The 57671-nt window shown below is 27.8% G+C and carries 49 protein-coding genes and 1 riboswitch (1 of these 50 running past the window's edge); of the genes, 43 read left to right on the plus strand and 6 right to left on the minus strand.

Features of this window, described 5'->3' with window-relative positions:
* From Q0W06_RS06040 to deoD, 28 genes are all read left to right on the plus strand, one after another.
* The coding region (locus tag Q0W06_RS06040) for an SH3 domain-containing protein (RefSeq protein ID WP_297632762.1) at positions 1-617 on the plus strand (617 nt) is incomplete at its 5' end.
* Between the two features lie 227 nt (positions 618-844).
* Positions 845-5092 carry an SH3 domain-containing protein gene (locus Q0W06_RS06045; protein ID WP_297632765.1) on the plus strand — a complete coding sequence of 1416 codons (4248 nt, stop codon included), beginning with the start codon at positions 845-847 and terminating at the stop codon, positions 5090-5092.
* Between the two features lie 499 nt (positions 5093-5591).
* Complete coding sequence (locus tag Q0W06_RS06050; RefSeq protein WP_297632768.1) at positions 5592-9329, plus strand: phosphoribosylformylglycinamidine synthase; 3738 nt, start codon at positions 5592-5594, stop codon at positions 9327-9329.
* A gap of 25 nt (positions 9330-9354) precedes the next feature.
* On the plus strand, positions 9355-9834 hold the full coding sequence (gene purE / locus Q0W06_RS06055; protein ID WP_297632770.1) for a 5-(carboxyamino)imidazole ribonucleotide mutase: 480 nt from the start codon (positions 9355-9357) through the stop codon (positions 9832-9834).
* Positions 9834-10544 carry a phosphoribosylaminoimidazolesuccinocarboxamide synthase gene (purC, locus tag Q0W06_RS06060; RefSeq protein ID WP_297632773.1) on the plus strand — a complete coding sequence of 237 codons (711 nt, stop codon included), beginning with the start codon at positions 9834-9836 and terminating at the stop codon, positions 10542-10544. The genes purE and purC overlap by 1 nt, the downstream gene beginning before the upstream one ends.
* Before the next feature lie 12 nt (positions 10545-10556).
* Positions 10557-12008 (plus strand): amidophosphoribosyltransferase, encoded by a 1452-nt coding sequence (gene purF, locus Q0W06_RS06065; RefSeq protein WP_297632777.1) that lies wholly within the window; start codon positions 10557-10559, stop codon positions 12006-12008.
* Positions 12002-13003 (plus strand): phosphoribosylformylglycinamidine cyclo-ligase, encoded by a 1002-nt coding sequence (gene purM, locus Q0W06_RS06070; protein ID WP_297632780.1) that lies wholly within the window; start codon positions 12002-12004, stop codon positions 13001-13003. Before purF ends, purM begins: the two co-directional genes overlap by 7 nt.
* The gene (purN, locus tag Q0W06_RS06075; protein ID WP_297632783.1) at positions 12991-13611 is read left to right on the plus strand and encodes a phosphoribosylglycinamide formyltransferase; all 621 of its coding nucleotides are present in this window, start codon (positions 12991-12993) and stop codon (positions 13609-13611) included. The genes purM and purN overlap by 13 nt, the downstream gene beginning before the upstream one ends.
* Positions 13608-15113: a bifunctional phosphoribosylaminoimidazolecarboxamide formyltransferase/IMP cyclohydrolase gene (gene purH / locus Q0W06_RS06080; RefSeq protein ID WP_297632786.1), complete on the plus strand. Its 1506-nt coding sequence runs from the start codon at positions 13608-13610 to the stop codon at positions 15111-15113. Before purN ends, purH begins: the two co-directional genes overlap by 4 nt.
* A 146-nt stretch (positions 15114-15259) precedes the next feature.
* Positions 15260-16507 (plus strand): phosphoribosylamine--glycine ligase, encoded by a 1248-nt coding sequence (purD, locus tag Q0W06_RS06085; RefSeq protein ID WP_297632789.1) that lies wholly within the window; start codon positions 15260-15262, stop codon positions 16505-16507.
* Between the two features lie 186 nt (positions 16508-16693).
* A complete protein-coding gene (locus tag Q0W06_RS06090; RefSeq protein WP_297632792.1) occupies positions 16694-16837 on the plus strand; it encodes a hypothetical protein in 144 nt (47 codons plus the stop codon).
* 109 nt (positions 16838-16946) lie between these two features.
* The gene (locus tag Q0W06_RS06095) at positions 16947-17816 is read left to right on the plus strand and encodes a methionyl aminopeptidase (RefSeq protein ID WP_297632795.1); all 870 of its coding nucleotides are present in this window, start codon (positions 16947-16949) and stop codon (positions 17814-17816) included.
* 205 nt (positions 17817-18021) lie between these two features.
* Positions 18022-19692: a type II/IV secretion system protein gene (locus Q0W06_RS06100; protein WP_297632797.1), complete on the plus strand. Its 1671-nt coding sequence runs from the start codon at positions 18022-18024 to the stop codon at positions 19690-19692.
* A 9-nt stretch (positions 19693-19701) separates the two neighbouring features.
* Positions 19702-20916: a type II secretion system F family protein gene (locus tag Q0W06_RS06105; RefSeq protein ID WP_297632800.1), complete on the plus strand. Its 1215-nt coding sequence runs from the start codon at positions 19702-19704 to the stop codon at positions 20914-20916.
* Positions 20917-20918: 2 nt separating this feature from the next.
* Positions 20919-21335 (plus strand): type II secretion system protein, encoded by a 417-nt coding sequence (locus Q0W06_RS06110; RefSeq protein ID WP_297632803.1) that lies wholly within the window; start codon positions 20919-20921, stop codon positions 21333-21335.
* 61 nt (positions 21336-21396) lie between these two features.
* Positions 21397-21795 (plus strand): prepilin-type N-terminal cleavage/methylation domain-containing protein, encoded by a 399-nt coding sequence (locus tag Q0W06_RS06115; RefSeq protein ID WP_297632806.1) that lies wholly within the window; start codon positions 21397-21399, stop codon positions 21793-21795.
* A gap of 67 nt (positions 21796-21862) precedes the next feature.
* Complete coding sequence (locus Q0W06_RS06120; protein ID WP_297632808.1) at positions 21863-22630, plus strand: A24 family peptidase; 768 nt, start codon at positions 21863-21865, stop codon at positions 22628-22630.
* A gap of 10 nt (positions 22631-22640) precedes the next feature.
* Complete coding sequence (pilM, locus tag Q0W06_RS06125; protein WP_297632811.1) at positions 22641-23681, plus strand: pilus assembly protein PilM; 1041 nt, start codon at positions 22641-22643, stop codon at positions 23679-23681.
* A gap of 4 nt (positions 23682-23685) precedes the next feature.
* A complete protein-coding gene (locus Q0W06_RS06130) occupies positions 23686-24327 on the plus strand; it encodes a PilN domain-containing protein (protein WP_297632814.1) in 642 nt (213 codons plus the stop codon).
* Positions 24305-24943, plus strand: a complete 639-nt coding sequence (gene pilO, locus Q0W06_RS06135) for a type 4a pilus biogenesis protein PilO (RefSeq protein WP_297632816.1) — start codon at positions 24305-24307, stop codon at positions 24941-24943. Before Q0W06_RS06130 ends, pilO begins: the two co-directional genes overlap by 23 nt.
* Positions 24936-26045: a prepilin-type N-terminal cleavage/methylation domain-containing protein gene (locus Q0W06_RS06140; RefSeq protein WP_297632819.1), complete on the plus strand. Its 1110-nt coding sequence runs from the start codon at positions 24936-24938 to the stop codon at positions 26043-26045. Before pilO ends, Q0W06_RS06140 begins: the two co-directional genes overlap by 8 nt.
* A gap of 42 nt (positions 26046-26087) precedes the next feature.
* On the plus strand, positions 26088-26591 hold the full coding sequence (locus tag Q0W06_RS06145) for a prepilin-type N-terminal cleavage/methylation domain-containing protein (RefSeq protein ID WP_297632822.1): 504 nt from the start codon (positions 26088-26090) through the stop codon (positions 26589-26591).
* Positions 26592-26627: 36 nt separating this feature from the next.
* Positions 26628-27812, plus strand: a complete 1185-nt coding sequence (locus Q0W06_RS06150) for a hypothetical protein (RefSeq protein ID WP_297632825.1) — start codon at positions 26628-26630, stop codon at positions 27810-27812.
* Positions 27813-27981: 169 nt separating this feature from the next.
* Entirely contained in the window at positions 27982-28830 is an 849-nt protein-coding gene (locus tag Q0W06_RS06155) for a DegV family protein (RefSeq protein ID WP_297632827.1), read from the plus strand.
* 120 nt (positions 28831-28950) lie between these two features.
* Positions 28951-29751 carry a putative ABC transporter permease gene (locus Q0W06_RS06160; protein ID WP_297632829.1) on the plus strand — a complete coding sequence of 267 codons (801 nt, stop codon included), beginning with the start codon at positions 28951-28953 and terminating at the stop codon, positions 29749-29751.
* Between the two features lie 68 nt (positions 29752-29819).
* Complete coding sequence (gene trmB, locus Q0W06_RS06165) at positions 29820-30482, plus strand: tRNA (guanosine(46)-N7)-methyltransferase TrmB (RefSeq protein ID WP_297632831.1); 663 nt, start codon at positions 29820-29822, stop codon at positions 30480-30482.
* 253 nt (positions 30483-30735) lie between these two features.
* Positions 30736-30910, plus strand: a riboswitch (Lysine riboswitch).
* An 84-nt stretch (positions 30911-30994) separates the two neighbouring features.
* Positions 30995-32440 carry an amino acid permease gene (locus tag Q0W06_RS06170; protein ID WP_297632933.1) on the plus strand — a complete coding sequence of 482 codons (1446 nt, stop codon included), beginning with the start codon at positions 30995-30997 and terminating at the stop codon, positions 32438-32440.
* Between the two features lie 283 nt (positions 32441-32723).
* On the plus strand, positions 32724-33455 hold the full coding sequence (deoD, locus tag Q0W06_RS06175; protein WP_297632833.1) for a purine-nucleoside phosphorylase: 732 nt from the start codon (positions 32724-32726) through the stop codon (positions 33453-33455).
* 59 nt (positions 33456-33514) lie between these two features.
* Here deoD and yjeM read toward each other — a convergent pair whose 3' ends face one another.
* A complete protein-coding gene (gene yjeM, locus Q0W06_RS06180) occupies positions 33515-35017 on the minus strand; it encodes a glutamate/gamma-aminobutyrate family transporter YjeM (protein WP_297632836.1) in 1503 nt (500 codons plus the stop codon).
* A 369-nt stretch (positions 35018-35386) separates the two neighbouring features.
* On the opposite strand from yjeM, the gene Q0W06_RS06185 reads away from it, so the two are divergent.
* The 4 genes from Q0W06_RS06185 (at position 35387) to Q0W06_RS06200 (ending at position 40952) form a co-directional block, all read left to right on the plus strand.
* On the plus strand, positions 35387-38617 hold the full coding sequence (locus tag Q0W06_RS06185) for a sensor histidine kinase (RefSeq protein WP_297632839.1): 3231 nt from the start codon (positions 35387-35389) through the stop codon (positions 38615-38617).
* A gap of 132 nt (positions 38618-38749) precedes the next feature.
* A complete protein-coding gene (gene tpx, locus Q0W06_RS06190; RefSeq protein WP_297632842.1) occupies positions 38750-39235 on the plus strand; it encodes a thiol peroxidase in 486 nt (161 codons plus the stop codon).
* Positions 39236-39384: 149 nt separating this feature from the next.
* Complete coding sequence (locus Q0W06_RS06195; protein ID WP_297632936.1) at positions 39385-39906, plus strand: RNA-binding protein; 522 nt, start codon at positions 39385-39387, stop codon at positions 39904-39906.
* A gap of 128 nt (positions 39907-40034) precedes the next feature.
* Positions 40035-40952, plus strand: a complete 918-nt coding sequence (locus Q0W06_RS06200; protein ID WP_297632845.1) for a tetratricopeptide repeat protein — start codon at positions 40035-40037, stop codon at positions 40950-40952.
* A 25-nt stretch (positions 40953-40977) separates the two neighbouring features.
* Here the strand turns inward: Q0W06_RS06200 and Q0W06_RS06205 are convergent, their stop codons facing one another.
* Positions 40978-42705 (minus strand): FUSC family protein, encoded by a 1728-nt coding sequence (locus Q0W06_RS06205; protein WP_297632847.1) that lies wholly within the window; start codon positions 42703-42705, stop codon positions 40978-40980.
* Between the two features lie 146 nt (positions 42706-42851).
* On the opposite strand from Q0W06_RS06205, the gene Q0W06_RS06210 reads away from it, so the two are divergent.
* Together Q0W06_RS06210 and Q0W06_RS06215 are read left to right on the plus strand one after the other, a co-directional pair.
* Positions 42852-43085, plus strand: a complete 234-nt coding sequence (locus tag Q0W06_RS06210; RefSeq protein ID WP_297632851.1) for a TIGR04540 family protein — start codon at positions 42852-42854, stop codon at positions 43083-43085.
* A gap of 89 nt (positions 43086-43174) precedes the next feature.
* Complete coding sequence (locus Q0W06_RS06215) at positions 43175-43492, plus strand: hypothetical protein (protein ID WP_297632853.1); 318 nt, start codon at positions 43175-43177, stop codon at positions 43490-43492.
* 30 nt (positions 43493-43522) lie between these two features.
* On the opposite strand, the gene Q0W06_RS06220 is transcribed toward Q0W06_RS06215, so the two are convergent.
* Positions 43523-43864 (minus strand): hypothetical protein, encoded by a 342-nt coding sequence (locus Q0W06_RS06220; RefSeq protein ID WP_297632855.1) that lies wholly within the window; start codon positions 43862-43864, stop codon positions 43523-43525.
* Positions 43865-43883: 19 nt separating this feature from the next.
* On the opposite strand from Q0W06_RS06220, the gene Q0W06_RS06225 reads away from it, so the two are divergent.
* Positions 43884-44078: a hypothetical protein gene (locus tag Q0W06_RS06225; RefSeq protein ID WP_297632860.1), complete on the plus strand. Its 195-nt coding sequence runs from the start codon at positions 43884-43886 to the stop codon at positions 44076-44078.
* 269 nt (positions 44079-44347) lie between these two features.
* On the opposite strand, the gene pnuC (Q0W06_RS06230) is transcribed toward Q0W06_RS06225, so the two are convergent.
* Together pnuC (Q0W06_RS06230) and pnuC (Q0W06_RS06235) are read right to left on the minus strand one after the other, a co-directional pair.
* Positions 44348-45160, minus strand: coding sequence for a nicotinamide riboside transporter PnuC (pnuC, locus tag Q0W06_RS06230; RefSeq protein WP_297632863.1), 813 nt, complete (start codon positions 45158-45160; stop codon positions 44348-44350).
* A gap of 293 nt (positions 45161-45453) precedes the next feature.
* Positions 45454-46260 (minus strand): nicotinamide riboside transporter PnuC, encoded by an 807-nt coding sequence (gene pnuC, locus Q0W06_RS06235; RefSeq protein WP_297632865.1) that lies wholly within the window; start codon positions 46258-46260, stop codon positions 45454-45456.
* Between the two features lie 547 nt (positions 46261-46807).
* Between pnuC (Q0W06_RS06235) and Q0W06_RS06240 the strand changes: the two genes are divergently transcribed.
* The 4 genes from Q0W06_RS06240 (at position 46808) to Q0W06_RS06255 (ending at position 50585) form a co-directional block, all read left to right on the plus strand.
* Complete coding sequence (locus tag Q0W06_RS06240) at positions 46808-47515, plus strand: radical SAM protein (RefSeq protein ID WP_297632867.1); 708 nt, start codon at positions 46808-46810, stop codon at positions 47513-47515.
* Positions 47502-47978, plus strand: a complete 477-nt coding sequence (locus tag Q0W06_RS06245) for a QueT transporter family protein (RefSeq protein WP_297632870.1) — start codon at positions 47502-47504, stop codon at positions 47976-47978. The genes Q0W06_RS06240 and Q0W06_RS06245 overlap by 14 nt, the downstream gene beginning before the upstream one ends.
* 287 nt (positions 47979-48265) lie before the next feature.
* Positions 48266-50236, plus strand: coding sequence for an oligopeptide transporter, OPT family (locus Q0W06_RS06250; RefSeq protein ID WP_297632873.1), 1971 nt, complete (start codon positions 48266-48268; stop codon positions 50234-50236).
* Complete coding sequence (locus tag Q0W06_RS06255) at positions 50226-50585, plus strand: PqqD family peptide modification chaperone (RefSeq protein ID WP_297632877.1); 360 nt, start codon at positions 50226-50228, stop codon at positions 50583-50585. Before Q0W06_RS06250 ends, Q0W06_RS06255 begins: the two co-directional genes overlap by 11 nt.
* Before the next feature lie 63 nt (positions 50586-50648).
* Here Q0W06_RS06255 and Q0W06_RS06260 read toward each other — a convergent pair whose 3' ends face one another.
* Positions 50649-51434: a mechanosensitive ion channel domain-containing protein gene (locus Q0W06_RS06260; protein WP_297632880.1), complete on the minus strand. Its 786-nt coding sequence runs from the start codon at positions 51432-51434 to the stop codon at positions 50649-50651.
* Positions 51435-51618: 184 nt separating this feature from the next.
* On the opposite strand from Q0W06_RS06260, the gene Q0W06_RS06265 reads away from it, so the two are divergent.
* The 4 genes from Q0W06_RS06265 to Q0W06_RS06280 all read left to right on the plus strand — a co-directional run.
* Entirely contained in the window at positions 51619-52896 is a 1278-nt protein-coding gene (locus Q0W06_RS06265) for a 2-hydroxyacyl-CoA dehydratase family protein (RefSeq protein WP_297632883.1), read from the plus strand.
* Complete coding sequence (locus Q0W06_RS06270) at positions 52896-54560, plus strand: acyl-CoA dehydratase activase (RefSeq protein WP_297632888.1); 1665 nt, start codon at positions 52896-52898, stop codon at positions 54558-54560. Before Q0W06_RS06265 ends, Q0W06_RS06270 begins: the two co-directional genes overlap by 1 nt.
* Positions 54561-55018: 458 nt before the next feature.
* Positions 55019-56296, plus strand: coding sequence for a tyrosine-type recombinase/integrase (locus Q0W06_RS06275; protein ID WP_297632891.1), 1278 nt, complete (start codon positions 55019-55021; stop codon positions 56294-56296).
* Positions 56297-56304: 8 nt separating this feature from the next.
* Positions 56305-57671: the beginning of a site-specific integrase gene (locus Q0W06_RS06280; protein WP_297632894.1), read on the plus strand. It continues 2266 nt past the right edge of the window; the window shows 1367 of its 3633 coding nt (coding positions 1-1367); its start codon is at positions 56305-56307; its stop codon lies beyond the right edge, outside the window.

Raw genomic sequence — 57671 nt, forward strand, 5'->3', positions numbered from 1 at the left:
TAATAGGAACAGGAACAGTTGCATTTAGTGATTTAAGTTATACAGATATAATGAGTAAAGGAACATGGTATTCTGATGTTTTAGGAACATTAAATAATGGAACAAAAGTAAATATAATTGGACAAAATGACAATTGGTTTGAAATAGAAAATGGAAAAGGAACAGCATGGATACCAAAAAATAGATTAAGCACATCACTAGGACATACTGTAATAGGAACAGGAACAGTTGCATTTAGTGATTTAAGTTATACAGATATAATGAGCAAAGGAACATGGTATTCAAGCTTAGCAGGAACATTAAATAATGGAACAAAAGTAAACATAATTGGACAAAACGACAATTGGTTTGAAATAGAAAATGGAAAAGGAACAGCATGGATACCGAAAAATAGGTTAAGCACATCACTAGGACATACTGTAATAGGAACAGGAACAGTTGCATTTAATGATTTAAGTTATACAGATATAATGAACGAAGGAACATGGTATTCAAGTTTAGCGGGAACATTAAATAATGGAACAAAGATAAATATAATTGGACAAAATGAAAATTGGTATGAAATAGAAAATGGAAATGGAACAGCATGGATACCAAAAAATAGAGTAAGTAGATAAAAAAAGTGATCTTTAAGATCACTTTTTTTATATGTAGAAATATAAAAGTGCGATTTAAAAAGATTAATTTTAAAAAGAGGAATAAGAAGGTTTAGGTGGGAAAAAATAAGAGTAAAAAAGAGAAATATTTCATATAAAATTTTAAAAATTTTCCGTTGTAGTTAATAAAAAATTAGTATGATGAAAGATATGTTAGATTTTATAATACGTTGGGAGAATTAATAATAATGAAGAATAAAAAAGTTTCTATGTTAATTGCAGCTAGTGCAGCTGCCGCAACTATGCTAGTAGCAACACCTTCCACTAGTAGTTTTGCTACTACTATAAAACATGAAAAAAATACAAAGTCAGAGAATACAAATACTGAAAATCAAAATAGTACATTGAAAAATGGACAAGTTAATAATATAAATAAATTAGTGAAAAATGAACAAGTTAAGAATGTAAATCAATCAGCTAGTAAAAAAACAGCAGTAACTAAATCAACAAAAAGTTTGAAAAAGGTAGAATTAGCACAAGTAAATTTATTTACTGGGAAAGTTGTTAAATTACCAAAAGAAACAGAAAGAGCACAAGCAACGGGTTTTTCTGTTAATTTTAATGGGTCAAATCATATAACGTACTACAATAATCAAAATGTTAATCCAGATATGGTACAAACTGAGTTTCATTCTAAGACACAAGAACAATTATATAACTATTTGATGAACCCTAATAATAGATGGGTAGCAGAAAATGAGGCAATTGGGTTACATGGAGGAGATACAGCAAATGATTGTGTATTTTTTGTATCGTCAGCACTTAGAGCTATAGGAATTAATATTCCGGATAATATAGGATATACAACAAATTTGATGAATGAACTTCAAAATTTAGGCTGGGAAAGAGAAACAAATTTAAGTACTCTTGAACCAGGAGATATATGTTTTGCATCAACAGCACATACTTATGTATTTATGGGATGGGCAAACAAGGCAGAGGGAGTTGCATGGGTTGCAGATAATCAATTTAGTTGGTTTGGAACAAATTTTCATCCAAGATCGCAAGCAAGTGTACCAAACGTAGATGTTAGTCCAACAACATGTTACTATAGACTTCCAGGAAATTATTCAGTAGTAGGAAATACATCACAAGTAAATATGCCTGTAAATTATGATTACAGTGTAGGAACAGTTAATGCGCAAGGATTAAATGTTAGACAAGAGCCAGCATTAGATTCTAGTGTTTTAACATGTTTAAATTATGGACAAAGAGTACAAATTTTAAGTCAAGATGGAAATTGGCTTAAAATAAATTATAATGGGCAACCTGCATATGTATGGGCGAGTTATGTAACAGGAACTACTCCAACAGTGAAGAAACCTTACGAAGGAAATTATAATGTTATAAGTACAGGTACTGTTAATTTTGATGGTGGAGCTTATACAGATGTAATGAGTGGTGGAACATGGTATTCAAATGTTAGAGGAACATTAAATAATGGTACAAAAGTATCAATAATAAATCAAAATGCTAATTGGTATCAAATAGAATATAAAGATGGTACAGCATGGATTCCAAAGGATAGATTACAAACAAACTTATCATATAAAGTTATAGGAACAGGAAAAGTTGATTTTAATAGTTTAAGTTATACAGATGTAATGAGCGAAGGAACATGGTATTCAAATATCGTAGGTACATTAAATAATGGGACAAGTATAAACATAATTGGTCAAAATGCAGATTGGTATAAGATAGAATATAATAATGGAGTGGCATGGATACCAAAAAATAGAGTTGAATCAGGTTTAAATGATAAAGTTATAGGGACAGGGAAAATTGATTTTAATGATTTAAGTTATACAGATGTAATGAGTGAGGGAACATGGTATTCAACTATTGTAGGAGCATTAAATAATGGAAGTAATGTAAAAATTATTTCGCAAAATGCAGATTGGTATCAGATTGAATATAACAATGGAACTGCGTGGGTATTAAAAAGTAGAGTTAACACGAGCTTAAATGATAATTATAAAGTAATAAGTACTGGACAAGTGAATTTTTTAAGTGGAAATTATACAGATATAATGAGTGAGGGAACGTGGTATTCAACTGTTTTAGGAACAATAAATAATGGAACTAATATAAAAATAATTGGTGAAAATACAGATTGGTATAAAATAGAATATAATAATGGAACTGCATGGATACCAAAAAATAGAGTAAATACTAATGTAAATAGAAAAATTATAGAGAAGGCACAAATAAACTTCCTAAGTGGAAACTATACGGATATAATGAGTGCTGGAACATGGTATTCAGACGTTGCGGGAACATTAAATAATGGAACTAATATAAACATAGTTGGAGAAAATGGAAATTGGTTTGAAATTGAATATAATAATGGTTTAGCATGGGTTCCAAAGGCAAGAGTAAATACTAATGTAAATAGAAAAGTTATTCAAACAGGATATGTTAACTTTTTAAGTGGTGGCTATACAGATATAATGAGTGAAGGAACATGGTACTCAAATGTAGCAGGAACGCTAAATAATGGAACTAAAATAAATGTAGTTGGAGAAAATACAAATTGGTTTGAAATAGAATATGGAAATGGATTAGTATGGATACCAAAAAATAGAGTTCATATAAATAGAAAGATTATAGAAAAAGGGCAAGTGAACTTTTTAAGCGGAAATTACACAGATATAATGAGTGAAGGAACATGGTACTCAAATGTAGCGGGAACATTAAATAATGGAACTAATGTAAATATAGTTGCAGAAAATGGTAGTTGGCTTGAAATAGAGTATCAAAATGGATTAGTATGGATTCCAAAAGCGAGAGTAAATACTAATATAGATAGAACTGTAATTCAAACGGGATATGTTAATTTCTTAGGTGGAAGTTATACAGATATAATGAGTGCTGGAACATGGTATTCAGATGTTGCGGGAACATTAAATAATGAAACAAAAGTTAATATAGTTTCGCAAAAAAATAATTGGTATGAAATAGAATACGGAAATGGAACTGTATGGATACCTACAAATAGAGTAAATACTTTACATGATACTGTTTTAGGAACAGGAACTGTAGATTTTAGTGGTGGAAGCTATACAGATGTAATGAGTGCTGGAACATGGTACTCAACAGTAGTGGGAACATTAAATAATGGAACTAATATAAATATAGTTGGTGAAAGTGGAAATTGGTATAAAATAGAGACTGGAAATACAAATGTATGGATACCTAAAGATAGAGTAAATACTGATTATGGAAAACCATCAATAAAAACAGCATATATTAATTTTAATGGTGGAAATTTCACCGATATAATGAATGGACCAACTTGGGATACAAGTTTGGCAGGAACATTAAATAATGGTACTCAAGTTTCTGTAATTGGTGAAAATGGAGCTTGGTATCAGATTAAATATGGAAATGGAAGCGCATGGGTTCTAAAGGATAGAGTTGGAACGAGTCAATATAATTATGGAAATGCTGTTTATAGTGAAACTATGAATCAATATATTGCAGATGAATTACAAGAATATATTGATTGTGTTGGGGGCGGATTAAGTAATTCTCAATTAGACAGTATAACAAATCAACTAGCAGGTGCAATAAATCCTCAAAATGCAGCTACAGATTTAGAATTCTTAAGAATAGATCAATTTAGAAATGTAAACTTTAATGCTGTACAAAATCTTTTAAATGGAAAAGGTGTATTCTCAGGACAAGCAGCGGCATTTATAGGAGCTGCAAAACAATATAATTTAGATCCAGTTTACTTGATGTCTCAATCAGCACTAGAAACAGGATGGGGAACTAGTAATTTTGCACAAGGAATAACAATAACACAAATAGCGAATGAAAATGAACCAATATATGAAAATGGTGTGTTAGTTGGATATCAAATGATTAATTTACCAGCACCAGTTACTGTATATGATTTATTTGGAATAGGTGCATATAATGCAAGTGCATATTTCCCAAATAAAACAACAATATTAGCGACAACTTATGCATATAATCATGGATGGACAAATGTATCAAATGCTATATATGGAGCAGCAGCATTCCTTTCAAATAACTATGTGCATAACCCAGATATTGCTCAGAATACGCCATATGAAATTAGATATATTGATGCACCAGCAGATGATATTTGGCATCAATATGCAACAGATATAACGTATGCAGAGCAAATTGCAGGACTTATGTCTCAAAATAAAGACTTATATTCAGAAGGTGATGTATTTAATTTTGCGGTACCACAATTCCAAGGACAACAAGGAGTAGCAAGCTTTGCAGTGGAACCAAATGCAGAAATAAAAAGTGAACCAAAAGAAGGTAAGGAAAATGTAGTTAAAAATCTGAAAAAGGGAAGTAAAGTTGTAGTAACTGGAGAAAAAGGAAATTGGTACAAAGTCAATTATGGAGAAGGTACAGGTTGGGTTAAAAAGGATAAAATAAAAAAAGAAAAATAGGTATAGAAAATTAAAAATATATAAAAACTATAGATAGCCCTCTAGGCAAAGGGCTAGGGTTTAGCTTTTGGAGGTAGCAAATATGCTATCTCCTTTTTATAATAATTATATTGAAAGTTTAAAAAGAGAATAGAGAAATTTTAAAATCAAAACAGACATATAATTGGATTGCAATATTTATATAAATTAGGTTTACCTTATTAAGGTAAGCCTTTTTATTTTGGAAATTAGAAGGGAATAGATAAATATATATTATAAAACAACTAAATAAATGGAAAAATAAATTAAAAGGTTTAGAATGGAAAAATCTAATCTAAAAGAAATTACATATATTATATGATTTAAATAATAATATAATTCGTACATATACGAATTATAAAATAAATTAAAGGTATAATGTTGACTAAAATTGAAAGGAGTGTTATTCTGAAATTACCAAGGGATAATATGGAAAATTAAAAGATTGAGATAAAACTTTAATATTACTGGAGGGAACAAAATGGCTTTAATTAAAACTATATTCGTTGAAAAAAAAGAAGGATTTAATGTTGAGAGTAATTTATTACTTGAAGATTTTAAAGAGAACTTAGGAATTGAAAATTTAGAAGAAGTAAGAGTAATAAATAAATATATTATAGGAGAGATAAAAGAAGAAGATTATAAAAAGAGTTTAAAAACAATATTTTCAGAATTACCTGTAGATAATATTTATGAAAAAAATCTTGAAATAGGAAAAGATGAAAAGGCTTTTGCAGTTGAATTTTTGCCAGGGCAATATGACCAAAGAGCAGATTCAGCATCTGAATGCTTAATGCTTTTAACAAGTGGAGAAAAAATAGAAGTTAAATCTAGTAAAATTATAATTTTAAATGGAAATATAACTGATGATGAACTTATAAAAATAAAAAAGTATTATATTAATCCAGTAGACTCAAGAGAAGTAGATATTAATAATAAAGATTTAATAAATGAATATAGAGAGCCGAAAAATGTAGAAGTACTTAATGGATTTAGAAATAAAAACTTAAAAGAATTAGAATACTTTCATAAAGAATTAGGACTTGCTATGACAGTAGAAGATTTAAATATGATTAGAGAGTATTTTATTTTAGAAGAGAGAGAACCAAGCATTACTGAAATAAAAGTAATAGATACTTATTGGTCGGATCATTGTAGACATACGACTTTTTTAACTACTGTAAAAGAAGTCCAAATAGAGGAAGGAAAATATAATGTTCCTGTAAAAAAAGCTTATGAAGCTTATATAAAATCAAGGGATTTTGTTTATGGAGAAAATACTGATAGAAAAATAAATCTTATGGATATGGCTGTAATTTGTATGAAAGAATTAAGAAAAAGAGGTTATGCAGAAGATTTAGATATATCAGATGAAATAAATGCATGTTCAATAAATGTAAATGTTGAGACAGAAGATGGTGTGGAAGAATATTTATTAATGTTTAAAAATGAAACACATAATCATCCAACAGAAATTGAACCTTTTGGTGGAGCTGCTACATGTTTAGGTGGAGCTATTAGAGATCCATTATCAGGAAGAACTTATGTATATGGAGCTATGAGAGTCACAGGTTCGGGAGATCCTACAGTTTCAGTAGAAGAAACACTAGGAGGAAAACTTCCACAAAGAAAGATAACTTTAGGAGCAGCACATGGATATAGTTCTTATGGAAATCAAATAGGACTTGCAACAGGACAAGTTGATGAAATATATCATGAAAATTATAGAGCAAAAAGAATGGAAGTTGGAGCAGTTATAGCAGCTGCACCAAAAGAAAATGTGCTTAGAGAAGAGCCAAGTTTAGGCGATAAGATTATTTTATTAGGTGGGAAAACAGGAAGGGATGGAATTGGTGGTGCAACTGGTTCATCTAAAGAACATACAGAGGATTCAATAAATGAATGTGGGGCTGAAGTTCAAAAAGGAAATCCACCTACTGAAAGAAAAATACAACGATTATTTAGAAATAAAGAAGTTACTAAAATGATAAAAAGGTGTAATGATTTTGGAGCAGGTGGAGTTTCAGTAGCAATTGGAGAACTTTGTAGAGGATTAGATATAGATTTAGATAAAGTTCCTAAAAAATATGAAGGATTAGATGGAACTGAAATTGCTATTTCTGAATCTCAAGAAAGAATGGCAGTAGTTATTGAAAAGGAAAATGTAGAAAAGTTTATAGAACTTTCTAAAAAAGAAAATTTAGAAGCAGTAGTTGTAGCTACAGTAACTGATACAGATAGATTAAGAATGTTCTGGAGAAAAGATAAAATAGTTGATATAAGCAGAAATTTCCTAGATACAAATGGAGTAACTGGAGAAATTGATGTTAAAGTTATAAATCCTTTAAAATATCCTTTTATAAAAGGGAATGAAAATATAAAAGAAGAGTGGATAAAAATTTTAAATAATTTAAATGTTTGTGATAAAAAAGGATTAATTGAAAGATTTGATTCAACTATAGGAAGTAGAACAGTTTTAATGCCTCTTGGAGGAAAGTATTCAAAAACTCCAGCAGAAGGTATGGCATTTAAAATACCAGTGAAAAAAGGTGAGTCAAAAGATGCATCAATAATGACGTATGGATTTAATCCAGAGCTTGGAATGTGGAGTCCATTTCATATGGCTTATTATGCAGTAATTGAATCAATAACTAAGTTTGCTTGCTTAGGTGGAGATTATAAAACTGCAAGGTTAACTTTTCAAGAATATTTTGAAAGACTTGGAGATAAAAAAGAGAAATGGGGAAAACCTTTTGCAGCACTTTTAGGAGCTTATAAAGCTCAAATGGATTTGAAAATTCCTGCAATTGGAGGAAAAGATTCTATGTCGGGAAGCTTTAAAGATTTAGATGTTCCTCCAACACTTGTTTCTTTTGCAGTAGGAATGGTAAAAGCTAAGGATGTAGTTTCACCAGAATTTAAGAAAAGTGGGTCTAAGGTAGTCTTAGTAGAAACAGAAGAGTTAGAAGATAAAACTATTAATATGGAGTTATTTAAAAGTAATTTAGAAGCTTTAAATAAATCAATAAAAGATGGAAAAGTTTTAAGTGCATGTTCAATTAAATTTGGTGGAATAGCAGAAGCTTTAAGTAAGATGTGCATTGGAAATAATATTGGAATAGAGATAAAAGAATTGAATAATGAAGAATTGTTTGGATTTAAATATGGAAGCTTTATTTTAGAAGTTGAGGAAGATGCAGAATTAAATGGACTTAACTTTAGAGAAATAGGAAGAACTACAGATGAGACTTTTATAAGTTCAAAAGAAATGAATTTAAATCTTTCTTTAGAAGAAATAAATAAAGAATATGAAAAAAGACTTGAGAAAGTATTTAAATCAAAAACAGAAAAAGCTTCGAAAACAATAGAAACGAAATTTTATGAGGGTATAGGCAAAACTTCTCCAATGATTAAGGTAGTAAAACCTAAAATTGTAATACCAGTATTCCCAGGAACAAACTGTGAGTATGATTGCAAAGCAGCGTTTGAAAAAGTTGGTGGGGAAGTTAAAGAAGTGATTTTAAGAAACTATAATAAAGAAGCATTATTAGATTCAATAGAGGTTCTTAAAAAAGAAATTCAAAAATCGCAAATAATAATGTTACCAGGAGGATTCTCAGCAGGAGATGAACCAGATGGATCAGCAAAATTTATAGTAAATGTTCTTAGAAATGAAGAAATAAAAGATGCAGTAACGGAACTTTTAAATAATAGAGATGGATTAATGCTCGGAATTTGTAATGGCTTCCAAGCGTTAATGAAATTAGGACTTTTACCTTATGGAGAAATCTGTGATATAGAAGAAGATATGGGTACACTTACTTACAATAATATAAATAGACATATGTCAGCTATGGTAAGAACTAAAGTTGTATCTAAAAAATCAGCATGGCTTAATGAAGTGACTCTAGGGGATATACATTCAGTTCCAATTTCACATGGAGAAGGAAAGTTTGTAGCACCAGAAGCACTATTAAAGAAACTTTCAGAAAATGGACAAGTTGCCACTCAATATGTAGATTTTGATGGAAATATTTCAATGGATATGCCATTTAATCCTAATGGTTCAACTTTAGGAATTGAAGGAATTACAAGTCCTGATGGAAGAATATTTGGTAAGATGGCTCATTCAGAAAGAATTGGAGAAAATTTATATAAAAATATGGATGGAAACTTTGATCAAGGCTTATTTAAATCGGGAGTTAATTATTTTAAATAAATCATTTTAAGAGGAGAGTGTAAATATGAAAGTAGCAATATTTTTTGGTAGTAAATCAGATGTTGAGGTGATGAAGGGAGCGGCAAATGCTTTAAAAGAATTTGGTGTAGAGTATAAAGCTTTTATTCTTTCAGCACATAGAGTTCCAGAAAAACTAGAGGAAACAGTAAAAAAGATTGAAAAAGAAGGCTATGAAGTAATTATAGCAGGAGCAGGACTTGCAGCACATCTTCCAGGTGTTATAGCATCACAAACAGTTTTACCAGTAATTGGAGTTCCAGTGAAAGCTGCAATAGGAGGAATAGATTCATTATTATCTATAGTACAAATGCCAAAATCAATCCCAGTTGCAACAGTTGGAATAAATAATAGTTATAATGCTGGTATGCTTGCATTACAAATGCTTTCATTAAAATATCCAGAGATAAAAGATAAACTTGTAGATTTTAGAAAAAATATGAAGAGAAAGTTTATTGAAGAGAACGGAGAAGGAGTGGAATTATAATGGTAAACATGTATGAAAAACTTTATGAAGGAAAAGCAAAACAAATTTTTAGAACTGATGATGAGGATAAAGTAATTGTTCATTATAAAGATGATGCAACAGCATTTAATGGAGAAAAAAAAGCTCAAATTAGAGATAAAGGTATATTAAATAATGAAATTACTTCTATGATTTTTGAAATGCTAAATGAAAATGGAATAAAAACTCACTTTATCCAAAAGCTAAATGAAAGAGATCAACTATGTAAGAGAGTAGAAATAGTTCCTTTAGAAGTAATAGTTAGAAATGTAGCAGCAGGAAGTATGTCAAAAAGATTAGGACTTGAAGAAGGATTTAAATTAAAAACTACAGTTTTTGAATTATCATATAAAGATGACTCATTAGGAGATCCACTTATAAATGATTATCATGCAGTAGGAATTGGAGCAACAACTTTTGATGAGCTTAAAGAAATATATGAGATGACAGCAAAAATAAATGATTTATTAAAAGAATTCTTTAAAAAGCAAAATATAGATTTAATAGATTTTAAAATAGAATTTGGAAGACTTCCAAATGGGGAAGTTATTTTAGCTGATGAAATTTCACCAGATACATGTAGATTTTGGGATTCAACAACGGGTGAAAAATTAGATAAAGATAGATTTAGAAGAGATATGGGAAATGTTCAAGATGCATATAAGGAAATATTAAAAAGAATTAAAGGATAAAAGGAGAAGGCTATGGTAAATTCATCAATTCAATTTATGGACCCTGCAAATGATAAGTTTAAAGATGAATGTGGAGTATTTGGAATCTACGTAAATGAACCAGTAGATGTAGCATCCATTAGTTACTATGGCCTTTATGCACTTCAGCATAGAGGTCAAGAAAGTACTGGGATTGCAGTTTCAAATGGAAAAGAAATTAAGATTCATAAGGGACTTGGAATAATAACAGAAGCATTTAAAAATGAAGATTTAGAAAGATTAAGAGAAGGGAATGGGCATATAGGAATAGGACATGTAAGATATTCTACAGCAGGTGCTAAAACTATAGAAAATTCACAACCTCTTTTAACTAATACAAAACTTGGGCCAATATCTGTAGCGCATAATGGAAATCTTGTAAATGCAGATGTTATAAGAGAACTTTTAGAAGATGGGGGACATGTATTTCATACTTCAGTAGATTCAGAGGTTTTAATTTCATTAATTGCAAGAGGAGCAAAACGTGGAATAGAGAGAGCAGTAGTGAATGCAATTTCAGCTGTTAGAGGTTCTTTTGCAATGGTAATGATGACCAGTAATAAATTAATGGGAATAAGAGATCCCCATGGAATTCGACCTCTTTGTCTTGGGAAAATTAATGAGGGATATATTTTAGCTTCTGAAAGCTGTGCAATAGATGCAGTTGGAGGAGAATTTATTCGTGATATAGAACCAGGAGAAATTGTAGTTATAGATGAAAATGGAATTAAATCTATAAGATATTCAGAAAATACAACATGTCAAACGTGTTCATTTGAATATATTTATTTTGCAAGACCGGATTCAGTTATAGATGGATTAGATGTTCATGAGACTAGAGTTAATCAAGGAAAACAATTATATGAAGAAAATAAGATTGAAGCAGATTTAGTTGTAGCAGTTCCGGATTCAGGAATACCAGCAGCAATGGGATATGCAAAAGCTTCAGGAATTCCATATGAAACAGGATTTATAAAAAATAGATATGTAGCGAGAACATTTATATCACCTTCACAAGAATTGAGAGAAAGAGCTGTAGCTGTAAAACTTAATCCTTTAAAGGTAAATGTAAATGGAAAGAGAGTTATATTAATTGATGACTCCATAGTTAGAGGAACTACATCAAAGCATTTAGTTGAATCTTTAAGACGTGCAGGAGCTAAAGAAGTACATTTCTTAGTAGCCTCACCAATTGTTAAATTCCCATGTTACTTTGGAATTGATACACCATATAGAAGTGAACTTATAGGGGCAAACAGAACAGTTGAAAATATAAGGGAAACAATAGGAAGTGATACTTTAGGGTATTTAAGTATGGAAGGTATGTATAAAAGTTTTGAAGGAAGAAGAAATTTCTGTGTAGGATGTTTTAATGGAGTATATCCAGTTTCAGCACCAATGGAAAAACTAAATGATAATCTTGAGGAGGAAAATATATTATGTTAACTTACAAGGAATCAGGAGTAAATATAGAAGAAGGATATAAATCAGTTAAACTTATTCAAGATTATGCTAAAAAAACATTAAGTGAATATGTTTTAAATGGATTAGGATCATTTGGTGGAATGGTTGAACTTCCAGAAGGATATAAAAAACCTGTTTTAGTTTCAGGGACAGATGGAGTTGGGACAAAGCTCCAAATAGCTTGTAAAAAAGGAAAGTATGATACGGTAGGAATTGATTGTGTTGCTATGTGTGTAAATGATATTTTATGTCATGGAGCAAAACCATTATTTTTCTTAGATTATATAGCATGTGGAAAGCTTCAAGCAGAAGTTTCAGCAGATTTAGTTAAAGGAGTTTCTGATGGATGTATGCAATCAGACTGTTCTTTAATTGGAGGAGAAACAGCTGAAATGCCTGGTTTTTATAAAGAAGGAGATTATGATATTGCAGGGTTTGCAGTAGGAATTGTTGATAAAGATAAAATTATTACAGGGAAAAATATAGAAGAAGGAAATATTTTAATTGGAATAGCTTCCTCAGGAATTCATTCTAATGGATATTCTTTAGTAAGAAAATTATTTGAAGATTTAGATAGAGATTTTAATGGAAAAGAAATTTATAAAACTCTTTTAGAGCCAACTAAGATTTATGTAAAACCAGTATTAGAGCTTTTAGAAAAGTTTGATATAAAAGGAATGGCACATATAACAGGTGGAGGATTTATAGAAAATGTTCCAAGAATGTTTAACGGACAAGAACTTACAGCTGTAATAAATAAAGAAAGCTATCCTATGCCAGAAATCTTTTTAGAAATAGAAAAGTTAGGTGTAAATAGAGAGCATATGTATAATACATTTAATATGGGAATTGGATTTGTATTATGTATAGATAAAAATGATAAAGAAGCAGCTTTAAGAGAACTTATAGCTATGGGCGAAAAGGCATATGAAATTGGATATATAACTTCTGGAGGTGAAGGCATTTGTTTAAAATAGCAGTGCTTGCATCAGGAAGTGGTTCAAATCTTCAATCTATTATAGATGAAATAAATACTGGAAATTTGAAAGTAGAGATTGAATATGTAATTGGAAGTAAAGAAGGAATATATGCGTTAGAAAGAGCTAAAAAAGAAGGCATAAAAACTTTAGTAATAAGTAAAAAAGAATATAAAGATACTTCAGAAAAAATATATAAAGTACTGAAAGGGAAGGTTGATTTAATAGTTTTAGCAGGATATCTTTCAATCCTTGATGGAGAAATATTGAAAGAATTTAAAGATAAAATTATTAATATACATCCATCTTTAATACCAGCCTTTTGTGGGCCTAAAATGTATGGGGTAAATGTTCATAAAAGTGTAATTGAAAAAGGTGTTAAATATTCAGGGTGTACAGTGCATTTTGTAAATGAAGAAGTTGATGGTGGGGCTATAATACTTCAGGATATAGTAAATGTAGATTATAAAGATACGTATGAAACTTTACAAAAAAAAGTTTTAGAAAAAGAACATAGAAATCTTCCTTTAGCAATTAAGCTTATAAGTGAAGAAAAGATAGAGGTTAAGGAAAATAAGGTGAAAATTAAAGAAGAGGTGTGTTTATGAAAAAGAGAGCTTTAATTAGTGTATTTAAAAAAGATGGAGTTTTAGAACTTGCTAAATTTTTAGAAGATAGAGATATAGAGATAATATCTACTGGAGGAACATTTAAATATTTAAAAGAAAATGGAATAAACGTTATTGAAGTTGAAAAAATAACTAATTTTCCTGAAATGTTAGATGGAAGAGTAAAAACTCTTCATCCACTTATACATGCTGGGGTTCTTGCAATAAGAGATAATAAAGAGCATATGGATACATTAAAAGAAAGAGATATAAACACAATAGATTATGTAATAGTTAATCTTTATCCATTTTTTGAGAAGGTTCGTGAAGACTTAGAATTTGATGAAAAAGTAGAATTTATAGATATTGGTGGACCAACGATGCTTAGAGCAGCTGCTAAAAACTTTAAAGATGTAGTAGTTATTTCAGATGCTAATGATTATGGAAGAGTAATAGAAGAAATAAAAGAAAATGGAGAAGTTTCTTTAAGATTCAAAAAAGTCTTAGCAGGGAAAGTTTTTAATCTTATGGGAGCTTATGATAGTGCAATTTCAAATTTTCTATTAGAAGGTGAAGAAGAATATCCAGAATATCTTTCAGTTTCATATAAGAAGAAACAAAACTTAAGATATGGAGAAAATCCACACCAAAGTGCAGCTTATTATGGGGATTTAGAATTAGATGGGGCTATGAATAGTTTTGAAATTCTAAATGGTAAAGAACTATCATATAACAATTTAAAAGATGTTGATATTGCATGGAAAGTATGTAATGAGTTTGAAGAAGTTGCTTGTTGCGCATTAAAACATAATACACCTTGTGGAGTAGCAATTGGTGATTCAAGTTTTGAAGTTTATAAAAAAGCTCATGATGCAGATCCAATATCAATTTTTGGAGGAATTGTAGCTGTAAATAGAGAAATAGATGTAGAAACAGCAGAAGAGATGAGTAAAATTTTCTTGGAAGCTGTAATAGCACCAAGCTATACGAAAGAAGCTTTAGAAATTTTTAGAAAGAAAAAGAATTTAAGAGTTTTAGAATGTAAAGTAAAACCAAATGCTAAAAAGTATATGGTTACTATTGATGGTGGAATACTTGTTCAAGAAGAAGATTTGAAGTTAAAAGATAAATTAGAAGTGGTAACAGAAAAGACACCTACTGAAAAAGAGCTTAGAGATATGGAATTTGGAATGAAGGTAGTTAAATATGTTAAATCAAATGCTATAGTTGCAATTAAAGATGGTGTAGCTACTGGAATTGGTGGTGGACAAGTTAATAGAATTTGGGCTACTACAGAAGCATTAGAAAGATCAAAAAATGCAGATGTTATTGCATCAGATGCATTCTTCCCTTTTAGAGATTGTGTTGATGAAATTGCTAAATATGGAATTAAAGCTATAGTTCAGCCAGGTGGTTCTATAAGAGATGAAGAATCTATAAAAGCATGTAATGAACATGGAATTTCTATGGTATTTACGGGGATAAGACATTTTAAACATTAATTAGTTAGCTTCTTAAAATATATAAATAAATTTAGAATTCAGATGGGATCAATCTCACCTGAATTTTAATTATTTAGAAAAATTAAGGATATAAAATAAGAAGTATAGTTAATAACTATAAAATTTATTGTGTAAGGAGAATAGGGATGAAAATTTTATTAATAGGTTCGGGTGGGCGTGAAAGTGCAATAGCTTCTAAACTTTTAGAAAATAAAAGAGTAGAAAAGATATTTGTAGCACCAGGAAATGGTGGAACAGAAAGTTATGATAGATGTGAAAATGTAAATTTAAATATAAATGAAGAATTAAGAGAGTTTGCAATAAAAGAGAATATAGATTTAACGATAGTAGGTCCAGAGGAACCTTTAACTAAAGGAATAGTGGATTATTTTAAAGAAGAGGGATTAAAAATATTTGGACCCGATAAAAGAGGAGCAATGCTTGAGGGAAGTAAAAGTTTCTCTAAAGATTTTATGAAAAAATATGGAGTAAGCACTGCTGAGTATGGAGTTTTTTATGATGAAGAAGATGCTAAAAAATACTTAGATGATTGTGGGTATCCTATAGTCATAAAAGCGGATGGGTTAGCAGCAGGAAAAGGAGTTGTGATTTGTGAAAATAAACAAATGGCAATGGAGACAATAGAACTTTTTATGGTAGATGATATTTTTAAAGGGGCAGGTAAGAAGGTTGTTATTGAGGAATTCCTAGAAGGGATAGAAGCATCCATATTATCTATAACAGATGGAAAAACAATAATACCATTTTTATCAGCAAAGGATCATAAGCAAATTTTTGATAATAATAAAGGTCCAAATACAGGAGGAATGGGAGTAGTAGCACCTAATCCATATGTAACAGAAGAAGTTTTAAATGAATTCTATAAAGAGATTATGGATAAGACATTAATAGGAATTCAACAAGAAAAAATGGATTTTAAAGGTATTATCTTCTTTGGAATAATGATGACTAAAAAAGGTGTTAAACTTTTAGAATATAATGTTAGAATGGGAGATCCTGAAACTCAATCGGTATTAACATTAATGGAATCAGATTTTTTAGAAGTAATAGAAGCAGCGTTAAAAGAAAATTTAGATAAAAATTCTGTTAAATGGAGAAAAGGATATTGCGTAAACATAGTATTTGCATCAGAAGGATATCCTAAAAAAGCTAAGATAGGTTATAAAATTAAAATAAGTGAAGAAGTAAAAGATAAGGTGTTTATAGCAGGAGCAAAAAGAGAAGCAGATGACTTAGTTACAACAGGGGGAAGAGTATTATCGGTAGTAGAGACTGGAGAGACTTTAGAAGAAGCTAGAGATAATGCATACAACGCAGCAGAGCAAGTACAATTTAAAGGAGCATATTATAGAAAAGATATAGGAAAACTTTAAAGGAAGAGCTGAAAGAACTATTTAAAAAATAGTTCTTTTATTTATATTACTTAAAAAAGAAGTAAAAAAGTAATATTTTCAAAGAGTGAAGTATATAATAAAATATAACATTAAATGTTTACATTAGAATAGAAAAATGTATATAGGGGAAGATAATTTTAAATTTATTAAGTAGGAGGGTTTAGAATGGATTATAATAACATACCAGGGTTAGATAGTTATGTGGCAAAATATATGGATGAACATGGTTGTAGTTTTGAGCAAGCATGTGAGGAATTAGATATTGATAAAAATAATGTATTTAATTACAATAATAATATTTTAGAGTAATGAAATTTAAAAGGAAGATTAAATCTTCCTTTTTTTTTAGCCCTTTGAAAATATAGAAATAAAGCATATAATATATAGAAGATTTAATTTAAAGAAAAGAGGGAATTTTATGAAAATAAATAGAAATGATGAATGCTGGTGTCAAAGCGGCAAAAAATATAAAAAATGCCATATGGAATTTGATGAAAAGTATGATTTTATGAAAAGAAATGGATGTATGATGCCAGATCGTAATTTAATCAAAAATGAAGAGCAGATAGAAAAAATAAAAGAGAGCGCAAAAATAAATACTGGAGTTTTAGATTTAGTAGCAGAAAAAATTTGTGCTGGAATGTCTACAGAGGATATTAATAAAATAGTCCATGAATATACAGTAGCAAATGGAGCTATACCTGCACCACTTAATTATGGAGGATTTCCTAAAAGTGTTTGTGTATCTATAAATGATGAAGTATGTCATGGTATTCCAGAGGAAAATATAGTACTTCAAGAAGGCGATATAGTAAATGTAGATGTATCAACTATTAAAGATGGATATTTTTCAGATGCATCAAGAATGTTTATTATAGGTGAAACTTCAGAAGAGGCAAAAAAATTAGTGGAAGTAGCTAGAGAATGTTTAAGAAAAGGTGTTGAGGCAGTAAGACCTTGGGGCTTTTTAGGGGATATTGGAGAAGCGGTAGCTAAACATGCACATGAGAATGGATATACTGTTGTAAGAGATTTTGGAGGACATGGTGTAGGTCTTAAATTTCATGAAGATCCTTTTGTAGCTCATATAGGGAAAAAAGGTGAAGGAATGGTTCTAGCACCAGGAATGATATTTACAATAGAACCTATGATTAATGAAGGTGGATTTGAGGTTTTTGTAGATGCTGATAATGATTGGACAGCATTAACAGAAGATGGATCACTTTCAGCACAATGGGAACATACTATATTAGTTACAGATACAGGTGTAGAAATATTAACTTGGTAATAAAAAGATTTAATCATCGAAGAATATTAAAAGCTTCGATGATTTTTTTTTTGTAAATTTGAGAGAAAAGGAGAAAATTTTAGTAAATTAATATATTGTAAACAAATTGGTAAATTAAATTTAAAATAGCCAAAAAAGGAAATATATAGCGTATAATGTGGGTAGATTAAAGAGGAATTTTAAATAATGGGAAGGTGCTTTATAAATGAGACTAAAGAAAAGGTTGGGAGATCTTCTGGTAGAGCTAGGATATATAACTGAAGAGAATGTTATAGAAGCTATAAAGATTCAAAAATCAACAGATAAAAGATTAGGTGAAATATTTCTAGAAATGGGAGTTATTGATGAAGATACATTATTAGAAATATTGGGAACACAGCTTAATATAAAGAGGATTCATTTAAATGACACTGAATTTGATATGAAAGCTGTAACTAGTATAAGTGAAAGTTTAGCTAAAAAATATGAGCTTATCCCTGTTGGATTTAATAAAGGAAAATTAATAGTTGCCATGTCTGACCCATTAAATATATTTGCAGAAGAGGATGTATCAATATCTACGGGGTATCAATTAGATATAAAACTTGCTTCAAGAAAAAGTATAAATAATTCAATTTCAAAATATTATTCAAAAAATTATATGAATGAAACGGCAGAAAAAATGAAATTGGATAACATTGAGAGAAATACAGAGGTTTTAGTAGCAGAGGATGAAGATTCACCGGTAATAAAACTTATAAATACTATTATTGAAAATGCAGTGAGAAATAGAGCGAGTGATATACATTTAGAACCACAAAAAAATAAAGTAATTATAAGATATAGAATTGATGGAAAATTGAAAAAGCAATTTGAATCACCAAAAGAACCTTATAATGGAATGATAACAAGAATTAAATTGTTAGCAAATTTAGATATAACTGAAAAGAGAGTTCCTCAGGATGGGAAAATAATTAGAAAAGTTTCAGATAGAGACATTGATTTGAGAGTATCAATTATTCCATCTATTAATGGCGAAAATATAGTTATACGTATTTTAGATAAAGAAGCTTTTAAATTAGATAAAGAAAATTTAGGACTTAATTTAGATGATATAGAAAAATTAAATTCTATTTTAAATAAGCCTTATGGAATAACATTAATAACAGGACCTACAGGAAGTGGGAAAACCTCTACATTATACTCTATATTAAATGATATTAATAAAGAAGAAAATAATATTATAACTGTTGAGGATCCGGTTGAATATAGTTTAGACGAGGTTGTACAAGTTAACGTTAACAAAAAGGCAAACTTAACATTTGCTAAGGGATTAAGAGCAATATTAAGACAAGACCCAGATTTAATAATGGTGGGAGAAATTAGAGATGAAGAAACTGCTATCATGGCTATTAGAGCAGCAATAACAGGGCATAAAGTTTTAAGTACAGTTCATACAAATGATGCAGTAAGAACTATTGCAAGATTAGAAGATATGGGGATTAAACCATATCTTCTAGCATCATCTTTAGTTGGAATTGTATCACAAAGGCTTATAAGAAAGATTTGCCCGTATTGTAAAGAAGAATATTTAGCAAATATAAATGAAAAAGAAGTTTTAGGTGTTAATTTAGAAGATGAACTAAAATTATTTAAATCTTGCGGATGTGCTTATTGTTCAAATATTGGATATAAAGGAAGAATTGGAATATTTGAAATTATGGAAATAAATGCTGAAATAAGAGAAATCATAAGTTCTAGAGGTGGAATAAAAGCTCTAGAAGAAGCTGCTAAAAGAAATGGAATGAAAGATATTTTAGAATCAGCAAAAGAAAAAGTTTTAAATGGAACTACAAGTTTAAGTGAGTTATTAAATATAGCATTAATAAAAGGATAGTTATTTAGGATGAATATGTTTAAGTATGAAGCTAAAAGTTTAGAAGGAAAAATAATAAAGGGCTCAATGGAAGGAATAGATGAAAAAGCTATACGAAAGAGTCTTAAAAATAGTGGATATTATGTTGTTAAAATTATAAAAGTTAATTCAGGATTAAATAGAGAAATAACTTTTTCAAAAAAACAAATTACGGATGCTGACTATGCAATGATATGTAGAGAAATATATTTTTCTCTTTCATCAGGAATGCCTCTTCTAGACAGTTTAGAAATTGTAACAGAAGGTATAGAAAATAAAGAATTAAAGAGAATTCTAGTTAATATAAAAAAAGATGTGGAAAGTGGTAATTCATTTTCTTCGGCGTTAAGAAAGTATAAAAAAATACCAACTATATTGTGGAGTATGGTACAAGTTGGAGAAGAAGTAGGACAATTAGATGAAATAATGAATGAACTTTCAGAGTTTTATTATAAGCAAAATGAGCAAAAGAAAAAAATAAAGAATTCACTTTTATATCCTAAATTCTTATTTGTTTTTGCAATGATTGTTATAACATTTCTTGTAGTTTATATAGTACCTATTTTTATTCAAAATTTACAGATTGCTAAAGGTCAAATTCCAATACCTACGAAAATAGTCATGGGTATAAGTGATGTAATCGGGAAGTATTGGGTTTTTATAGGGGTTGCTATATGTATTTTATTTATCATAAAAAGAGCATTTCTTAATAAAAATAAAAGATATATTTATTTTAGAGATAAATATTTAATGAATTCTAGAGTTTTAGGAAAAATAACACAATTAATTATAACAGCAAGATTTGCAAGCACATTCTCTATATTATTTAGTGGAGGTATAAGTGTTGTAAGATGTTTTGAAATAATTGCTAATGTTATTGATAATGAATATGTAAGAGAAAAACTAGAGCTTGGGAAGCAGATGATAAGTAGAGGTTCTACTATAGGTGAAGCACTTGAAGAGTATAGGGTTTTACCTAAAATGATAATAAGAACGATTAAAATTGGTGAACGCTCAGGTTCATTAGATAAAATTTTAAAAAAATCAGCTACTTATTATGAAGCAGAAGCAAACTTTAAGTTAGAAGCAATATCAAAGCTTATTGAACCAATAATGATAGTAATATTAGCATTTATAGTTGGATTCATAGTTATATCAATGATAATGCCTATATTTGCTATGTATAATGCTGTAATGAGGTATTAAAGATGAAAAAGAAAATAAAAGGATTTACATTAGTTGAATTAATAGCAGTAATAGCAGTATTAGGGATTATAGCAGTTATAATTATTCCTAATGTATTAGGATATATAAAATCAACAGAACAAGCTAAAATAAAAAATGAAGCTACAATAATGGTTCAGATTGCATATAGACAGCAAGCGGTGGGGGGAATAGACCTTTCAAATAAAAGTAGTCCAGTAAGATTATATGATTTACTTCAATTATATGATAATGAAAAATATATTGGATATTCGGTGTCTAGTCCTGAAGCTGCATGGAATGACTTGGGAGTTATGACAACGTTACAACAGTTAATTGAAATATCAAATATGCCAGTTAAGGACATTCCAATTAAAAATGGAAAACTTCCACAAGTAAACGGACAGGCTGTTTTAAATTGATTTTAGAGATAGAAATATCTTTAATATATATTTTGTTTTTATACAAAGGAGGAATTTATAAATGAAAAAAATTACTAAAGGAAAAAAGAAAGGGTTCACGCTTATTGAACTTATTGCTGTTGTAGCAATATTAGCAATATTAGCCGCAATTATAATACCAAATGTAATAAACTATATTGATAATGCTAAAATAGCAGCAAATAAAACAGAGGCCTCAACTATATATAATGCAGCTTTAGCCGCAAATACAGAAGCAAATCAACAAGATCCATCAACAGGATTAACTACAGAGGCTTTAAATAATCTTCAAATTTCACAATTAAAAACTACATTTAAAAGTGATTCACTGTTTGTAAATGAAATTAAATATAATACTGTTATAACTTCAAGTACAACAGTAGGACAATTAGTAGGAATAATGGAAAATGGTAAAGTTACAACTACTGATAGTTCAAATTAACACAATATAATTAGAAATAAAGCTGTCTTAAAGTAGGGCAGCTTTTTAAATATAATAAGGAGGAATTATGCTAGTTGAAGTAAAAATTATTAGTTGTCTTTTTATTGGAATTATAGGACTTGTTTTAGGGAGTTTTTTTAATGTGTGTATATTAAGAATACCTAAAGGTGAAAGTATAGTTTATCCTCCATCACATTGTAGCTGTGGACATATCTTGAAATGGTACGAACTTATTCCAGTTTTAAGTTGGATAGGATTAAAAGGAAGATGTAGAAAGTGCAAAGAAAAAATAAGTTTCCAATATCCTTTAATAGAAATAATAACAGCAGTTATTTTTATAGTAATATTTTTATTTTTTGGATTTTCAATAAATACTATAAAGTTTTTAGTGTTATTTTCTATTTTACTTATAGATTCAGCTATAGATATAAAAACGCAAGATGTATATTTTTCCATATCTATTGTGGCTTTTATTTTTGGCGTAATATTTAATATTATAGGGATTTTACAAGGGGGAAGTTTAAGTCAATCAATAATATCAGTTGCTATAGCCATAGTTTTAATGGGAGTTATTTATTTAAGCAGTAAAAAGGTTGAGGGATTTGGATTAGGAGATGTAGAAATAATAGTATTCATATCTTTATATGTAGCTCCATCAAATTTAGTAGTTATAATATTTTTAGCTATTGTTTTAGGAGGCGTTTATAGTATAGGTTTACTTTTAAAAGGGGAAAGAGGAAGAAGAATAGCATTTGTCCCATTTATTGCTGTTGGAGCTTTAATTGGAGTTACATTTGGAACACAACTTTTAAATATGTATATGAAGCTTTTATAGGAGGACTAAGATGAAATTTAGTAATAATAAAAAACAGATAGTATTAAAAATTGAAGATGATTTTATAGATATTATATGTGGGAGTAAGTTGAAAATAGATTTTGAAGGAACAATGATATTAAAAGAAGGATTATGTGAAGATGGATACTTAAAAAATGTTTTAGAATTATCTAATATTTTAAATCTTTATTTTCTAAAACATAAAATTAAAGCTAAAGAGATATCTTTTGTGATACCTAGTGGAGATAGTGTAGTTAGAAATATTAAAACACCTTATATAAGAGGAAAAGAGTTTGAAAAAAATATTTACTTAGAAGTAGAAGAACTTATAGCTAATTGGGATGAATATTATATTGATTATGAAGTTATAAAAGATATAAAAGATGATAATGGAAAAATACAAAATCAAGAAGTTTTAATTGTAGGATGTCAAAAAGAAAAAATAGATTTATTAGTAGAATTAAGCGATGCATTAGGAAAAAAATTAAATAAGATAGATACATTAACAAATACTTTAAATAAGGTTATGATAAATGGAAATATTGATTATACAGGTAAAAGCGCCTGTTTAGTTTATCTAGGACATAATTTTAGTAATATATCTATTTCTGAGAATTTAGTATTTAAAATGGATAGAACAATCTTATTTGGTGTTAAAAATATAATTAGAGAGTATGAAAATAATAATATTTTAGCTAATGATGAAAATAATTATAAGAAGGAAAAAGATAAATTTGAAAGAGATATTTTAAATATAGATAAGTTTTTTAGAGATAATCAAAAAATTAAAGAAATACTAGATAATTTTTTAGAGCTCATAGAGAAAACTATGAAATTTTATAATTCTAATAGTGAGCATAAGGGAATAGTAGAAATAGTATTATTATCACAAATACATATTAGTGAAGGTTTACTAAAATATTTAGAAAATTATTTAAGTTTAAATATTAGATATATAAAGGGACAAAGAGGACTAGGAATAGAGTTTAGAAGTAAGAATATAAGTGAATTTAAATATTTATCTTTATATGGAGTATTTTTAAGGAGATAAGATTATGTCAAAAGAAATTAATTTAAATCCGAAAGTTTTACAAAAGAGAAATTCAAAAGGTCATGAAAATGAAGTAATTATAATTGTATTTTTTATATTTTTAATAGGATTATTTTTCTTTGGAACATACCAATATATTAATTATAGAAATTTAATAAAGCAGATGAACTCTCTTCAAGTAGAGACACAAGGATTGAATTTTCAAAATAATAATATGGAACTATCTAAAAAGATAGATGAGAAAAATAAAGAAATTAAAAGTTTAAATGGATTAAAGTCAAAGAATAATTATTATAATGAAATTCATAATATTGAGAAATATGAGCCAAAAGGCATAATAATAACTGGAATAAATGCTGATAAAAATGGAATAAACATAACTGGAATAGCAATTAATGATAGTTTAGTTCCGATATTTTTAAAAAATTTAAAAGAGAGTAAAGAATATAGTGATGTATTTTTAAATAACATGCAAAATATAAAAGAGATACAAAAAAATAAAATTGAAAATACAAAAAATAAAAATATTGGAGAAAATTCAGCTAATATAGCTAGCAATACACAAGATCAAAATAAAAGTATAGAACAAACTTTTTTTACTATTCAAATAGGAGGTAATAATAATGGGGCGAATGAACAAAGCTAAAAAGAAAAAAGAAAATAAGTTAAAACTTTCTTTAAAGAGTTTGAGTTTAAGAGAAAAGATATTACTTCTTATAAGTGCCATTATTTTTATTTTTTTAATTGGTAACTTTGTATTCATAAGACCTATTATATTAAAAGGAGTAGATGTACAAAATGAAATAGTTGCTTTGAACTTAGAAAAGACTCAAGGAATAACAAGTAATGAAACTAATAATAGACTTATAAACGAATATAGTTTAGACGAAGAAAAATATAATTCATTGATGAAGGAATTTGAAAATAATATAAATCAAGAAGAACTTGTTAAAGAGCTCATTCAATTAGGAAAAGATAATGGTATTCAAATAAAGGATATTACATTTGAAAAAGGACAAGAAGAGGCAACAGTTAAAAAAATAATTAACAATAGCGGAACTATAAATATACAAGGAGAGTATTCAAATATATTGAATTTTATAAAAGGAGTACAAAATAGCAGCAATGAAGTTCTTATAAATGGAGTAAATATTGCACAAAAAAATAATGATATTAATCAAATTAATACTAGTAAAGAATATACTGCAACTATAAATATAAATTATTTTAATATAGTTAAAGGATCTAGTGGAAATGAATAAGAAAAAAGGTGCTTCACTAATAGAAGTTATGGCAGCTATAGCTATTATGGGAATGTTATCCATAGTAGTAGTTGGAATGTGTATACAGAGTAATAAAACAGTAATTAAAAATTCTACATTGATAAGTGAAACATCAGTTTTAGAAACAATAGCAGATTATATGTATTCTGCACCAACAGAATATTATACAGAAAATTTAGGACTTACAAATGGAAATGAAAAAGCAACTGGTACTCAAAATTGTAAATTTGTAATTGAATCAGTAGATTTAAAAGGGTTAATAAATAATTTGAATAATATACAAATGGGACAAAATAACAACTCTAATATAAATGAAGTAGGAAGTTTAGATGGAAAGATTAAATTTATAGGAATTATAAAGGTTCGATATATAAAAGATGAAATATATGGATGTAAAATATCTTTATATACAACAAAGGATGGAGCATTACTTAATATATTAAATGATGCAGACTTAGAAACAGGTGGGTTCTATAATGAAAATTTAAATGAATCTTATAAGAAAAATTTCAATATGATAAAAAGAAATATTGTTATTAATACTGTAGGAGAAAAAGCTATAAGCGGAAATGATGGAAGCTCAAGTAGTTGGAATCCATCAAAAAATAGTTCAGGTGAAGGATGGATACCAAGTGGTTGGAATCCAAATTCAGTTATTCCTAAAAATATAGTAAGTCCTTTATATTGGTCTTGGGGAACTTGGGGGAAAATGGAATGGTGGAATGGTGAATGGAATCCTGGAACTTGGTTTTATGAAAATTGGATAAATCTTGGAAGTGGTCTATATCAAATGAAAAATGAGGATTATGAATATAATAATTCTACAGGAATAGTATATCAAGAAAATAATTTAGGACAATATATTGAGATAGGAAGAACTATTCCAGGAATATTTAATGATTGGCAAAGGTATAATTGGACAAACTTTGGATTTGGTATATATAGAAGCACTATAAATTCAGATATGTGGTATGACAATAATAACGGAGGAATTTATTACAGTGTATGGGATTTAGCTAAAGATGTAATATTAAATCAAAAACCAGTACGTATTACAATTCCACATATATTTAGTGAATAGGAATTAAAGTAATAAAATTAGATAACCTTTTGAGGTGGGAAAATGAAAAAAAAGGGATTTACATTAGTTGAAGTTATAGCCGTTATGGCGATAACTTCAATTATAATAATAACTATTGGAAGCTTCTTTTTGAATTATAGCAAAGTTGATATTCAAATGAAAAATAGTACTATAAATGAAAATTATTATAATATAGCTAAATCAAAAATTATAAATTTAGCATACAACAAAAATATAATAAATCCTAAAGAAAATACGATAATGGATTCTTCAGGTAATATAATGAATGTAGAATTTATTATAAAAGAAGATAATAAAGAAAATTTATTATGTGAAATTAATAATGAATATTATATATATATGGGAGTAACTATAAAAAATGGTGTGTTGGAAAGTTATTTAGAAAAGAATAAGTTAGAAAACGTAGGAGATATAAAAATGGATTGGAATTCTAAAAGTATAAACACTAATTTATTACAGGTAGATTTAACTATAAACATAAATAAAACTACAAAGACTTACGAATTTTCTTTAATAAAATCTTAGTATTTGTAGATAGATTCTCAAAATTGAGGTGAAGCTATGAAAAAAAAGCAGGGAGCAGCATTAATATGGGTATTGATGATTTTTACAGTGCTTATAATAACAGGAACTGCAATTATGGTTTTAATAACCAGTGCAAATAGAATTGATAATTCTAGTAGTATACAATCAAATTTAAGAATAGAAACATATACAGGGATAAATTTAGGTGAATACTATCTAGTAAATGAAGAGAAATATAAAGAGATAACTGCAAATAATAAAGAAGTTATATTAAATAAAGAAGAAGTTATAAACATAGCAAATAATTTAGGTGAACAGAATTTGATAGAGGGGATAAATAAATATGATTTGAATATTCAGTATAAATGGATATCTAATAATGAATATGAAATTACTAGTGTCGCTAAATTAAATGGACAAAGTTATAAGCAAAGTAAAAATATAGAGGTAATTGAAAGTGAAGAGACTAAGATAAAAAAAGAAATAGATAGTTTTATGAATAATATATCAGGAATTTCAATATTAGGAGAAGGAACGGGGATTAAAGATTTTAATATTGAAAGAGAAAGTAATCTTGAAAATGATTCAACTTGGAATTTAGTTTTAAATAATTTAGGAATAAATATAAAAAGAATTAAAAATATAGTAGATGTTACAAATGAAATAAATAATTCAAAAGTAAATTTAACTATTATGAATTGTAAAAATGAGAATTCAGAAAATGGAACGGATTCAAAAGGGCTAACTTTAAAATTTAAAAGTAATCCTTTAAAAGTGGATGTAAATTATTTGAATAAACTTAATTTAATTTCTGCTAATCCAGGAGATGTGATACTAATAAACGGTGCTTTAAATAGTAATAATATAAAGTTAGAAAATGAAAAAAATTTAACTGAAGAACAAATTGAAGAAAGTGATGGAATATTAGTATATTTGGGGGGATATGTACCAAGTCAGAAGTGGGCATTGATTAATAATGGAAATATTATAATAAATTCAAAATTAGATAAAAATGCAAGTTTTAATAATATGCTTATTTACTCAACTAAACAAATAGTGTTACAGGGAAGCTTAGAAAACCAAGTTTATTATATTCAATGGTCAGATTTAATTGCTAATTATGGAATATGTTTCCAAAACACTAATATTGAAATGGCTAATGAATTTAATTTAACAGAAAAGCAAGCTTTTAGAAATATTTTAGAAAAGATAGTTAGATAATAAATTAATTTAAATAGGTTTTATTTGAAAGTTTCAAATAAAACCTATAATTTTTTTCTTAAATTTAAATATAATTAAAAAATAAATAAAAATAAAAGTTGAAAAATGTTGATAAATTATGAACAATATGTTATTATTTATTTAACAAAAGAAGCGGGGGGTATAAATTTTGAGAAAGATAGCAGTGTTAACGGATAGTAGTTGTGATTTATCATTAGAAACAATAAAAGAAAATAATATAGAGATGTTACCAATTAGAATAATATATAAAAATGAAGAGTTTGAAGATAAAATAACTATAACATCAAAAGCAATGTATGAAAGACTAGCAGATGAAATTCCAACAACTTCATTACCTAATTTAGATACTACGGAAAAAGTTTTAGATAGGCTTAAGAAAGAGGGATTTACAGATGTAATGGTAGTTTGTGTATCAAGTAAATTATCAGGAACATTAAATAGTATAAGACTGGTTTGTGAAGAGCAAGAAGAGTTGAAGTTTCATTATTTAGATACTAAGACATTAGGATATCCACAAGGAGCTATTGTTTTAGAGGTGGTTAAAATGGTTAACGATGGAAAGATGCCAGAGGATATAATTGCAGAATTTCAAAACATTAAAGAAAGAGTGCACGGATTTGTTACATTTGATACTTTAGAGTTTTTAAAAAGAGGTGGACGTATAGGGAAAGTTGCAGGTACGATTGGAGAAATATTAAACTTAAAGCCAGTTATTGCATCAAATGAAGAGGGTGAACTGTATACATATGCTAAAACTAGAGGAAGAAAAAAAGCAATAACTAAAATAAGAGATATTTTAATGGAGTATTTAGAAAAAAATAAATGTAAAGTTTGGGTTTTAAGTGGTGCAGCAGATGAAGAAGCAAAAATGTTTTTTGAAAAAATAAAAGATCATGAAAATATTACTCAGATTTCATTGGAGCAAATTGGAGCAGCTATGGGAATTCATACAGGTCCAGGTGCTTTAGGAATATGTATTTTAGAGGAAAAGGTATAGAAAAAAGCGGACAAGTTATAAAGCTTGTTCGTTTTTGTGGTTTTTAAAAATAACAAGCCTCTACAATTGTAAAAAAAAGGTAGTATGATATAATGTAAAATGTAACAGGAGGGGCGTAAGATGACTTTATTTATTATATATTTTATAATATATAGTTTTTTAGGATGGATAGTAGAAAGTGTGTATTGTGCAGTGATTGATAAAGTATGGGTTAATAGAGGGTTTTTAAATGGACCTGTATGTCCTGTATATGGAGTAGGCTCAATTGCAGTAATAATGCTTTTAAGTCCATTTAAAAATGATATTGTAGTATTATTTTTAATTTCAGTAATAATTACAACAGTAGTTGAGTATGTAACAGCAGTGATATTAGAAAAATTATTTAATTTGAAATGGTGGGATTACTCTACGTATAAATTTAATTACAAAGGAAGAGTATGTCTTTTAAATTCAACTTTATTTGGAATAGGCTCAGTAATTTTAGTGAAATTAGTACAACCTATTTTAGGTGAGTTTATTATAAAGATACCTGAAAATTATCAGATTGTTTTAGCAAGTATATTCAGTTTGATTTTAATAGTAGACCTTATAATAACTATGTTATCACTTATAAATATGAAACAAGTAATTGATAGAATTTGTACAATTAAAGATGAATTTAAAGTTTTAGAAATTACTGCTGATAAGTTTACTGAAACAGAATTCAAAAAAAGTTTTGATAAATTAAAGGAAAAGGTAGAACTTTTAGAGAGTAAAAATAAATTAGATGAATTTTATTCTAAAATAAAAGAATTAAAAGAACATTCAATGGTTCAAAAAAGAATTTTAAGAGCATTCCCAAATGTGAAATCTTTGAAATATGGAAAATCTTTTAAAGATATAAAAATAAATCTTTTTGAATACTGGAATAGAAAAAAATAGTTTACTTGTTAAAGAGATAGGAAAAATGTATAATAGTTTAAGAAATTAAGAAATATGGAGTGAAACTTATGAGACTAAGAAAAAAGCCATGGGCAAGACCAGAACTTGAAGCATGTCATTTTTTTGTTGCAGAACCAAATGATAAAAAAAATAAATGGAAAAATGATTTTAAAAATAATGAGAATCAGATGTATTTAGAGTTAGGATGTGGAAAAGGGAGCTTTATTGCACAGCATGCATCAGCTAACACAAATATAAATTATATAGCTATTGATATAAAAGATGAAGTATTAGTTTTAGCTAAAAGAAATATCGAAGAAGCTTTTAAAGAAAAAGAAATCGAAAATATAGATAATATAAGATTAATGGCAAAAGAAATTGCATTAATTGATGAAATGCTTGGTGAAAAAGATATCGTTGATAGAATCTATATAAATTTTTGTAATCCTTGGCCAAAAGAAAAACATAAGAAGAGAAGACTTACACATCCTAGACAATTAAATAACTATAAAGGATTTTTAAATCCAAATGGAGAGATTTGGTTTAAAAGTGATGATGAAGAGTTATTTAATGAATCATTAGAATATTTCAATGAAGCAGGATTCGAGATTAAATATATGACAAGAGATTTACATAACAGTGGCTTTGAGTATAATGTAGTTACAGAGCATGAAGCTATGTTTACAAAAGAAGGAATAAAAACTAAGTTTTTAATTGCAAAAATAAAATAAGGTAAATTTCTTAGAAGTTGTAGGTAAAAAATAAAAACTCCGTTTAAGCGGAGTTTTTTTTGCTAATTATGAAAAAAGTTTCAAAATTTTAATAAACTAAAATAAAATATAAGGTTTATAGGTGTAATTAGTAGAATAAATGTTAAAAAGTAGTAGACGAAAAATAAAAAGTATGAATAAATAGTAAAAAAGAAAGAAATGGTATTGTAATTGAGTTAATAATATAGATAATAAAATATAGAGTGAAAATGGAGTGTGAGATAGAGGAGCGAGTACTAAGAGTAAATAAAATTTCTAAAAGCATGAAGAGTTTTATCTAAAGGAGGACTTGCCGAAATATCATGGTAATTGCTTTAAACTATGATGTTGGGGATATGTATAATATACATATAACTGCCACAAAATATTTGTGGAGAACTATCATTCAAAGGCAGATTAGTTAAGAAGGTGTTATCAAGCTCAGAGTGAAGTATTTCCTCAGGGTTTTTTTGCTTTAATTTAACTAAGGAGGAATCGGTTTGGCAGAGAATACAGAATTAAAAAGAGGACTTAAAGAAAGACATATTAGCATGATTGCTTTAGGTGGAGCCATAGGAACGGGAATTTTCCTAGCTATGGGAGATAGTATACATACTGCAGGAGCTGGTGGGGCTTTAGTTGCATATGCAGCCATTGGAATAATGGTTTATTTTTTGATAACAAGCCTGGGAGAAATGGCAACATTTATGCCAGTCTCAGGTTCATTTGGAGTTTATGCAACTGAGTTTGTTGATCCAGCATTTGGATTTGCAATGGGATGGAACTACTGGTATAACTGGGCAATAACAATAGCAACTGAATTAGTTGCTGGAGCATTAATAATGAGGTTTTGGTTTCCAAATGTACCGGCTATAGTTTGGAGTGCAATATTCTTAGTAATTATAGTAGCATTAAATGTATTATCGGCAAAAGCATATGGAGAAGCAGAATTTTGGTTTGCTGGAATAAAAGTTGTAACTGTACTTGTATTTTTAGTAGTTGGTATATTAATGATTTTTGGAATTATTGGAGGACCAGCTATAGGATTTAAAAATGTATTTGCAGATGGAGGACCTTTTATAGGTGGTGGAAAAGCTATAATAAGTATTTTCTTTATTGCAGGTTTTTCATTCCAAGGGACAGAACTTATTGGAATAGCAGCAGGAGAATCAGAGGAGCCAGAAAAAAATATTCCAAAAGCAGTACATACGATATTTTGGAGAATACTGATTTTTTACATGGGAACTATAATAGTTTTAGGATGCATATTATCAGCAGCTAAAGCAGGAGTAGAAACAAGTCCATTTACAATGGTATTTGAAAAAGTAGGGATAGCAGGAGCTGCATCACTTATGAATGCAGTAATATTAACATCTGTTTTATCTGCAGGAAACTCAGGAATGTATGCATCAAGTAGAATGCTTCATTCTATGGCTTTAGATGGAATGGCACCAAAGATGTTTGCTAAAACAAATAAAAGAGGTGTTCCAGTAAATGCAATAGTACTTACTACAGTAGTTGCATGTGCATGTCTTTTAACTGGTTTCTATTCAGAAAATTTAGTTTATCTTTGGTTAGTGGCAGCATCAGGACTTGCAGGATTTATAGCATGGCTTGGAATAGCAGTTTGTCACTATAGGTTTAGAAAAGCATATGTTGCGCAGGGCAGAGATTTGAAAGATTTGCCTTATAGAGCAAAGTGGTATCCATTAGGACCTGTAATTGCTTTTGCACTTTGTGCAGTTGTGATTTTAGGGCAAGGTATAACATATATTGATGCTGGAAAAATACAGTGGATGGGATTCATTTCTTCATATATAGGTATACCACTATTCTTAATTTTCTTAATAGGATATAAATTAGTTAAGAAAACTAAAGTTGTACCATTATTAGAAGTAGACTTAAATAAGAATAGATTAGAAAAATATAATAAAAAATAATAAAAAGAGAATTTATCTAGATTATAGATGAATTCTCTTTTTATTTATGGGAAATATGAATATATAACGAGACAAATGTCTTATCATAAAAAAATAGATAATAAACATAATAGATAATAAGAAAAAAATTAACAAATAGTTATTTTAAAATATTAAAATTAATTAAAGTAATAACTGAGGAAAGGACTTAAGGAAAACGTTAACAAAAATTAAAGAAAAGGCTTACATAGTTAGGACATTTGTGCTATAATGAACTCATAATTACAAAGGAGGATGATTTTTTATGGAAAAAAAATTAGTACCAACACCACATATAGGGGCACAAGTAGGAGACATTGCTGAAACAATATTATTACCAGGAGATCCACTAAGAGCTAAATTTATAGCTGAAACATTCTTAGAAAATCCTGTACAATATAATACTGTTAGAGGAATGCTTGGATATACAGGAACATATAAAGGAAAGAAAATATCAGTTCAAGGAACTGGAATGGGAATTCCTTCAATTGGAATATACTCTTATGAATTAATTCATTTTTATGGGGTTAAAAATCTTATAAGAATAGGTTCAGCAGGAGCTATAGATGAAAGTTTAAAATTACATGATATAGTAATTGGAGTTGGAGCTTGTACAGATTCAAATTTTGCAGCTCAATATAACTTACCAGGAACTTTTGCTCCAACAGCTAGTTATAAATTAGTTGAAGGTGCAGTAAGTGCAGCAAGAGAATTAAATATTGAAGCTAAAGTAGGAAATATCCTTTCAAGTGATGTATTCTATGGAGAAAGTGGACTAGACGCATTAAGATCATGGCAAAAAATGGGCGTTCTAGCTGTAGAAATGGAATCGGCAGGACTTTATATGAATGCTGCAAGAGCAGGAGTTAATGCATTATGTATGTTAACAATCTCTGATTGTCCATTCACAGGAGAATTAACTACAGCTGAAGAAAGACAAACAGCATTTACTAACATGATGAAAGTTGCATTAGAAATGGCAAATAAATTAGATTAATATATAAAAACACACAGTTTCGACTGTGTGTTTTTTTTTTTTTTATGATTATAGAAAAGTTAGTTAATAGTTTTATTAACTAGCTTTTTTTTATATTTAGAAAATAATATAAATGCAATAATAGCAAAAAGAAAAGGTCCAATACCTATCCAAATAGTACTTTGAATATCTCCATTTAGTGCAGGTTCGATTATTGAATATATATTAGTGAAAGTTACAACTATAAAGCAAATGGTACCGAAAAGAATACCTATTTTCTTAGAGAAAAACACATAATCTTTTTGAAGTGTATCATTCTTTTTGAATTTAATATATGCAAAAATGATGAAAGAAATAGGAACTGTTCCAGAGACAAAAGTCATAAGAGTCATTTTATTAAAAATTTCTGAAACAGAGCCACTACCAAAACCAAGAAGAATAATAAATAAAATAACAATTAATGTTTGCATAATAATAGCGTTTTGAGGAACACCGTGTTTATTAAGCTTAGTTAATTTCTTTGGAAGCATTCCTTCTGGCAAACCTTCAAACATATGTTTAATTGGAGAATAAATTCTTATAGGAACAGAAGTTAGTCCAATTAGGCTTAAAAATGTTATAAGTCTATTTACCCAAAGTCCCATACTAATAGAGACGTCAGGAGAAAGCCCGATTAATGTTCCAAGTCTATAGAATTCTTCTTGAATTATGTATATAGAAAAATTAGCTAGGTTTGCATTTGAGTTTCCAAAGGTTTTTTCAAAATTACAAGTCAAACCTAAAATAAGTACAGTTAATATGTATAATGCAGTTATGATTATAGTTGAAAGAATGATAGCTTTTGGAACATTCTTTTTTGAATTTTTAACTTTATCAACTAATCCACCGCTATTTTCCATTCCGGCAAAAGAAAAAATAGTAAATACTAAAAAACCTATAGCTGGAAGAATGGAGTTATAGTTAGGATTTGGACCATAAAAATATGAACTGACACTGTGAAAATCAAATCCTTGTGCTGGTTTAAAACCTGATAAAATAAAGACGATTAAACCACCAAATAGTATTAAAATATTAGTTAAAATAACAGTAATCATAGATATATTTGATAAGAATGTCATTTTTTTTAGACCTCGTGTGGAAGTTAATGCAACTATTAGCATATATAAGATACCTATAATGGCTAAAGTTTTAGGGGAGGATAGCCCAAAAAGTGACCAAGTACTAGTTAAATCTCTTCCTGTTAAAACTACTGAAATAGAAATACATATAGTAGAAGCAGAAAACCACATAACTACAAATGAACCATACCAAATAAATGTACCTATAAAGGCAAATTTAGTATTTACAGAGTTAGACATCCAAGAAAAAATTCCACCATGTTCATTTTTAAAAGCAGAACTCATTTCTGCAATTATAAATGAGTAAGGAACAAAGAAAAAAATAGCGGCAATTATTAAATAGGTTATTGCTGCGTAACCCATTTGATAATATATTTGTTCGCTATTAGCCAACGCGTAAACAGTTAAAAAAATTATTGAGACAAAACTAAAAAATGAAATACTATAATTTTTTTTATCTTCCATAATAATAATAGCCTAATGAAATAGGCTCCCCCTTTATTTAAAAATATGTGAATAATTATACAATTTAAAAATGAATATTTATAAAATAAAAAACGAATAAAACGTTAAGTATGAATAAAATTTTAACTTTAAAAATACGAAAAAAACCAAATAGAAATTATAAGGCTTGAATTTATAGGAAAATAGTCGAAAAATGCAGATAATATAAATAAAAAAGTAAATTAACAGAAAAAAATTTAAGAAAGGGATAACAGTAAATTTAATTCAATTAAAATTAAATAAAAATTAATTAAATTAACCTTTTGACAATATTTAGCCTATATGCGAAAATAGTAATAAAGTGTAGAAAATTTAAAAAAGAGGTAATTTATGCAAAAAATTATATTGAAAAAAATAATTGGTATATTTATAACTATAGTTGTTATATTTAATTGCTCAACGATTGTTGCTGAAGGGGTTGAAAGTAACGACGATATACGATTTAAGAATATAACTGTAAATGATGGTTTATCTCAAGGATCAGTATATTCTATACTTCAAGATAGCAATGGATATATGTGGTTTGGGACTAATGATGGATTAAATAGATATGATGGATATTCATTTGAAGTATTAAAAGGGAGTGATAAAGAAGCGGACAAGCTATATTCAGGAATTGTAGGTTCAGTAATTGAAGATAGTGAAAAAAATATATGGGTAGGTGCAAGTGGGGGATTAGCAAAAGTAGATTCTAAGACTTTGGTAGTAGAGAGAATAGAAGTAGATAGTGATGATAAGAATAAAATATCTAACAATCATATATTGGATATTTACATGGATAGTTATAATGATATATGGATTGGAACAGAAAATGGATTGAATTTATATGATAAAAAAATGAGAGAATTTACGAAGTTTTTTAATATAGATGAAGAAGAAAATAGTTTAAGTAATAATTTTGTTAATTCAATAACTGAGGGATTACAAGATGAAATATGGATTGGAACTAAAAATGGATTAAATATATTAGATAAAAAAACAGGAATTATAAAAAGAATTAATAAAGAAAATACAAAAGCATTTAAAAGCAATAATATAGTTAAAGTATATAAAGATATAGGAAATAATATTTGGATATCTACTCAAGAAGAAGGGTTGGTAAAATATAATAGAGTAACGAATAGCTTTGAAGATGTAAAAGAGATAAATGAAAAGTTTGGTACAGAAAAATATGCTGTAAATAGTATTTATGAAGATGCAGTTGATAATATTTGGTTTGGAAGTAAAGGTGGACTTATACAATATTCTAAGATTGATAAGTCGGTAAAGAAATATAAAAAGAAATATTATGATACAGAAAGTCTTATAAATAATTCGATTCAAAGTGTTTATAGGGATAAAGGTGGAATAATGTGGATTGGAACATATGATGGAATAAGTATATTCAATCCAAAAGAAACTTTTGAAGGTTTTAAAAATGATCCGTTGAAAAAGAACTCATTAAGCTCGAATTCAATTTCAGGAATGTATGAAGATTATGAAGGCGATATATGGATGGGGACAACTAATGATGGTATAAATTTAGTTCATAGGGAAAGTGGAGAAATTGAACATTTTAAAGTAGATAGTTTAAATGAAAACTCTATTTCTAGTAATACTATTTATGAGATAACGGGAAATAAAGAAGATATATGGATAGGAAGTAAAAATGGATTAAATAGAATAAATAAAAAGAGTAGAACTATAAAAAAATATTTTAAAGAAAATAAAGAAAATACATTAATAAGTAATGATATAAAATCATTATATCTTTTTGAAGAAAGATATTTATGGATAGGAACTAGAGATGGTCTTGATATTTATGATATTCATGAAGATAAATATATAAATTTAAATTATATATTTGAAAATGGAAATGTTGGAGAAACTTTTGTAAGGAGAATATTTAAAGATTCAAAGAATAACTTTTGGATAGGAATGGGATGGAATGGTGGTTTAATAAAAATAGATACCCAAAATAAAAAGGTGAAATATTATAAAAGTGAAAATAAAGACTCTATTAAAAATAATGCAATTAAAGGAATTGCAGAAGATTTAGAGGGTGATATTTGGATAACAACATCAGAAGGAATCGAAGAGATATCAGAAAGTGGAATTAGAGCACTAACAGAAAAAGATGGTCTTATAAATAACTATGCATACGGGATATTAGTAGATGAAGAAAATAATATTTGGATAAGTACAAATGGTGGGATTTCAAAATTTGACCAGAAAAAAAATAGCTTTTCAAATTATACAATTGTAGATGGGATTAGCAGTAATGAGTTTAATGGAACATCAGAATTAAAAACAAGGGATGGAAAAATGTTTTTTGGAAGCATTAATGGTGTTACGGCTTTTTATCCGAGAAAGATAAAGGAAATAGATAAGGAAAAATTGAAAGTCGCTATAGGCGATATAGAAGTATTTAATAAAAATAATTATATTTATCAAGGTGGGAATTTAGAACTAAAACATAATGAAAATAATTTTTCAATTGAATTTTTTATGCCAAGTTACTCAAAATTAGGAAACTGGAATTATGAGTATATTTTAGAAGGATTTGATGAAGAATGGATAAGCTCTAAAAATAGAAATTATGTAAGATATACAAATTTATCACCAGGAAAATATGAGTTTAAGGTTAGGGCAAGATATGGTATAGAAAGTGTAAGTGAAGAAACAAAGGTCCAAATAGTAGTAGCAAAAGCATGGTATGAATCAAATATAGCATATGTTATTTATTTGCTTACAGTAATATTAATAATATATTTAATATTAAATAGAGTGAAAATATTGGAGAATTTAGTTAATGATAGAACAAATAAACTAAACAAAGAGTTAAGAGAAAAAGAAAAAATTTATAAAGAGTTGCTTAAAATAGAAAAATTTAGAAATACGTATTTAGTGAATTTATCACATGAATTAAGAACTCCATTAAATGTTATTTTATCAAGTGAACAACTTATAAATAGTTTAAATGAAGAAGAAAAAATAGATAAAAGAAATTTGAAAAAATATATGGAAATAATAGGGAAAAATTCACGTGGATTATTAAAGGTTATAAATGATTTAATTGATTCATCGAAAATTCAATCAGGGGCATATAAATTAGAATATAGTGAAGTTGATATTGTATATTTAGTTGAAGAAACAGCATTATCTATGAGGTCCTATATAGAACAAAATGGACTAGAACTTATTATAGATCCAGAAATAGAAGAGAAGATGGTTGAATGTTCCAAAGATGACATAGAAAGATGCGTAATAAATTTAATTTCAAATGCGATAAAATTTACTGAAAAGGGCAAAATATATATATCCATTAAAGAGACAGAAGATGATTATATTAAAATAATTATAGAAGATAGTGGAATAGGAATATCAAAAGAGCAACAAAGTATAATTTTTGATCGCTTTGCAACTTTAGAAACGGGAATATCTAGTAAACATTGTAGTAGTGGAATTGGACTTACATTAGTTAAAAATATAGTAGAGTTACACAAAGGTACTATTAGATTAAAAAGTGAAGTTGGTGTAGGCAGTAGATTCACTATAATATTACCGATAAAAAAGAAATAGTGTTTACAGAATATTAACTAATCCCGAGTTGATTAGTAAGGATTGACGAGGTATAATAAATTCAAATAGAGAAAGTCCTTATTAAAGAATAACAATTACAAATAAAGGATGAAATTAGAGGAGTGAATTAATATGAACGTAGTTTTTGACGGATTAACATTAAAATTATCAGATAAAGAAGTAAAAGTAGGAGATAAAGCACCAGACTTTTCAGTATGTAAAAGTGATTTACAAGAAGTAACTTTAAAAGATACAAAAGGGAAAAGAGTATTTTTAGCAATACCTTCAGTAGATACACCTGTATGTGACTTAGAAATCAAAAGATTTAATAAAGAAGCAGCAGCATTAGGAGATGTTACTATATATACATTCTCATTAGACCTTCCATTTGCACAAGAAAGATGGTGTGGAGCTAATGGTGTAGATAAAGTAGTTACATTATCAGACTATAAAACAAGAAGTTTTGGTAAAAACTATGGAGTATATATAGAAGATGTTGCACTTTTAACAAGAGCAGTATTTGTATTAGATGAAAATGATAATGTAATCTATGTAGAATATTGTAAAGATGCATCAGATCACCCAGACTATGATGCAGTTTTAGAAATCTTAAAATAAATTTAAGAATAATAAAGGACTATCTTTAAGATGGTCCTTTTTTAGTTTGTAAGAAAAGATAAATAGTTACCTCGTTTTAGTAACAAAAATATAAAAAAACTATAAAATATATTAGATAGTAATATGATGAGGTAAATATTGTGAATGGAATGAATCCATTATTTTCAGTACTTTTAAGTAGACTTGGCGGTAATCAAATGAATAATAATCAACTTATGAATATGCTTTTTAATAATATGGGTGGTAATCCTATGGGAAATAATAACCCTATGGGAAATATGCAAGGACAAATGAATAATGGAAATATGGGGCAAATGAATGGAAATCCATTATTAAACATGCTTTTAAATAATATGGGTGGCGGAAATATGAATGGAAATGCCATGAATGGGAATAACATGAATGGAAGTAATATGAATAACACCAATAATATGAATAATGCCAACAATATGAATAATAATTTTAACATGGAGAATTTAAAAAGTACTCTTAATAATTTAGGCATTGATAGTAATAACTTAAATAATATTAGTAATGAAGATATATCAAGAGTTTTAAATAGTTTGAATAACGGAAATTCTAATAATGGAAACTTCAATAATGGAAATTTTAATAATGGAATGAATTATAATGATGGAAGCAGAAGACAGAGAAAAAGACATAGAAGATAGTTGGTTAAAAAGAAACTTTAGAAAAACTCGTTTAGGCGAGTTTTTTGCAGTCTAAGAAGAAAGATTGACATTTTTTTTTAGAAGAAAGATAATAAAAAGATAAAAGTTCTTAGAAATGAGGAAAAGAAATGGAAGATAAATATATTTATAGAAATTATATAAATATAGGAAAAGAATTTAAAATTAAAGGAAATAAACTTAAAGCTATAAGTTTTTATAAAAAAGCCTTTAATACAGAGGATGGGAAAAAAGATATTGAGTTAGCTATAGATATGGCGCTACTTTTTCATGAACTTGAACAGCTAGATATGGCGAAAAGAATGTATATTCAAGCAATTAAAATAAATGATAAAGATGAAAGAGGATATTATGGACTTGGAACTATTTATGATGAAGAAAAGGATTATGAGAAAGCAAAAAGTTTTTATAAGAAAGCTATAAGTATAAATAAAAATTATGATAATGCATATTTCTTCTTAGCTAATATATATGATGACGAAGGCGAAAAAGAAGAAGCAATAGAAACTTATAAAAAAGTTATAGAAATAAATAATCAATATCTTTTTGCATTTGTTAATATAGCTTGTATTTATGAAGAAATGAGCGATTATATAAATGCAGAATATTATATAGATAAGGCATTAGAGATTTCTGATTCTCAGTTTAGAGTTTTATTTAATGCAGGAGTAATAAAAAAAAGATTAGGAAAAATAGAAGAAAGTGAAAAATATTATAGAAAATCAATAAAAGAAAAAGAGGATTTTCCATATAGTTACTTGAATTTAGGAGTCATTTATAGAGAAAAAGAAAGATTTATGGAAGCTATTGATATAATTTCGTGGGGAATAGAAAATAATGAAGAGGAAGGATTTCTTTATTATAATAGAGCTTGTTTTTATGCTTTATTAGAAAAGAGAAAAGAAGCTTTAAAAGATGTTATAAAAAGTACTGAATTAAATGAATTCTTCGTAGAATATATGAAGAAAGATAGTGAACTAGACTGTATAAGAGATTTAGAAGAATATAAAAATCTTTTTGAAAAATAAAGAGGGCTTATTCCCTCTTTATTTTTTATTCTAATTTTTTAATTAAAGTATCGAAAGCTAAATTTATAGTTAAATGATTATTTAGTTCAACAACTTTATTTACTTCTTTAGAATTTAAAAAGCCATTTCTAAGTAAAAGTTTTTCAGAATTTAGAGTAGTTAATACAACAATATCTCTGAATCTATTTGAATCAAAATTTTCAAGAGTATTAGATAGTTTTAAATATTCTTGTAAAAGAATAGTATTATATTTTAAAAGTTTGCTAGTTAATGTTTTTATACCAGTTTCAGCATTATATGGGAATATAAATTTATTGAAAAATAATACTGTGAAAACACCTACTAATATAAATGAAATTCTAGATAAGGTGATTTCTGTTAATCCCATTGTTAAAGAAGCCATAGATATAGAAGCAATAGAGGTAAACATAGATAATTTGTAATATTCTTTAAAACCATAAGTAAAATATAGGGATATTAATAATGCAACTATAGCAATATTAGGATCATGAGTTACATGGAGAAGTGTAATAATTATAGTTACACCTAAAAGATTACCTAAGAGTCTTTGTTTACCCTTAGAGATAGTTTCTTCATAGTAAGGTTGCATAACAGACATAATAGTTATAGCTACCCAAATAAATTTATATAAAGAAATTACATGACCTAAGAAGATGGTTATAGTAAGTGCAATAGCAATTCTTAAAGAGAATCGAATCTTAATTGAAGCGAAGGTTAAAAATTCTTTTTTAAATTTAAAATTGCTTTCTAAATCAGAACGACTCCATGAAGAATATGGTTTATTAATATCTTTTAAATTTAAGGAGTTTATATGTAAAATTGAAATAGAAAGGCAAGAGAGAATTTCAGAGAGAATTTTAAATTTATCATTGTTAATATTAGATTTTGAAAAGTCCTGTAAGGTTTTTGATACTAATTGAATATCAGAGGTAGTGTTTAAGATTTCTAGTGTTGAAGATATAGTTTGATTTAATTGTTTTAAGGTAGCATCATCTTTTAAGTCATATTTTTGAGAAAGATCTTTTAAGTGAAGATTTAATTTCTCAAGTATTAAATAGATATTAAACTCAAGCATACCTATATTAGTGGTAAAATAGTTTTTATAGCGAGTAACATATATCTTATAGCAGAGGGCTCTCATCGATTTTGAAAAACTATAATATCCCTTAGATAAGTCTGTTCCCTCTAAGATAGATTGTATATTAGTATTTAAAATGTTAAGAGGCATATAAATATCATCCTTAATAATAGTTTTTCTTGTTTTTCTAGATGTTATTAGAGAAAGAATTATAACAAAAAGAACGCCGAAAACAATAGATTCTAGTCTAAGAATGAAATCAGGAAAATCAGTTTTAGAAAAGCTAGTAAAAACAAATAGCATCATAAATGGCTTATAAATTTTAGGGTTAAATCTAGCAGTTAGAAAATAAGCAATTAAAAATGCCGTTGCAAAATTAAGAGGAATACCGAAGTATGGGTTCAATGAAGCTATAAATGATACAGTAACAATAGAACAATCTATAAGAATTAAGCTTATAGTTTTTTGAATAGTTTTCACATGTATGTCTTCAAAAGAAAGTGAAATAGCTGTCAAAGCGATTGGGAAAGCAAGCATACCGTTTTGAACACCAAAAAGAAATATTATAGAAAGCATAGAAAATGCAGCAACAGATCCATACTTTAGCATAGTTTTAGTATTAAGGTTTGTAAGTGTTATAAATTTTTTTAACATAATAATTCTCCTAAAGATAAAATTCTAAAAATAGTATGTACAAAAATAAAAAAAATATTCTAAAAATAAATATTTGTATAAAGAACCAATAGATTATATAATATACATATGTAAAATAAAATTTTTTTAATATAAGGAGTTTAGAGATGAAATCAGTTTATAAAAACCCAAAAGAATTAGCTACTTGTTTAAAGGATTTAGTAGACTTATATCTTGAGGACTTAATGACAGAAGATAAGTTAAAGCTTAGAGTTGTGAAGATGATAGAAGCAAATGGAGATGCTATATATGACGAAGAAGGTCGTATGCCAGTTAAGCTTCAAACAGTTTTAGGTGAAGAGAGAAAAGCTGTATTAGACAATATAAACAAAGAAAGATAATACATAGAGTATTAACAAAATAGCATGAAAAATTAAGGGGTTGTTTAAGAGCAACCTCTTTTATTGAAGAATTTTTAGAAGGTGATTTTTTGAAGAGGAAAGAAATAGAAGAAAAATATAAGTTATATTTAAAGATGGTAGTATCAGTAGGGGAATTTGAGAATTATAATAGATTTTTTAATATATATAGTGAATATGAAGAAGCTTGTAGAAGAATAGTAGTATTAACACCTTATGAAGAACTAGAAGAGGTAAATGAAGTTAATAAAGATAAAAAGATAGATGAACCATTTGAACATGAAGGAAACCTTTGGATTGAGGAGTATCCTATTTTAACAAATCCTAACAAAATAGATTTAGATTTAATGGATATAGATGAGGATATTATTAAAAGCTTAATAAATTAAAAAAACTTGCACTTTTTAGTGCAAGTTTTTTTAATTATTAGTCTCTAACCAATTGAAAAATTTAATTGTAGCATTAAAACGTATATTTAAGTTATCTGGAGTAGAAGACATACTTTGAACAATTAAATATTTAATTGATGGAAAGCTTAAAATGATATTCCCAGCTTGTTTATCGAATTGGAAAATATTGTTGTTTTGCATATAATTAAATAATGTATCTTTAGAGATAGAGATAAACCCAACTTTACCTGATTGATAGTGTAAAATTCCTTTTCCATTAGTAGTGGTACAAGTAAATATTAAATGAGCTTGTACTGGAATACCGTTATATAGTAAGTTTGCATATACATCGATGGTATTATTTGCTTCCATATTCACTTGAAGTCCTGAGATGAATTGGGATAAATCAGGATTTTCTTTAGCTACTGCTATAAAAAGGCTAGTAAGATCAGAATTTGAAAAATTAGTATCAGAAGTCGCTGAGAGTTCTGATAGAGATAGATTTATATCCTTTGGAATAAATTTTTTTGCTAAACTCCATTCTGTCAAAGTTGAAGGAGAATTTAATGGTGTTACCTGGACTTGAGGTTTAAATGAAAACTCATATACACAAAATACACCTAAAATAATAACTAGAATAGCAATAATTATTCCTATAATGAATTTTTTCATGTAAATTACACATCCTTTATTTTTTATCTATTATAGCATTAAAAATAAAAACATACATTAGTGCAAAGTAAAATTGAGAAATGAAAAAAATAAGGGCTGTTAAAAAACAGCCCAGTCAAGAGTGAATTTGAATCTATAAAAGATTCTTATTTTACATGCATATTGTAAAAAGGTATATATATGTTATTGTTGCATAGCAACATTAGCATGCTCATGTTTTTCTTCAGTAGTTTGAATTTTTCTCCAAACAACAAGTCCATAAATAGCGTTTACAGTAAATTGTATCCACATCATAGCACCAGATAAAGCAGCAAGTGAGAAAACTGGAGCAGCAAATAATGAATGTAGATATAAAGCTATTCCAACACCATCTGATAAAATCCAGAAATACCAAGTTTCTTTAAATCTTTGAGTAGAAACAATAACAGCACAAATAGTAACTGTTGCAGTAAATGAATCTATAAGATAAGAGGTATCATGTGGAATAGTTGCGCCAAATAAGCTGTGTACTATTGATGGTAAATGATAAACAAATTGAGAATATAATCCCCAAACGACTACTACAAAAATTATAATGCCTATCCATTGTTTTTTCTTTAAACTTCTAACTTCAATAGTAGAAGAAGAAGAATCTTTTTCTTTAGCTGCTTTTGTACTTTTATTCCAAGCATAAAATCCATACATATTCATAGGAAGCATATAGATAGTATAAAGAATAACTTCACCATACATATGTCTAGATAAAGAAACTGCTATATAAACAATTGTATTAACAACACCCCAAGCATAAGCAGCTGATTCAGCACGTGCAGTATAAATTGCAGCGAAAAGTCCTGTTATAGTTGATAAAAGCCCTGCTATAGTAATTAAAGTTAAACTACTTTTTATTGAAGATCCTGTAAATACAGGACTAATGAAAAAGAAGATATTTATTACTAAGAAAAATATAAAATATACTTTATGAAAGTTTGAAAACTTCTTAAACCAATTAATCATAATTGTCCTCCTAAACTATGTCTCTATTATTTTAATATTGAAAATTTCCTGCAGTGAAAACGTTATCCCTGAGATGAATTATAGCATGAAAAAAAAGATTAAAGGGTCATTTGTCTCTTAATTAACAAAATAGTAAAAAAAAATATAAATGAAAAAAATCAGAAATATCTATAAAAACATTGCGATGAAAAGGTTTTCTAGGGGAAAATAAAAAATAACTCTCATATAATTTATAAACTAAATGTAAATAAATTATAGAGAGTTATTATATTAAAACATAAAGAAAGGTTTTATTAATTATTTAAGTTCGCTTCAATAGCTTCTTCTTTTCGTTGGATTTTCTTCCAAACTAAAAGACCATAGACAGCATTTACAGTGAATTGTACCCACATTAAAGCACCAGATAAAGCTGCAAGTGAGAATTCTGGTGAAGACATTAATGAGTGAACATATAATAGGATTCCAACAGCATCTGATAAAATCCAAAAATACCAAGTTTCTTTAAATCTTTGAGTAGATATAATAACAGCACAGATAGTAACTGTTGCAGTAAATGAATCTACAAGATAAGCAGAATCACCTGGAATAGTAGTACCGAATAGGCTATGTACTATTGATGGTAAATGATAAACAAATTGAGAATATAATGCCCAAACAATTACTACAAAAAATATGATACCTATCCATTGTTTTTTCTTTAAACTTCTAACTTCAATAGCAGAAGAAGAAGAATCCTTTTCTTTTGCAGCCTGAGCACTTTTACGCCAAGCAAAAAATCCGTATGTATTCATAGGTAACATGTATAAAGTATAAAGTATAACTTCAGCATACATATGTCTAGATAATGATACACCTATGTAGAATATAGTGTTTGCAACTCCCCAAGCATAAGCAGCCGCTTCGGCACGGGCAGTATAAACAGCAGCAAAAAGTCCAGTAATTGTAGAAACTAATCCTGCAATTGCAAGGAGAGTTAAACTACTTGTTAAAGATCCACCAGTAAAAAGTGGACTAAAGAAAAAGAATATATTTACAATTAGGAAAAATATAAAATATATTTTGTGAAATTTTGAAAACTTTTTAAACCAATTAAAATTCATAGAACCTCCTAAAATAGATAAAATTATTAAATTTAGCTTTCCTGAGCTTATTTTAATTGCTATATAAGGTTTATACAATGTAACAAAAAGTAAAAAAAAGAAAGGAACGCCAAATAGTATAGTATAAAAGAGTAAATATTAACAAAATAAAAACTAAATAATAAAGAAAAGATTTACATAACAACAGTTTTCCAAAACAAAGAGTATATTATACAAATATATATTAAATAAATATGAATAATATTAAATAAAAATATAAAATAAATACGTTAACAATTATAAAAAAGTCATATGAAAGTAAATGATAACGTTTATCGCAAGATGAATTAATATAATAATATATATTAATTATATATTAGGTATACTATTTAAGGAGGTATGTATGATATTTGGTGATATGTGTATATGATGAAGATTGATTTAAAAGAAGATATATGTATAATATTAAAGGTATTTAGACAGTTCGGAAGCCTCCTGTCTATAAAAAAAACTAAGGCAATTTAAACGAATGTTTAATTTATGCCTTTATTATAAGGGGAGAAAAATTATGCAAAGATACAGTAAGGTATTAGGAAAAAATGAAAGAGAAATGGTTATGATTAAAGGTTTTCCATGTAAATGGGGAAGATGTACTTTTTGTGATTATATCCATGATAATTCAGAAAATGAAAAGGAAATTATAAAATTTAATAAAGAAATTTTAGAAGATATTACAGGTGAGTTTGGCGTATTAGATGTAATAAATTCAGGAAGTATTTTTGAAGTGCCTAAGGAAAATCTTTATGATATTAAAAAGATAATAGATGAAAAGAATATAAAAAAAATATTTGTTGAATGCCATTGGATTTATAAAAACAGACTTCAAGAAATTAGAGATATTTTTGGGATAGAAGTAATTTTTAGATGTGGAATAGAAACATTTGAGAATGATTTTAGAATGAATTTTTTTAATAAAGGAGCAAACTTTAAGGATTATAGCGAAGTAAATAAATATTTTGACTCTATATGTTTGTTAGTTGGTGTAAAAGGTCAAACTAAAGAAATGATAGATAGAGATATTAAAATACTAGAAAAAGAATTTAAATTAGGATGCGTTAATGTATATGTAGAAAATTCAACTAATTTAAAACGAGATGAAGAGTTAATTAAATGGTTTGAAAAGAAATATGAGTATTTAAGAGATAACCCAAATATAGAAGGGCTTTTTCACAATACAGATTTAGGTGTTGGGAGTGAAGAAGATGAGAGAAAATAGAACTTTACTTATAGCTAAATTAGCAATAGTCTGTGCATTATATGCAGGTATGACATTTGCCATTTCACCTATAGGATATGGTATATTTCAAATAAGAATATCAGAAGTATTAGTGCTTCTAGCATTTTTTGATAAAAGATATGTAATAAGCTTAACTTTAGGATGCTTTATTGCAAATTTAATGAGTCCTTTTGGAGTCGCAGATATAATTTTTGGAACTTTAGGAACATTATGTTCAACATATTTAGCTAGTAAAAGTAAAAATTTATTTATAGCAAGTCTCTGGCCGACTATATTTTGTATTCCGGTAGTATATTTTTTACATATATTTGCGAACCTTCCATTTTGGTTAAGCCTTGCAGGGTTCTCAATTGGAGAGTTTATATCAGTAACAATAATAGGATATCCTTTATATAAAGCTTTAATAAAAAGAAAGAAGTTTTTAGAAATAATAAAACTTTAGAGAAAAGGACTCTTTTAGCTGTGGCTAAAGGAGTCTTTTTGTATAAAAGATAGAAATTTATATCAAACTAAATTATTGATATAAACTATAAATTATTTATAAAATGAAAAGATTATTTCTTTTAAATGAAATAATTTACCTTTTAGAAACATTTTTTTTATTAATAATACAAAAATTTAAACTAATATGTTAATTATGGCTTAGTTTATTTAAAAATTATTTAGAAATTATATATTTTATAAAATAAGTGGCTAGGCAATAACAATTAAATAAAAAGGAGTGATTAAATGGCAACGAAAAAGAAAAGATTAGCAGCTACAGCCTATGGAGGGTGTAAAGGTGAAGAGTATATTCCTTTTGTCCCAACATCAGAAGTATTACCTGAAACTACAGGATATTCTATTGTTATTGGGATATTAATAGCTTGTGTTTTTGCTGCTGCAAATGCATATTTAGGATTGAAAATAGGAATGACTATTGCATCAGCTATTCCGGGAGCAATTTTAGCAGTAGGAATATTAAAAGGATCATTTAAAAGAAATAGTATTTTAGAAGCAAATCTTGCTTGTTCTTTATCAGGAATGGGAGAAGCAGCTGCAGGATGTTCTGTATTTGTTCTTCCTTCACTTATTTTAGCAGGATTTCATATAAGTTTGCTTACTATAATTTTGATTATTGTAATTGGTGGAACAATGGGGATATTCTTTATTACACCACTTAGAAGATATTTAGTTGTAGAAGAACATGGAACTTTAATTTATCCAGAAGGAATGGCGGCTGCAGAAGTTTTAGTATCAGCTAGTCAAGGTGGAAATTCTTTTAAAACTGTTTTAATTGGAATAGGACTTGGTGGACTTTATAATCTTTGTTCAGATGGATTTAAATTATGGGGAAGTCAAGCTACGTATATATTAAAAGGCTATCAAGGAACTATGATAGGTATGGATACTATTGCTCCAGTTTTAGGAGTTGGATTTATAGTAGGAGTTCGAGTTGGTCTTTTAATGTTTGGTGGAGCTTTAGTTGCTTGGTTTGGACTTATTCCGCTTATTAAATTTTTTGGAGTGGGATTGAATCATGCTATTTTTCCTTCAACAAAATTAATTTCACAAATGACAGCAATGGAAGTTTGGTCAAACTATATTAAATATATAGGTGCAGGTGCTGTTGCCATGGGGGGATTCATTTCTTTAGGAAAATCGTTACCTACACTTGTAAAAAGCTTTAAAGAAGCTGTTGGTGGAGCATTAAAAGAAGAGAAACATGGAAAAGCTACTAAGAGAACTGATAAGGAAGCACCAATTGTATTCCTTATTGCAGCAGCATTAATAGGATTCTTTGCAACTTGGCTATTACCAATGTTTAAAGCAGGAATATTAGGTGGAATATTGGCTGTGATTTTTGCATTTTTCTTTGCAGTAGTATCAGCAAGAATGGTTGGTATTATTGGAGAATCAAATAATCCGGTTTCAGGAATGGCAATAGCTTCACTTTTATTTATTGCTATAGCATTTAAAATTTCAGGGCTTAGTGGTCATATTGGAATTGAAAAAGCACTTATTGTAACATCTATAGTTGCAGCAGCAGTAGGAATTGCAGGTGCATCTTCTCAAGGTTTAAAAACTACATTCATAATTGGTGGAACACCAAGAGATAACCATATTTGGATGTGGGTTGCAATGATATTTTCAGCAGTTATAGTTGCTATAGTTATATTTATGTTAAATAAAGCTTATGGCTTAGGGTCAGTTAATGTCCCAGCACCACAAGCAACATTAATGAGTATGCTTGCTGATGGAATTATAACAGGTCAATTACCTTGGACATTAGTTTTTGTTGGGGCATTTATTGCTATTTTTTGCGAAATGGCAGGAATTCCAGTACTTCCAGTAGCACTTGGAATTTATCTACCTATTACATTAGACGCTACAATTCTTTTTGGAGGAGTAGTTCGTGTATTAGTTGAGAAAAGATTTAAAAAGCAAAAAGAAAAACAAGAGGCAGCTGTTGAAAAAGGTATATTAACTGCATCAGGACTTGTTGCAGGAGGAGCTATTATGGGAATAATAGTAGCAATTTTAACAACAGTTGGAATAGATATAGGGTTTGGAGCTAATATATTACCTTCAGTAACAGGAAGTAATTGGTTACCACTTATTATGTTCTTACTTTTAGCATATTGGTTCTATAATTCGTCAATAAAAGGTGGAAAAAGTCTGAAGGTTACTAAAAAAGAGGATACTTCAAATGAAGCATAAAAAAATTGCAAATGAAAAAAATGCAAAGTATAATTTTATCCTATATATACCAGAGATAAAACATGATAATTGGAAAGTTATTGATGATAAAGTTACGGTATATTTTAAGGTGAAAGATCCGGTAAAGAAATTTGTAGGATGGCTTTATAAAAAGTCACCTACTTGTGATATTACATTTGATGAACTTTGCTCAAAAGCATGGCTTTATATGGATGGAAAAAGAACTATTTATGATATAGCAAAGCTTATGGCAAAGGATTGTGATGAGCCAGTAGAAAGTTCTATAAAAAGAATAGTTCCTTATATGAAGTTTGTAGCTCAAAAAGGATGGATAAAGTTTATTCAATAAAAAGAAAGTCGCTTATTATTTTAAGCGACTTTTTTATAAAATATATATTTAAAGGAAAATAAGCTATTGAGGAGGAACAATAAGTCCGTTATCAAATAGTTTAGAGATTTTATCTAGAAGAAATGAATTTAAATTAGAGTAGTCATCAGCTTTACACCAAACACGAATACCGTAAGTAGTAGTAGAACCATTTTGTGAGATAACACCATAGAAAATATTTGAGTTTGGAAATATTAAAGGTGAATCAGCAATTAACGAATTTAATATTTCTTTAATTTTATCAGTACTCTCCTTAGAGGATACTAGAACATCTAAATCAACTCTTCGTAAATCTTTAGTAGAAAGATTTATAATACTTGAACTTGAAAGTTTACCGTTAGGGACATAAATAACTTTATTATCATCTGTAATAATAAGAGTATAAAAAAGAGAGATATTTTCAACTCTACCATTTCCTTCAGAAGTTCTTATAGTATCACCTAATTTAAAAGGCCTAAATAATAATATAACTACACCACCAGCAATATTTGCAAGGCTTCCTTTGAGAGAAAGACCAATTGCTAAGATTGATGCACCTAATAGGGCTGCAAGAGTAGCTTGAGAGATTCCAATAAAGCCTAATAATATAATAATTAGAATAACTTTTAAAGATATTTGAGAGATATGATTTAAGTAATTATTTACAGTTCCATCAATACCGTTTCGATCTAATAATTTAAATTGGATTTTTGTAAGTTTTTTTATGATTTTAAAGCCAATCCATAAAAGGATAAGTGCAATTAATATTTTAAAAAGATGAGATGAAATAGTGGAAATGAAGTGTCCTAAAAGGCTGAAAATTTGTTCCATAATAAAAAACCTCCTTTATATAAAAATAGTATTCCTAAAAAAAGGAGATATATATACTATGAAATATTTTCAAATTATTAATTATATATATACAGAAATTCAAAATTAACAATATATTTTTAATGTATAATGATAAAACAACTTTAACATAAATAAAGTAAATAAATTTCAAAGAGGTTAAAAAATGGATGCTATAAAAATTTACAGTGATATGATAAAAAACAGGATTGATAAACCAGAAAAATTTAGAAAGATGCTTAAGATGGGATATAATCTAGAATATTTAAGATTAAAGCTAGTAGGAGAAAAGGATCTTCCAAAATCGCTTAATTATCTTTCTGAACTTTGTATGAAATTTACATTAGATCCTTTAAAAGAAGCGGAAAAAACAGCGTTTATAAATGTATTTACACCAGGGGAATTCTTACATGCCTTTGATTTACATCCACAACTTATAGAAGCTTTTTCATCATATATATCAGGAACTAGATGTGAGGATGCTTTAATTGATGTTGCAGAAAGTAATGGAATTGCAGATAGTTTATGTTCTTATCATAAAACATTTATAGGAGGAGCTATATCAAAAGTATTAGAAAAACCAAGATTTGCAATAACAACATCAACAGCTTGTGATGGAAATATAAATACGTTTAAACTTGTAGCAAGTCTTTATAATATTGATACATTTGTAATTGATGTACCTTATGATTATTCAGAAAGAGGTGTAGATTACGTAGAGGAGCAGCTTCATGATATGGTTAAATTCATGGAGGAACATTTAGGGGAAAAACTAAATCATGAGAAATTAAAGAAAATAGTACAAAGAGAAAATGAAAGCTTAAGATGTTATAAGGAATATTTAAAACTTTTAGGTGAAAAGTATTTTCCAAATAGTTTAACAATAGAAATGTTTAAGGTATTTGTAACACACCCATTTATAGGTAGAGAAGATACTCTTAAGTTTTATCAGATGCTATTAGAAGATATAAAAAAATACCCATATAAAGAGCCTAAAAAGAAAATTCTATGGGCACATTTATTACCATTTTACAGTCAATCTTTAAGAGCGTATTTAGATAAAAATGAGGATTATCAATTATTGATGTCAGATATGAATGCAGATAATTTAGATTACTTAGATGAAAATGATATATATAAATCAATAGCTAAAAAGATTATTTTAAATACGTATAACGGACCATATGAGAGAAGAGGAAATAATATATTAAAATTAGCTAAGGAATTGAAGGCAGACGGTGTAGTGAATTTCTGTCATTGGGGGTGTAAGCAATCTAGTGGTGGATCATTAATATTAAAAGAAATATTAAGTAAAAATGATATACCTATGCTAAGTATAGATGGTGATGCAGTAGATAGAAGAAATAGTCAAGAAGGTCAAAATAAAACGAGATTAGAAGCCTTTTTTGAAATGTTAGATGCAAAAGATGGAGGGAAAAAATAATGATAGGATGTATGTGTAAATACAGTCCTTTTGGAATATTTGAAGGATTTAAAACAAAGGGGAAAATAATTAATAGTGATATAGAAGGATTTAACAAATCAGAAACTCTTCTTCACCCTACAATGTGTTCTTATAGCAAAGTATTATTGGACACTTTAGTAGAAAAGGGAATAAAAGAGGTTTTTCTCGTAAATTGTTGTGATTCTATAAGAAGACTTAAAGATACTTTAGAAAAGATGGAAGAAATAGATTTTGTATATATGATGGATCTTCCACGAAAGAATAGCTGTTGTTCTAAAGATATGCTTAAAAATGAAATACTTAAATTTATAAAGGTTTATGAAGAATATAAAGGAATGAAATTTGATATAGATGCCTTTAATGAAGGAATCTATAAATATCAAACTCCCAAAAGAGAAGAGAAAAAAGAATACATAATGCTTTTAGGGGCAAAAGCATCTTTAGATTTAATTCATAAAATTGAAGACAATTTAGATTATCCTTTAATAAATGAAACTTGTTCAAAAGAACATTATGTAACAAACATAAAAGCATTTAAGGATATAGATGATATTTGTACATGGTATTCAGATCAAATACTTAGTAAAACACCATGTATGAGGATGGCGGATACTACAAATAGAAGAAGCCTTATAGAAGATCCAAATCTTAAGGGAATAATATATCATACAGTTAAATTTTGTGATCATTATTCATTTGAATATATGGGGCTTAATAAGGGTGAAATTCCTATAATAAAGATAGAATCAGATTTAACAAATCAAAGTAATGGACAAATAAAAACTCGTATAGAAGCTTTTAATGAACAGTTAAACGGAGGAAAATTTAAAATGAAAACTATAGAAAATAAAGAAAGAATTTATACTATGGGAATAGATAGTGGATCTACCTCAACTAATATTATTATATTAGATAAAGATAAGAAGGTTTTAAGTAGTGTTATAGTTAGAACAGGAGCTAGAGCTTTAGATTCAGCCTATAAGGCATTAGATTTGGCATTAGAAGAGGCAAAGCTTAAAAGAGAAGATATAAGTTTAATTGTTGGAACAGGGTATGGAAGATATAATATTGATTTTGTTGATGAAAATATAACAGAAATAACATGTCATGGTAAAGGAGCTCATTTCTTTAATACTGAAGTTAGAACCATTATTGATATTGGAGGACAAGATAGTAAGGCTATAGCTGTAGATGAAAATGGAAATGTAACAAGTTTTGTAATGAATGATAAATGTGCGGCAGGAACAGGAAGATTTTTAGAAATGATAGCAAAAACTTTAGAGATAGATTTAGAACAAATGTCTAAAGAAGGATTAACATATAATGAAGATATTACAATAACAAGTGTTTGTTCTGTATTTGCAGAGTCAGAAGTTGTATCTTTAATTGCAGATAATAAAGAAAGAAGAGATATAATTCATGGAGTTAATAAATCGATAGCAACAAAAACAGTAGCATTAGTTGATAGAGTAGGAAGAAATCCTAAATATATGATGACCGGTGGAGTTGCAAAGAATGCTGGAGTTATTAAGGAAATAGAAAATAAATTAAATTCTAAATTATTTATAGCTGAAGAACCACAAATCTGTGGAGCAATGGGAGCAGCACTTATAGGACTAGAAAAAATATTGGAAAATTTATAAGATATATAAAACTCGTTTAGTGAGCTGCATACTTCATAGTAGGAATAGTTCATAAGCGGGTTTTTCTTTATGTAGATAAAAGGAAATTTTTAATATACATAGAAATTAATAAGTATAAATACTTTAAGAATAATAGTTAAAAGAATAGATGATTAAAAATAAAAAAAGATGAAATGATAAAGATTAAGAGGTGAGAAAATGGAATTTAATAAAATACAAATGGAAGTAATTGAAGAGTTAAAAAGAAATATTTATTTGACTGCACCAGCTGGAACAGTTATATTTACCAAGTATATACTATATATATAAATAAGGATATAAAATACATAAGAGACGATATAGAATAGGATATTGTATAGTGAAAGAAAAGTAAAATAAACACTATATAATATCTTTTTTTAATGTATAATAATAAAGAGCACAAAAGGAAATATAGGAAGAAAAGGGAATATATAATAATGAATAATAAAGAGAGCATGAAGAATCCAAATGTATATGATATTAAAACTAAGAAGAAGTTAAAAAGAATAGATACAAGTGAACAAATAGCGAAGTATCTAGACTTACGAGATATAGTAAATGAAAGGAACAGATTATTAGGCGTAATAGGGGAGGATAGATTTAGAAGTATAAAAGCTGAAACCATAGATATAGCAAATAATAAAAAATATACATATTATGTGGTTGATTATGGGTTGCCAGTATTTCAAGTGAATGAATTTCTAGATACAAAAAAAGATTCGGAAAATACTGCAAGAAAATATTGTAACATAATTAGTAGATTCTTAAATTATTTAAATCAAAGAAACATGGACTATTTTGAGGTTGATAATAATGTAGTAGAGGATTTTGTAAAGTTTAGAATTTATGGTGGAAATTCAAATTTAACATTGTTAAAAAGTACAATTAACTATAAAACAGTAATGGACGATATTTCTGTTATAAAAGCTTTTTATTTATGGCTTTCAAGGAGATGTACTAGAGTAAATATGTCCTTCTATAGTGAAAAAAGAAATATTAAATCAGCATTCCTATATGCAGAAATAGGTGCAGTTGATGGTGAAGAAATTGTGTCAAAGCATTTACATTCATTAGGGGAATCAAAGGAATATATTAAGTGGTACACCGAAGAGCAAGTAGAGGCTATTCTTAGTAATTTTTCAGCAACTAGAGATAAGGCTATCTTTTTATGCACATTAGATGGTGGAATGAGAATCGATGAGGTACTTAGTGTTAAACGTAAGGATTATGATGTTGAGAGACAATGTATTACTCCAACAAGAAGTAAAAGTGCTAAATTAAGAACTATAAAGCTTTCCAAAAGAGCTTGTGATATGATAGAGAATTACTTATTAGGGGAGAGGGAAGATGCTGAATACGACTCGAATATACAATCACAATATTTATTCATAAATATAAAAAAAGGAAAAAATCAAGGTAAGCCCGTAGGCTATAACAATTTTCTTAAAATATTAAAAAGAGCAGCTAAAAGAGCAGGATTAGCAGAAGAGCAAATAAGAACACATAGTGGAAGAAGTTCTAAAACCATGGAATATCTTAAAGCGCAAGCAAGGTATCCAGAATTAAATTTAACAGACTCTCAAATAGCTACAAATATGGGATGGGAAAATATAAATACAATTAAGCACTATAAAGATCATCAAAATGAAGAATTAGGACTAATGGCACATGAAAAGATACTTAAGGCAAAAGAAAAAGCAGAGGGAAAGGAGTAAATATTAAAATGATATTAGAAAAAGATTTTATTGAATCTATAAAGAATACTATATTTTGTAAAAAACCGCTTGTACAAGTGGTTAAAAGAGGTCCAACCAATGAGGTTTTTGAGGTAATTAATGGTATTGATGAAGAAATTATAGATGATTATATAAGGTATTACTGTGATAAATATATAGATTCAACTGAATATAATAAAAATAGGACTATATATAATAAAAACTTTATTACTTCACTGAAAATATTTAAAGTTATGGCACCAAATTCACCTAATGTTACGACATATGCTTTTTGTAAAACCTTTCTTAATGCTAAAAAGTTTATGGATAGGATTAAAGATATAGGTGAAGAAATAAGGCAACAGAGTATAAAAGAAAGAGAGGAAGATAAGGCAAAAGCCAAAGTAGTTAAACAAAATATTAGAAGAAATATTATTGAGTCTGTATATAAGACCATATCAAATAAACAACCACTTGTGCAAATTAATGTAAATGCACCAATCAGGGAATTATTTGAAGAAATCAATAGTATTGATGAAGAAATTATAGATGATTATGTAAGGTACTATTGTGACAAATATATAGAAACTATTAAAAATGATTTTTTAGATAAAGGTTTTTTTATGAGTGATAAAGTATATGGACTTATGATTCCTAATTTATCTACGAGTGTGTTAGATAGATATGAACTTTTAAAAAGATATCCAGCTTCAAAAAAACTTATAGATAGAATTACAGATATAGGGATAGAATTTGGTGGGATAACAATTAGACCACTAGGGGAAAAGGCTAAAAAAAATTTATTTAACCTTATAGAAAAAACTATATTAGATAAAAAACCTCTTGTGCAAATTATACCTAAAGGATTTATTAGAGAAATATTTGAAATAATCAATATTATTGATGATGGTGTTATTGAAGAATATATAACACATTTTTGCAATATATATATCAATTCCTTAAAAGATGGTTTAACGGATTCTATTGTTTCTAGAACTAGAATGACATATAAAATATATTTACTGATAGCTCCCAATTCACCATATAAAACTGAATTAACTAGTGTTATAGAAGGGTATCCAGATGCAAGTGGATTTTTTGAGAAAATTACTGCTATTAGTGAAACATTTAGAGATAAGATGATTGAAATAGTTATTGGGACAAAAAAAGGTAGTTATATTGAATCTATACATAAAGCTATGATGAATAAAGAGCCTCTTTCACAGGTAAAAGCAGGAGAAGGAATTAAGCAGATATTTGAAATAATTAATAGTATGGATGAAGAAGTCTTAGTAAATTATATAAGATATTATTGCAACAAACATCTAGATTCAGTTAAAGATACAAAAGAGTTAAGTAAAAAAAATTGTAACAT

The organism is uncultured Clostridium sp. (assembly GCF_947072515.1).
Lineage (GTDB): Bacteria > Bacillota > Clostridia > Clostridiales > Clostridiaceae > Clostridium.

Coding starts and splice junctions, on each gene's coding strand:
- Q0W06_RS06100 (WP_297632797.1), top strand. CDS start 18,022: ATGAGACTAAAGAAAAGGTTGGGAGATCTTCTGGTAGAGCTAGGATAT.
- Q0W06_RS06245 (WP_297632870.1), top strand. CDS start 47,502: ATGAGAGAAAATAGAACTTTACTTATAGCTAAATTAGCAATAGTCTGT.
- Q0W06_RS06095 (WP_297632795.1), top strand. CDS start 16,947: ATGAAAATAAATAGAAATGATGAATGCTGGTGTCAAAGCGGCAAAAAA.
- purC (WP_297632773.1), top strand. CDS start 9,834: ATGGTAAACATGTATGAAAAACTTTATGAAGGAAAAGCAAAACAAATT.
- Q0W06_RS06270 (WP_297632888.1), top strand. CDS start 52,896: ATGATAGGATGTATGTGTAAATACAGTCCTTTTGGAATATTTGAAGGA.
- Q0W06_RS06115 (WP_297632806.1), top strand. CDS start 21,397: ATGAAAAAAATTACTAAAGGAAAAAAGAAAGGGTTCACGCTTATTGAA.
- Q0W06_RS06120 (WP_297632808.1), top strand. CDS start 21,863: ATGCTAGTTGAAGTAAAAATTATTAGTTGTCTTTTTATTGGAATTATA.
- Q0W06_RS06250 (WP_297632873.1), top strand. CDS start 48,266: ATGGCAACGAAAAAGAAAAGATTAGCAGCTACAGCCTATGGAGGGTGT.
- trmB (WP_297632831.1), top strand. CDS start 29,820: ATGAGACTAAGAAAAAAGCCATGGGCAAGACCAGAACTTGAAGCATGT.
- Q0W06_RS06225 (WP_297632860.1), top strand. CDS start 43,884: ATGAATTGGGATAAATCAGGATTTTCTTTAGCTACTGCTATAAAAAGG.
- purE (WP_297632770.1), top strand. CDS start 9,355: ATGAAAGTAGCAATATTTTTTGGTAGTAAATCAGATGTTGAGGTGATG.
- pnuC (WP_297632863.1), bottom strand. CDS start 45,160: ATGATTAATTGGTTTAAGAAGTTTTCAAACTTTCATAAAGTATATTTT.
- purF (WP_297632777.1), top strand. CDS start 10,557: ATGGTAAATTCATCAATTCAATTTATGGACCCTGCAAATGATAAGTTT.
- Q0W06_RS06220 (WP_297632855.1), bottom strand. CDS start 43,864: ATGGAAGCAAATAATACCATCGATGTATATGCAAACTTACTATATAAC.
- Q0W06_RS06275 (WP_297632891.1), top strand. CDS start 55,019: ATGAATAATAAAGAGAGCATGAAGAATCCAAATGTATATGATATTAAA.
- Q0W06_RS06255 (WP_297632877.1), top strand. CDS start 50,226: ATGAAGCATAAAAAAATTGCAAATGAAAAAAATGCAAAGTATAATTTT.
- Q0W06_RS06260 (WP_297632880.1), bottom strand. CDS start 51,434: ATGGAACAAATTTTCAGCCTTTTAGGACACTTCATTTCCACTATTTCA.
- deoD (WP_297632833.1), top strand. CDS start 32,724: ATGGAAAAAAAATTAGTACCAACACCACATATAGGGGCACAAGTAGGA.
- pilM (WP_297632811.1), top strand. CDS start 22,641: ATGAAATTTAGTAATAATAAAAAACAGATAGTATTAAAAATTGAAGAT.
- Q0W06_RS06205 (WP_297632847.1), bottom strand. CDS start 42,705: ATGTTAAAAAAATTTATAACACTTACAAACCTTAATACTAAAACTATG.
- Q0W06_RS06160 (WP_297632829.1), top strand. CDS start 28,951: ATGACTTTATTTATTATATATTTTATAATATATAGTTTTTTAGGATGG.
- tpx (WP_297632842.1), top strand. CDS start 38,750: ATGAACGTAGTTTTTGACGGATTAACATTAAAATTATCAGATAAAGAA.
- Q0W06_RS06130 (WP_297632814.1), top strand. CDS start 23,686: ATGTCAAAAGAAATTAATTTAAATCCGAAAGTTTTACAAAAGAGAAAT.
- Q0W06_RS06105 (WP_297632800.1), top strand. CDS start 19,702: ATGAATATGTTTAAGTATGAAGCTAAAAGTTTAGAAGGAAAAATAATA.
- Q0W06_RS06200 (WP_297632845.1), top strand. CDS start 40,035: ATGGAAGATAAATATATTTATAGAAATTATATAAATATAGGAAAAGAA.
- yjeM (WP_297632836.1), bottom strand. CDS start 35,017: ATGGAAGATAAAAAAAATTATAGTATTTCATTTTTTAGTTTTGTCTCA.
- Q0W06_RS06050 (WP_297632768.1), top strand. CDS start 5,592: ATGGCTTTAATTAAAACTATATTCGTTGAAAAAAAAGAAGGATTTAAT.
- Q0W06_RS06195 (WP_297632936.1), top strand. CDS start 39,385: ATGAATCCATTATTTTCAGTACTTTTAAGTAGACTTGGCGGTAATCAA.
- Q0W06_RS06110 (WP_297632803.1), top strand. CDS start 20,919: ATGAAAAAGAAAATAAAAGGATTTACATTAGTTGAATTAATAGCAGTA.
- purM (WP_297632780.1), top strand. CDS start 12,002: ATGTTAACTTACAAGGAATCAGGAGTAAATATAGAAGAAGGATATAAA.
- Q0W06_RS06045 (WP_297632765.1), top strand. CDS start 845: ATGAAGAATAAAAAAGTTTCTATGTTAATTGCAGCTAGTGCAGCTGCC.
- Q0W06_RS06090 (WP_297632792.1), top strand. CDS start 16,694: ATGGATTATAATAACATACCAGGGTTAGATAGTTATGTGGCAAAATAT.
- pnuC (WP_297632865.1), bottom strand. CDS start 46,260: ATGAATTTTAATTGGTTTAAAAAGTTTTCAAAATTTCACAAAATATAT.
- pilO (WP_297632816.1), top strand. CDS start 24,305: ATGGGGCGAATGAACAAAGCTAAAAAGAAAAAAGAAAATAAGTTAAAA.
- Q0W06_RS06140 (WP_297632819.1), top strand. CDS start 24,936: ATGAATAAGAAAAAAGGTGCTTCACTAATAGAAGTTATGGCAGCTATA.
- purD (WP_297632789.1), top strand. CDS start 15,260: ATGAAAATTTTATTAATAGGTTCGGGTGGGCGTGAAAGTGCAATAGCT.
- Q0W06_RS06240 (WP_297632867.1), top strand. CDS start 46,808: ATGCAAAGATACAGTAAGGTATTAGGAAAAAATGAAAGAGAAATGGTT.
- Q0W06_RS06185 (WP_297632839.1), top strand. CDS start 35,387: ATGCAAAAAATTATATTGAAAAAAATAATTGGTATATTTATAACTATA.
- Q0W06_RS06145 (WP_297632822.1), top strand. CDS start 26,088: ATGAAAAAAAAGGGATTTACATTAGTTGAAGTTATAGCCGTTATGGCG.
- purH (WP_297632786.1), top strand. CDS start 13,608: ATGAAAAAGAGAGCTTTAATTAGTGTATTTAAAAAAGATGGAGTTTTA.
- Q0W06_RS06265 (WP_297632883.1), top strand. CDS start 51,619: ATGGATGCTATAAAAATTTACAGTGATATGATAAAAAACAGGATTGAT.
- Q0W06_RS06210 (WP_297632851.1), top strand. CDS start 42,852: ATGAAATCAGTTTATAAAAACCCAAAAGAATTAGCTACTTGTTTAAAG.
- Q0W06_RS06150 (WP_297632825.1), top strand. CDS start 26,628: ATGAAAAAAAAGCAGGGAGCAGCATTAATATGGGTATTGATGATTTTT.